The organism is Moorena sp. SIO3E8 (assembly GCF_010692445.1).
Classification (GTDB): Bacteria; Cyanobacteriota; Cyanobacteriia; order Cyanobacteriales; family Coleofasciculaceae; genus Moorena; species Moorena bouillonii.
On sequence record NZ_JAAHHM010000052.1, the window covers coordinates 1 to 46192 of the forward strand.

At 43.3% G+C, this 46192-nt stretch carries 41 protein-coding genes and 1 pseudogene; 19 read left to right on the forward strand and 23 right to left on the reverse strand.

Translation table 11 applies throughout. The features are described from left to right. Positions 1 to 127: 127 nt before the first annotated feature. Complete coding sequence (locus F6K46_RS21015; protein WP_293063554.1) at positions 128 to 976, reverse strand: M20/M25/M40 family metallo-hydrolase; 849 nt, start codon at positions 974 to 976, stop codon at positions 128 to 130. A 529-nt stretch (positions 977 to 1505) separates the two neighbouring features. On the opposite strand from F6K46_RS21015, the gene F6K46_RS21020 reads away from it, so the two are divergent. From F6K46_RS21020 to F6K46_RS21040, 5 genes and pseudogenes are all read left to right on the forward strand, one after another. Then, positions 1506 to 2555, forward strand: a complete 1050-nt coding sequence (locus F6K46_RS21020) for an AAA family ATPase (RefSeq protein WP_293063555.1) — start codon at positions 1506 to 1508, stop codon at positions 2553 to 2555. 166 nt (positions 2556 to 2721) lie between these two features. After that, positions 2722 to 2937 (forward strand): hypothetical protein, encoded by a 216-nt coding sequence (locus F6K46_RS21025; RefSeq protein ID WP_293063556.1) that lies wholly within the window; start codon positions 2722 to 2724, stop codon positions 2935 to 2937. A 48-nt stretch (positions 2938 to 2985) separates the two neighbouring features. Then, positions 2986 to 3153 (forward strand): HEPN domain-containing protein, encoded by a 168-nt coding sequence (locus tag F6K46_RS21030; RefSeq protein WP_293063557.1) that lies wholly within the window; start codon positions 2986 to 2988, stop codon positions 3151 to 3153. A 67-nt stretch (positions 3154 to 3220) separates the two neighbouring features. Beyond that, positions 3221 to 3364: pseudogene (locus F6K46_RS21035) on the forward strand (DNA-binding protein); the annotation flags it as partial. 2 nt (positions 3365 to 3366) lie between these two features. After that, on the forward strand, positions 3367 to 3564 hold the full coding sequence (locus F6K46_RS21040) for a hypothetical protein (protein ID WP_293063558.1): 198 nt from the start codon (positions 3367 to 3369) through the stop codon (positions 3562 to 3564). A gap of 339 nt (positions 3565 to 3903) precedes the next feature. On the opposite strand, the gene F6K46_RS21045 is transcribed toward F6K46_RS21040, so the two are convergent. Both F6K46_RS21045 and F6K46_RS21050 read right to left on the reverse strand, forming a co-directional pair. Next, a complete protein-coding gene (locus F6K46_RS21045; RefSeq protein ID WP_293063559.1) occupies positions 3904 to 4923 on the reverse strand; it encodes an adenosine kinase in 1020 nt (339 codons plus the stop codon). Positions 4924 to 4984: 61 nt separating this feature from the next. Further along, positions 4985 to 6229 (reverse strand): transposase, encoded by a 1245-nt coding sequence (locus F6K46_RS21050; protein WP_293063561.1) that lies wholly within the window; start codon positions 6227 to 6229, stop codon positions 4985 to 4987. 214 nt (positions 6230 to 6443) lie between these two features. Between F6K46_RS21050 and F6K46_RS21055 the strand changes: the two genes are divergently transcribed. After that, entirely contained in the window at positions 6444 to 6602 is a 159-nt protein-coding gene (locus F6K46_RS21055) for a hypothetical protein (protein ID WP_293063563.1), read from the forward strand. Positions 6603 to 6785: 183 nt separating this feature from the next. On the opposite strand, the gene F6K46_RS21060 is transcribed toward F6K46_RS21055, so the two are convergent. Next, on the reverse strand, positions 6786 to 7337 hold the full coding sequence (locus F6K46_RS21060; protein WP_293063565.1) for a 50S ribosomal protein L25/general stress protein Ctc: 552 nt from the start codon (positions 7335 to 7337) through the stop codon (positions 6786 to 6788). A gap of 195 nt (positions 7338 to 7532) precedes the next feature. Beyond that, positions 7533 to 8873 carry an adenylosuccinate synthase gene (locus F6K46_RS21065; protein ID WP_293063567.1) on the reverse strand — a complete coding sequence of 447 codons (1341 nt, stop codon included), beginning with the start codon at positions 8871 to 8873 and terminating at the stop codon, positions 7533 to 7535. 207 nt (positions 8874 to 9080) lie between these two features. Between F6K46_RS21065 and F6K46_RS21070 the strand changes: the two genes are divergently transcribed. Next, positions 9081 to 9869 carry a response regulator transcription factor gene (locus F6K46_RS21070; RefSeq protein ID WP_366510793.1) on the forward strand — a complete coding sequence of 263 codons (789 nt, stop codon included), beginning with the start codon at positions 9081 to 9083 and terminating at the stop codon, positions 9867 to 9869. On the opposite strand, the gene F6K46_RS21075 is transcribed toward F6K46_RS21070, so the two are convergent. Then, positions 9838 to 12369, reverse strand: a complete 2532-nt coding sequence (locus F6K46_RS21075; protein WP_293063569.1) for a DNA topoisomerase (ATP-hydrolyzing) — start codon at positions 12367 to 12369, stop codon at positions 9838 to 9840. The genes F6K46_RS21070 and F6K46_RS21075 overlap by 32 nt on opposite strands. Positions 12370 to 13144: 775 nt before the next feature. Here F6K46_RS21075 and F6K46_RS21080 point away from each other — a divergent pair. Beyond that, on the forward strand, positions 13145 to 13546 hold the full coding sequence (locus tag F6K46_RS21080; protein ID WP_070393926.1) for a response regulator: 402 nt from the start codon (positions 13145 to 13147) through the stop codon (positions 13544 to 13546). 144 nt (positions 13547 to 13690) lie between these two features. Here F6K46_RS21080 and F6K46_RS21085 read toward each other — a convergent pair whose 3' ends face one another. Next, positions 13691 to 14512, reverse strand: coding sequence for a tetratricopeptide repeat protein (locus tag F6K46_RS21085; RefSeq protein WP_198954321.1), 822 nt, complete (start codon positions 14510 to 14512; stop codon positions 13691 to 13693). A 90-nt stretch (positions 14513 to 14602) separates the two neighbouring features. After that, entirely contained in the window at positions 14603 to 14785 is a 183-nt protein-coding gene (locus tag F6K46_RS21090) for a hypothetical protein (RefSeq protein WP_293063572.1), read from the reverse strand. Between the two features lie 921 nt (positions 14786 to 15706). On the opposite strand from F6K46_RS21090, the gene F6K46_RS21095 reads away from it, so the two are divergent. Then, positions 15707 to 17764, forward strand: coding sequence for a COR domain-containing protein (locus F6K46_RS21095; RefSeq protein WP_293063574.1), 2058 nt, complete (start codon positions 15707 to 15709; stop codon positions 17762 to 17764). Positions 17765 to 18279: 515 nt separating this feature from the next. On the opposite strand, the gene F6K46_RS21100 is transcribed toward F6K46_RS21095, so the two are convergent. Together F6K46_RS21100 and F6K46_RS21105 are read right to left on the reverse strand one after the other, a co-directional pair. Next, positions 18280 to 19374 carry an IS630 family transposase gene (locus tag F6K46_RS21100; protein ID WP_293063576.1) on the reverse strand — a complete coding sequence of 365 codons (1095 nt, stop codon included), beginning with the start codon at positions 19372 to 19374 and terminating at the stop codon, positions 18280 to 18282. Between the two features lie 192 nt (positions 19375 to 19566). Beyond that, positions 19567 to 19752, reverse strand: a complete 186-nt coding sequence (locus F6K46_RS21105) for a hypothetical protein (RefSeq protein ID WP_293063578.1) — start codon at positions 19750 to 19752, stop codon at positions 19567 to 19569. A gap of 256 nt (positions 19753 to 20008) precedes the next feature. On the opposite strand from F6K46_RS21105, the gene F6K46_RS21110 reads away from it, so the two are divergent. Further along, positions 20009 to 20164 carry a hypothetical protein gene (locus tag F6K46_RS21110; protein WP_293063580.1) on the forward strand — a complete coding sequence of 52 codons (156 nt, stop codon included), beginning with the start codon at positions 20009 to 20011 and terminating at the stop codon, positions 20162 to 20164. Here F6K46_RS21110 and F6K46_RS21115 read toward each other — a convergent pair. Then, positions 20153 to 20962 carry a hypothetical protein gene (locus tag F6K46_RS21115; RefSeq protein ID WP_293063582.1) on the reverse strand — a complete coding sequence of 270 codons (810 nt, stop codon included), beginning with the start codon at positions 20960 to 20962 and terminating at the stop codon, positions 20153 to 20155. The genes F6K46_RS21110 and F6K46_RS21115 overlap by 12 nt on opposite strands. A gap of 339 nt (positions 20963 to 21301) precedes the next feature. On the opposite strand from F6K46_RS21115, the gene F6K46_RS21120 reads away from it, so the two are divergent. From F6K46_RS21120 to F6K46_RS21135, 4 genes are all read left to right on the forward strand, one after another. Next, positions 21302 to 21448 carry a hypothetical protein gene (locus F6K46_RS21120; protein ID WP_293063583.1) on the forward strand — a complete coding sequence of 49 codons (147 nt, stop codon included), beginning with the start codon at positions 21302 to 21304 and terminating at the stop codon, positions 21446 to 21448. Between the two features lie 688 nt (positions 21449 to 22136). Then, entirely contained in the window at positions 22137 to 24389 is a 2253-nt protein-coding gene (locus F6K46_RS21125; RefSeq protein ID WP_293063584.1) for a ribonuclease R family protein, read from the forward strand. A gap of 286 nt (positions 24390 to 24675) precedes the next feature. After that, a complete protein-coding gene (locus tag F6K46_RS21130) occupies positions 24676 to 25320 on the forward strand; it encodes a flavin prenyltransferase UbiX (protein WP_070393920.1) in 645 nt (214 codons plus the stop codon). A 201-nt stretch (positions 25321 to 25521) separates the two neighbouring features. Next, positions 25522 to 26172 carry a hypothetical protein gene (locus F6K46_RS21135; RefSeq protein WP_293063585.1) on the forward strand — a complete coding sequence of 217 codons (651 nt, stop codon included), beginning with the start codon at positions 25522 to 25524 and terminating at the stop codon, positions 26170 to 26172. A gap of 110 nt (positions 26173 to 26282) precedes the next feature. Here the strand turns inward: F6K46_RS21135 and F6K46_RS21140 are convergent, their stop codons facing one another. After that, complete coding sequence (locus F6K46_RS21140; RefSeq protein WP_071105228.1) at positions 26283 to 26483, reverse strand: hypothetical protein; 201 nt, start codon at positions 26481 to 26483, stop codon at positions 26283 to 26285. A gap of 720 nt (positions 26484 to 27203) precedes the next feature. Here F6K46_RS21140 and F6K46_RS21145 point away from each other — a divergent pair. Then, positions 27204 to 27752 (forward strand): shikimate kinase, encoded by a 549-nt coding sequence (locus tag F6K46_RS21145; RefSeq protein ID WP_293064799.1) that lies wholly within the window; start codon positions 27204 to 27206, stop codon positions 27750 to 27752. Here F6K46_RS21145 and F6K46_RS21150 read toward each other — a convergent pair whose 3' ends face one another. Both F6K46_RS21150 and F6K46_RS21155 read right to left on the reverse strand, forming a co-directional pair. Continuing rightward, positions 27753 to 28934 (reverse strand): aldo/keto reductase, encoded by a 1182-nt coding sequence (locus F6K46_RS21150; RefSeq protein ID WP_293064833.1) that lies wholly within the window; start codon positions 28932 to 28934, stop codon positions 27753 to 27755. A 301-nt stretch (positions 28935 to 29235) separates the two neighbouring features. Beyond that, positions 29236 to 29424, reverse strand: a complete 189-nt coding sequence (locus tag F6K46_RS21155) for a hypothetical protein (protein ID WP_143727703.1) — start codon at positions 29422 to 29424, stop codon at positions 29236 to 29238. 444 nt (positions 29425 to 29868) lie between these two features. Between F6K46_RS21155 and F6K46_RS21160 the strand changes: the two genes are divergently transcribed. Continuing rightward, the gene (locus F6K46_RS21160; protein WP_070393914.1) at positions 29869 to 30249 is read left to right on the forward strand and encodes a helix-turn-helix domain-containing protein; all 381 of its coding nucleotides are present in this window, start codon (positions 29869 to 29871) and stop codon (positions 30247 to 30249) included. 698 nt (positions 30250 to 30947) lie between these two features. On the opposite strand, the gene F6K46_RS21165 is transcribed toward F6K46_RS21160, so the two are convergent. The 4 genes from F6K46_RS21165 to F6K46_RS21180 all read right to left on the reverse strand — a co-directional run bounded on the left by F6K46_RS21165 (position 30948) and on the right by F6K46_RS21180 (position 35120). After that, on the reverse strand, positions 30948 to 31826 hold the full coding sequence (locus F6K46_RS21165) for a hypothetical protein (protein ID WP_293064804.1): 879 nt from the start codon (positions 31824 to 31826) through the stop codon (positions 30948 to 30950). 260 nt (positions 31827 to 32086) lie between these two features. Then, positions 32087 to 33187: a DUF1565 domain-containing protein gene (locus F6K46_RS21170; RefSeq protein ID WP_293064835.1), complete on the reverse strand. Its 1101-nt coding sequence runs from the start codon at positions 33185 to 33187 to the stop codon at positions 32087 to 32089. Positions 33188 to 33299: 112 nt separating this feature from the next. Further along, the gene (locus F6K46_RS21175; protein ID WP_293064806.1) at positions 33300 to 34181 is read right to left on the reverse strand and encodes a hypothetical protein; all 882 of its coding nucleotides are present in this window, start codon (positions 34179 to 34181) and stop codon (positions 33300 to 33302) included. Positions 34182 to 34490: 309 nt separating this feature from the next. Continuing rightward, entirely contained in the window at positions 34491 to 35120 is a 630-nt protein-coding gene (locus F6K46_RS21180) for a L,D-transpeptidase (RefSeq protein ID WP_293064809.1), read from the reverse strand. A gap of 225 nt (positions 35121 to 35345) precedes the next feature. Here F6K46_RS21180 and F6K46_RS21185 point away from each other — a divergent pair, with 225 nt between their 5' ends. After that, positions 35346 to 35849 (forward strand): hypothetical protein, encoded by a 504-nt coding sequence (locus F6K46_RS21185; protein WP_293064812.1) that lies wholly within the window; start codon positions 35346 to 35348, stop codon positions 35847 to 35849. A 317-nt stretch (positions 35850 to 36166) separates the two neighbouring features. Here F6K46_RS21185 and F6K46_RS21190 read toward each other — a convergent pair whose 3' ends face one another. From F6K46_RS21190 to F6K46_RS21210, 5 genes are all read right to left on the reverse strand, one after another. Then, the gene (locus tag F6K46_RS21190) at positions 36167 to 37369 is read right to left on the reverse strand and encodes an S-layer homology domain-containing protein (RefSeq protein WP_293064814.1); all 1203 of its coding nucleotides are present in this window, start codon (positions 37367 to 37369) and stop codon (positions 36167 to 36169) included. 104 nt (positions 37370 to 37473) lie between these two features. Further along, positions 37474 to 38373: an energy-coupling factor transporter transmembrane protein EcfT gene (locus F6K46_RS21195; protein WP_293064816.1), complete on the reverse strand. Its 900-nt coding sequence runs from the start codon at positions 38371 to 38373 to the stop codon at positions 37474 to 37476. Between the two features lie 48 nt (positions 38374 to 38421). Further along, complete coding sequence (der, locus tag F6K46_RS21200; protein WP_293064819.1) at positions 38422 to 39813, reverse strand: ribosome biogenesis GTPase Der; 1392 nt, start codon at positions 39811 to 39813, stop codon at positions 38422 to 38424. A gap of 125 nt (positions 39814 to 39938) precedes the next feature. Next, on the reverse strand, positions 39939 to 41027 hold the full coding sequence (locus F6K46_RS21205; protein ID WP_293064822.1) for a folate-binding protein: 1089 nt from the start codon (positions 41025 to 41027) through the stop codon (positions 39939 to 39941). Further along, on the reverse strand, positions 41017 to 41415 hold the full coding sequence (locus F6K46_RS21210; RefSeq protein WP_293064825.1) for a hypothetical protein: 399 nt from the start codon (positions 41413 to 41415) through the stop codon (positions 41017 to 41019). Before F6K46_RS21210 ends, F6K46_RS21205 begins: the two co-directional genes overlap by 11 nt. Positions 41416 to 41900: 485 nt before the next feature. Here F6K46_RS21210 and F6K46_RS21215 point away from each other — a divergent pair, with 485 nt between their 5' ends. Both F6K46_RS21215 and F6K46_RS21220 read left to right on the forward strand, forming a co-directional pair. Then, the gene (locus tag F6K46_RS21215; RefSeq protein ID WP_293064828.1) at positions 41901 to 44147 is read left to right on the forward strand and encodes a protein kinase; all 2247 of its coding nucleotides are present in this window, start codon (positions 41901 to 41903) and stop codon (positions 44145 to 44147) included. 273 nt (positions 44148 to 44420) lie between these two features. Continuing rightward, the gene (locus tag F6K46_RS21220) at positions 44421 to 44810 is read left to right on the forward strand and encodes a hypothetical protein (protein ID WP_293064831.1); all 390 of its coding nucleotides are present in this window, start codon (positions 44421 to 44423) and stop codon (positions 44808 to 44810) included. Positions 44811 to 46192: the final 1382 nt, after the last annotated feature.

Sequence of the window (46192 nt, forward strand, 5' to 3'; positions counted from 1 at the left end):
CGATTCCCGATTCCCGATTCCCGATTCCCGATTCCCGATTCCCGATTCCCGATTCCCGATTCCCGATTCCCGATTCCCGATTCCCGATTCCCGATTCCCGATTCCCGATTCCCGATTCCCGATTCCCCTAGACAAGATTTCCAAGACCAGCGATTAAGCCCTGACAGACACCAGTCAGAAAATCTAAATCTAGGGTATCAATGCGATCGCTTGGTTGATGGTAATGGGGATTGCGCAGAAATGCTGTATCGGTTACCATCAACGCTCGATAACCTTGGTCCCAAAATGGAGCGTGGTCACTGAGTCTGGTCTGAGGAACCATTTCCCCTCGTGATGGTACTGGTAAGCACTGACAAGGGATCCCAGCTTGGCGGATACGGCGAGCTAAATGCCTAAAATCAAGGATTGTTGGCAAGTTTCCTACTAAGGCAATGAAATCCCCCTGATTGGGGTAAAAGTATTTTAGTCCTGGTGGGTAGGTTTGGGAATTGGGAGTGCGATCGCAATACCCTAACATTTCCAAAGACAGCATTAACCGCAAGGGTTGTTGTTGTTCTTTTAAATAAGCAGCATAGGCAGCACTTCCGAGCAATCCATACTCTTCCATATCAAATGCTACCAGTCGGACTGGGTGTGTAGGCGCTTGAGTGGCAAAGGCTCTAGCTAACTCCAAGAGCACCACTACACCGGTAGCATTATCATCTGCTCCTGGGGTTCCAGGTACCGCATCATAGTGAGAGCCAATTAAAATCGGAGCAAACTGTTGCGGTCTCGCCTCTTTTCCTGGTAGATTCAGAATCAGATTATAATGAGTTTTGCCCGACACCTGAAACTCGTGAATTTCAACAGTTCCCCACTGTTCTAATTCTTGGCGGATGTACTCCTGGACATAGAAATGTCCCCCAGATGCGATATACGGATCGCGTCCGCGTACTATCTGACTTAGGTGGGTGATTAGACGTTCTTTTAGATCCAAACTACTTTAATCAGGAACAAGATAATAAACTAATCTTACCATCTGGGTATTTGGGCGCGGCTACCCGATTGTAGTCCAAATTCCTGATTATGAGATATAATTAGATTAAACTATTCCGATATTTTTTCTCGTGTCCAGGTAGATTCAGTATTACATAGTGTTGGCTAAAAGCCAACACTTGATTCTCCTGGATAACGAGACTTCCTAATTTTTTGAATTTTGAGTAGATGTAGTTGCTTAGGGTAAGTTAGGGACGGGGTCACCCTCGTTTTCCGCAGTTTAATGATTAACCCAGAGTTTATGGCGTTGCTGATTCTGGGTATGGTTTCGCCCCCCTAGCCCCCCAATTCTGGGGGGAACAAAACTCTTAAAGTCCCCCAAAGTTTGTGGATTTAGGGGGCTTTCATAAAACCAGATAATCGCGCATTCATTCCTTAATTCAGCAACGCCGAGTTTATAGGGGCTATAATGAGCATTACACAAAGCATTGTAACACCAAAAAAACTCTGTTAAATCGGGGATTAAGGAAATGGTTCACAAGATTGCTCTTTTCAATCACAAAGGTGGCGTTAGTAAAACGACAACAACCTTTAACTTAGGCTGGATGTTAGCCTCGAAGGGAAAAAGAGTAATTCTGGTGGATACTGACCCACAATGTAACCTTACCGGAATGGTGCTTGGATTCTCGACAAAGAAAGAGCTAGAAGAAGCTTACAAGACAAATCAACACATAAAAGCTGGTTTAGAACCAGCTTTTGAATCACAACCTCGATTGATAAAGGCAGTTGAGTGTATACCAATAGAACGGCAGGAGGGTTTGTTTTTATTGCCAGGGCACGTTGGGCTTGCTGAGTATGAAGTTACCTTAGGTATTGCTCAGCAGTTAAGTGGTTCTATTCAAACTCTTAAAAATCTTCCTGGCTCTATTTCCTATCTTCTTGATAAAACAGCAGATAAATTTTCTGCTGACTATATTCTGATTGATATGAGTCCAAGCTTAAGCTCAATTAATCAGAATTTACTGATGACAAGTAATTTATTTATAATTCCTACAAGTCCGGATTTATTTTCCGTTATGGCAATTGATTCATTGGCAACCATTCTACCTAAATGGAATCAGTGGGCAAAGAAAGCCAGTGAATTGCAAGTTCTCAAGGAAGCTGATTATCCATTTCCAAAAGTTAATCCTCTCTTTCTTGGAACAATTATTCAAAATTATCGAATTAGGAACAAAAAACCATCTGCTGCTTTCCAGAAATGGATGGATCAGATTAAAGATGCTATTGAAGATAGACTGTTTCCAGCATTAAGCCGTGAAGGCATGGTTTTTACTCAGCAAGTTTATTCTGAACAAGAAATGGGAGATGATTTCTGCCTCATAAAAATATCAGATTTCAATAGCCTCATTCCTATTTCTCAAGAATATCAAACACCTGTATTTGATGTAACAGCTGAACAAATTAGGCTAACTGGCAATTCTTTAACAAATACTCTAGAGGCTCAAAGCAAATTTAAGGAATCTTTTTCCACATTAGCAGATAAGGTAATTAATCTAACTTCTAATGCAGTCCGCGCTTGATCACTTCCATATCAGCATCAGTCGTGTTCGAGATTTGATAGCTGTTCATAATTATGTTAAAACAAAATCTACATCTGCTCTCGATCTTTCAGACATTTTGAGAGCAACACTGGTGCTATCTGTCAGTGCATTAGATTATTATATTCATGAAGTAGTGAGATTATAAATGCTAGAAAGTCACCGTGGAAATCGCTCAGATACTCCAGCATTTTATCGGTTTAAAATTTCCTTGGGAAGTGTGCGTGAAGGTTTAAATGTTGCTTCAAATATAGACTCTTGGTTAGAAAATGAAATTCGACAAAAACACAGCTATAAAAGCTTTCAGCAGCCAGAAAATATAGCAGATGCCATTAGATTAATTTCAGATAAAAAATTATGGTAAGAAGTTGGTAAGGTGATGGGTAAACCGGCAAAATAGATTAAACAAAAGTTGAGCATTATCGTCGATCGTAGAAATAAAATTGCTCATGAAGCTGACATAAATCCAACACTAGGACTAGGTGATAGATGGCCGATCAATGAGAAACTTGTTAATGATGCTGTTGATTTCATTGAAGAGGTTGTTGAAAGTATTCATGCTGTTATTTCAATCCACTAAAATAGCAACAGTAGCTAACACCCGGTTGATGCGTAATTTTGGAGCAAGGTATCGGATATCTTATCAAGTTTATGGCTTGGACTATCTGCTAACGTGGAATTGTAAACATATTGCCAATGCCCAAATTCATAAAAAGTTAGCCCAAATTAGCTTTGATGCTGGATACGAACTGCCGACCATTTGTACACCTTATGAACTAATGGGAGAATAAAGATGTGGAAGGATGAAATTCTCGAAGAAATCCACAAAATTCGAGAACAACATGCCAAGTCTTTCAACTACGACTTACAAGCAATTTGTGATGATGTGCGACGGAGGCAAACTGAAAGTGGCAGGCAAATCATTTCAAGCCCCTTGAGACAACCTCGTTGGCACGAGCAGCACAACAACGCCGTGCAGCCGACCATTTGAGTGCAATCGACCCTTAAGCAAATCAACCGTAGCATCAGACACATCCCCACTAAGAGATAATAAACAGATAACTGGCAACTGTTAATTAATTGCTATTTGTTAACAGTTGACGATTGACTGTCAACTATTAATCCTCAAGCGTCAATCGTCAACCGTGAACACAAAAGCAATCAACTAAACTACAGCGTTTTTCATAACTATGAGGTACACAAGATTTTTTCACTATTCCCCTCCTGGGAGGGGTTAGGGGTGGGTTACTATTCCCTGTTCCCTGTTCCCTGTTCCCTAAAACCCAGGAATATGTACCTCACCCAATTGAAAACTGCTCGACAAAATAGCTTAATCGGTACCAACAACTTCCTTGACAGACTCAGCCTGAGATCCCTCCAGACGTGGACCATAAGTTTGTACTACTTTTGAAGCAAAATAGTTTCCCCAACGTGCTGCTTGCTTAGTGGTCAAACCATTGGTGAGTCCAAACAACACACCACCCGCAAAGGCATCACCAGCTCCTACGCTATCCACGGCCTTAGCTGGGAATCCAGGCACCTCGAAAATTGTTTTATTTTCCGCCACTAAACAACCATTAGGACCATCAGTGATAAAAGCTGTATCCACTAACTCGCCTATTTTACCAGCACAATCAGACAAGGATTCCACTCCACAGAAGTGGCGTGCTTCTGCCGCGTTACAGAATACCACATCACAATAATCTGTAATCAAGTTACGGAAATCATCTGCAAAATTCTCTACTAGAAAGAAGTCGGAAAAGGTAAAAGCACTCTTTACTCCTTTAAGCTTGGACTGTTCCATCGCCTCAATACAAGCTTTGCGAGTGTGATCCCCCGTCCAGAGATAGCCCTCAACGTAGCTATATTTGCATTGGCTGAGTCGTTCTACATCAATATCAGTAGGAGCCAAAGTAGTAGACACTCCGAGATGAGTACACATAGTACGCTCAGCATCAGGCGTAGTTAGAATCACAGAGGTACCAGTCGGACCATTAGATAGCTCAGCTGGATGCACATCAAACTGAATCCCTGCCTTCAATAAGTCTTGTCGGTAGAATTCCCCATTGGTATCTCTAGAGACCTTACCGGAATAGAAGCCTTTACCACCACTTTGAGCGATCGCAATCATAGTATTAGCAGCGGAGCCTCCTGAGCTCAGTTCCAGAGAAACATGCTCAAGATTGTGTAGAATCATAGCCTGCTTTTGGGCATCCATCAAAGTCATTGCCCCTCGATTCAGGTCATTTTCCCGGATAAAATCATCATCCACCAGTGCCAGAATATCGACTAAAGCATTTCCGACACCAAAGACATCAATAGGTCTTGACTGTTGAGAGTTTTCTGTCATTTTCTTCCAATCCCACTAATCATTCATAAAAAATCCAGGGAAATTTTAACTCTCCCCTGGCTTAATCAGACAACTTTGACACTCCCCGCTCGCTTTGTGACGGGGATTCTTGGTTCAAAGAATCGACTTGCTGTGACAAGTTTGCACCAGCCACAGTAGAGGCCAAATCTCCCCAAGCGTTTGGGTCATTTAAGACCAAAGTTCCGACATGCCCTGCCGTACTTAATGCTCTTTCTAATATGTTAATTGCAGCATTATGGTCTCTATCTAGCGAACAACCGCATTGACAAACATGGGTTCTCGTTGATAGAGATTTTTTAACTACTTCACCACAATTAGAACAATTTTGACTAGTATAGGCAGGGTTGACCGCAACAGTTACCTTGCCAAACTTATTGCCAAAATATTCCATCCATTTCCGGAATTGATACCAACCTGCATCATTAATAGACTTCGCAAGACAATGGTTTTTTACCATGTTATTGATCCTTAAATTTTCATAGGCGACCAAGTCGTTAGACCGGACTACGCAACGTGCAAGTATCTTTGCATGTTCTTCACGCTGCCTACTTATTTTAAGGTGTGTCTTGCCTAGCTTATTAATCGCTTTCTTACGGTTAGCAGAGCCTTTATTTTTCCGATAAACTCGACGTTGATAGAATTTTAGACGCTTTTCTCCCTTCCGATAAAAACGAGGATTAGGGACAGTATTGCCATTAGAATCGGTATAAAAGTCCTTTAAGCCAACGTCCAAACCAATAGTAGTACCTGTTGCTGAGACAGACTCATTAATATCAGTATTAATGCAAAACTGAACATAGTACCCATCGGCTCGACGGACTATCCTGACTCGTTTAATTAGCTTTTTGTCAAAGTGCCACAAGTCCCATGTTCCTTTGAGTTTGAGTTTTCCTATCCCTTTTTTGTCACTAAAAACAATAGACTTCTTGTCTGGGCATAATTTCCAGCCTGTAGTTTTGTATTCTACTGAGTGACAATGCTTTTTGAATCTAGGAAAACCCTTCTTGCCGGGCACTTTTTTCTTACAGTTATCGTAGAAGCGGACGATTGATGACCAAGCTCGTTCAGCACAGGCTTGACGAGCCATAGAGTTCAATTCATTGGCAAACGGGAACTGCTTCGCCAAAACAGTACAATATTTATTAAGGTCTAATTTTCCAACACCTTTATTGTCCATCCAATAGCGAATACAGCTATTGCGAACAAACTTAGCTGTTCTGATCGCCTCATCTATTGCTGAATATTGCTTTGGTTTCCCGTATGCTTTGAACTCTAAAACAATCATTATTATCGACCTTTTACTACCTATTTTATTCGACAACGGTCAGAGTAAGATTCCCGAATCCAAAAAATCTTTTTCTCACGGCGCGTCAAGCCCCTATCTCGCTGTCATCCCCGGTCTAAAGACACGGGGTTTTCAGCTTCGTAGAGTCTTGATAAAGTAATGATATTTTTTTCGGTTGAATACTTATCATGGAAGGTTATTCGTCAATTTAAAATTGAACATTGAAAGTAAGCATTCAGCATTCAGCAGTCAGCGGTCAGCTTATTTTATTCAAAAGCAATTAGTAGCGTGGCACAGGCTTTGGCCTTGGCCTTTGGCCACGCGGGGCGCGTTTGGCCACGCTGTGCGAACGACGCTGGCACTTTCCCCATAAACACCTCAATTAGTGTGGGCCTAGCCCATTAGCTGATAGCTGATAGCTGATAGCTGAATGCTTACCATTGAAAATTATCAGTGAAAATTATCAGTGCTCTATCGCTAATTAACAAAACAGGATTTAAGGTAAGGATTAAGCTCACGGCTGATAGCTTAATCCTTACCTGTATTGTGCAACGCTTTATTTAGACGTGATAGCAAGAACACTTAATTTAGGATCATCCATAACCTGGATCCCTTCTGGCAAGACTAACTCGTAAATGTAGAACATCTTACCCTGTTCCAAATTTGATATATCAATATCAATGCTTTCGGGAATTTTATCTGGGGGACATTGCACTTTTACTGTTGTAAGCCTTTGCTGCAAAATTCCACCTTGCTTAACTCCTACCGCTTCTCCCACTAGCTTCAGAGGTACAACAACCTCTACTTTATTTTGAGAAGCCACCGAGAAAAAACTGAGGTGGTACAGGGAATTTTTCCAAGGATGAGATTGTATCTCCCGCAGCAGAACTGGACCATTCCAGGAAAGGTCAGGAATAGAGAGCTCTATCAGGGTATTATTCACCGAGGCTGTTTTAAGCAAGTCTTCTGCTGCTTTAGCCGTCATAGTTAGGGATACAGATTCTGCACCATTGTGACCGTAAAGTACGGTGGGAATCAAGCCAGAACGGCGTAAGGCTCTCGGCTTACTACCTTCTGGTCGCTTTTGACATTCTACAGTAACATTCATCGGTAGGACTTTAACTCTTCGAGATAACGTAGCCAATTTAATGGCGATTATTGGTCAGCTACCGGTCGATTCCGCCACCGAGGGAGGTGCTGACCTAAATGGTAAGTCAGGGTGTTTAATCGAATCGGAAACTGGTGACATTTAAACTCTCCAACTGATGCCCTGACGCCTTGACGCCCTGACACCCTGACGCACTTAAACTCCCGAAGTTATCGGTGTACCGCTAGCATCCAATAGTGCTCGCTTTGGACCGTGGATTGGGTCTTCCACAATAATTGTCTGGTCGCGGCTGGCTCCTAAGGAAACCACAGCAATGGGAACTTTCATCAGTTCTGCCAGGAATTTAAGATAATCCAAGGCTTCGGTGGGTAAATCCTCTAAAGACCGACATTCAGAAGTAGATGTTTGCCAACCGGATAGGGTTTTGTAAACAGGCTGGCATCGGGAAAACACGCTAGTGCTGCTAGGAAATTCCTGACTGATTTCACCGTCAATTTCATAGGCGACGCACACCTTAATTTCTTCAAAGGTATCGAGTACATCCAGTTTGGTGATCGCTAGACAGTCAAGACCATTAATCCGAACAGCATAGCGACCAATGACGGCATCAAACCAGCCACAACGGCGGCGGCGACCGGTGGTTGTCCCAAATTCTGATCCTAGCTCACAAAGTAACTCTCCTTCTCGAGTGTGGATCTCTGTGGGAAACGGTCCTTCTCCGACTCGGGTTGTGTAAGCTTTTGCCACACCAATCACCCGATCAATCATTGTCGGTCCTACACCAGATCCCACACAAGCTCCGCCAGCAACTGGATTGGAAGAGGTGACATAAGGATAGGTGCCATGATCCAAATCTAGCAGTGTTCCTTGAGCGCCTTCAAACAGAATATTGCGTTTTTGCTCAATCGCCTCATAAATCTTCAAGGAACTATCGACCACATAAGAGCCTAGCCGTTCAGCATACTCCTGGTATTGCTTGATCACAACAGCTGGGTCTAACGGCGGTATATTATAGAGCTTCTCTAAAATAGCGTTCTTATAATTAATCGTCCAGGTTAATTTTTCTACCAATACTTCCGGATCCATCAGGTCAATGATCCGAATACCAGCACGCTCTGATTTATCCGCATAGGTCGGACCAATGCCACGACCCGTGGTACCAATTTTCTGCCTACCCCGGTGCTCTTCCGATGCTTGGTCAATCAATCGATGATAAGGCATCGTGACATGGGCTATGTTTGAAATCAGCAGATTTTTAGTGGAAATGCCCAGTGCTTCAAGTTGGTCAAGTTCGGCAATTAAAACTTCTGGGTCAATAACTGTACCGGAACCAATAATACACTCTGTATCCGGATACAAAATTCCAGAAGGTATCAGGTGCAGTTTAAACGTTTGACCTTGAACAACAACTGTATGCCCAGCATTGACGCCCCCCTGGTAACGGACGACTACATCTGCTGAACGACTCAGCAGATCTGTTATTTTGCCTTTTCCTTCATCGCCCCACTGGGCACCAATTACAACAACGTTAGCCAAGGGTTTATTTTGAATGCTAAAGTTTATCCACCTGATAATTATGAACAGTGGTTGTGACTGCTGTCAACTTTACTGTTGGTGATCTACCCAGAAACTGGAGCAACGAGAGTAACATAAGTTAGTCTTGACGTAGAATCGCCACTCCAATGTCTTTTAGACTTTACCTATGTACTCTTATCAGTCATTTTTAACAAAAAAACTTCTTCAATGAAAATTTTGTTAGTGGAAGATGATATTCTCCTTGCTGAAAATTTATCCGAAGCCCTCACCAACCAACGTTATGTGGTTGATATGGTTACCAATGGCGAAATTGCTTGCCAGCAATCCCAAATGCTTGATTATGATTTGATGGTCCTAGATGTGACTCTGCCCAAGCTCGATGGCTTTGGTGTTTGTCGAAAATTGCGAGCCCAAGGCAATCAAATGCCGATTCTAATGTTGACGGGTCGTGATACCACTAATGATAAAGTCAAGGGTCTAGATGCAGGGGCTGATGATTATCTAGTTAAGCCCGTTGACTTACCAGAATTATTTGCGCGGATTCGGGCTCTGCTGCGTCGAGGTCAATCTATCGCACCACCAGTGCTTAAGTGGGGCGATTTGCGTCTTGACCCGAGTACCTATGAAGTAAGCTATGATCACCAACTTATCCACTTTACCCGTAAGGAGTATAGTTTACTCGAATTTTTCCTGCGCAACGGTCGGCGGGTACTGACTCGTAGTGTAATTATCGAGCACGTCTGGTCTTTTGAAAACCCTCCCGAAGAGGAGACGGTCAACGCTTACATCAAAAGTTTGAGGCGCAAACTGAGATTAGCTGGCGCACCCAGAGATTTGATTGAAACCGTTCACAGTGTGGGATATCGCCTTAAACAGTTAAGTGCTGAACCAGTTAAACAGTTAACTCCTGAACCAGTTAAACAGTTAAGTGCTGAACCAGTTAAACAGTTAACTCCTGAACCAGTTAAACAGTTAACTCCTGAACCAGAGGAGTAACACTAATGATTTTTTCCTCCGGATTGAGTTTGGCAATGGGATCGCCTGTGCCATCTTTTCCCCAAATCGGAACCGATTCCATTGCTAAACGCTTACCGCCAACGGAAGTGACTACCATGACCTCATTGGCGATGGAATCGGTGACCATGCTGACCAAAGCATCTTTAGCGGTCTTAAACTGTAGCGCTTGAGTTCCCAGGTCTCCCCGATTAGCCAACCTGATCGCCTGCGCGGGGAGGCGCTTTCCATACCCCTGCTCAGACACCAGTAAGAGGTTTTCCTCTTCCCCTAAAACAACACAGCCAACCAGCTTTTCTTTACCCTTTAGCCGCAAGGCTTGATTTCCTTGAGCACTGCGTCCCATAATCGGTAACTGTTTGTCATTAATCTCAAAGCGCAACAGCCGTCCATTGCTGGTTGCTACCACCACTTGTGTAGCTGTAGTAGTAGATAGGTTAGCATACTGTAGCTGATCCTCATTTCTGAACTTGGTAAGCAACATACCACGGTTCGTTAGTTTGGTCAACTCAGACACTGATATACGCTTAATTTTACCTTGGTGAGTCAGCAAAACTAGGGTGAAGTTTTCTAAGTCATCTGGCACCCTAAAGTGAGCCACAACTGTTTCTGATTGAACCGAAGTTGGCAGCAACTTTACCAAGGGAATGCCCTGCTTGCGTCCAGCTGCTGGTGGAATATCTCTAATTTTGACTGGGTAGGCTTTGCCAGAAGCAGTGATTACCATTAATTCTTGTGTAGTGAGCGACAGCTGAGCCTCAACTACAAAGTCCTCCCCTTGTTTAATTGACTTCGGTAATTTTGGCTGTGTTGTGGCACTTTGCCGTTGTATATACCCTTGGTAGGTAAATTCTAGAAGTGTTTGTTCTGGCTCAGTTGGAGCATTAGGTAGGGTATCAGGAGTTTTTTGGGGTTGAGCAGATTTCTTACTCTTGTGTTGAGGAGCTATCGGTTGTTCTTGCTGTTCTTCAGTGGAAGCAATAGAGTTGATTAGGGTACGGCGAGGATCACCGTACTTCCGTTTAAGCGATCGCAAATCTTTCTTCAGGGCTTTGAGCAATTCCCGCCGATCATTGAGTAATTGTTGCAGCTGTTCCAGGCGCTGGGAAAGTTCCTCACGCTCGGTCTCTAACTTTTCTCGTTCTAAGCCAGTTAGCCGTCGCATGGGCATGGCCAGAATTGCGTCAGCCTGGATTTCACTTAAGTTTAACTGATTTTGCAGGGAAAGCTTAGCGGTGGTACCATCAGGAGCATTTCTGAGAATGTCAATCATGGCATCCAGCTGATTGAGGCTAGCCAGTAACCCGTCTACCAGGTGAAGACGTCTTTCTTTCTGGGACTGCTCATAGGTATATTGGCGGGTTAGAGTCTGTTCTCGGAAGCTAATAAATGATTCTAACAACTGCCGCAGGGTAAGTTGTCGGGGTTGTCCATCTACCAAGGTCAGCAGGATAGCACCAAAGTTTGTTTGCAGGGGAGTTTGCTTATACAACTGCTGGAGAACCACTGATGGCTGAGCATCTCGTTTGAGTTCCACCACCACCCGCATCCCTTCGCGATCGCTTTCATCTCGGATATCGCTAATCCCTTCTATACGCCCTTGATTGACCAAAGCTGCCACTTTTTCAATCCAGGCGGCCTTATGCACCTGATAGGGCAACTCACTCACTACAATTGCCCTGCGTTGCCCCCGTTTCCCTCGACCGACTTGAATGGTTTCAAGCTTGGTGATGCCTCGAATGGGTATACTGCCACGACCCGTAGTATAGGCATCCCGAATCCCCTCAGCTGCCACAATTTCCCCCCCAGTGGGAAAATCGGGTCCGGGAATTAATTTCCAGAGTTTTTCATCTGCTAAATCGGGACGGTCAATCAGAGCAATCAAGCCATCTACTATCTCTACCAAATTGTGAGGAGGAATATTGGTTGCCATGCCCACAGCAATGCCAGAGCAACCATTGAGCAACAAGATTGGTAATTGTGCCGGGAGTACAACTGGCTCTTGCTGGGAGCTATCAAAGTTGTCGATAAAATCAACCGTTGCTTCCCCAATTTCTGACAATAGGGCTTGAGCGCCCACGGGAGAAAGTCGGGTTTCAGTGTAACGCATGGCTGCTGGTGGATCATTATCCACCGAACCAAAATTGCCATGACCGTCCAGGAGGGGATAGCGGGTGGAAAAGTCCTGGACTAACCGCACCATCGCTTCATACACCGCTTGGTCACCGTGGGGGTGATATTTACCCAACACATCCCCAACCACACGAGCACATTTCCGGTATGGTCGATCTGGGGTTAACCCTAATTCGTGCATCGCATATAGGATACGTCGATGTACGGGCTTAAGCCCATCACGGACATCAGGTAAAGCACGCCCCACAATCACACTCATGGCATATTCAAGATATGACCGTTGCATCTCCAAATGTAGGGCTGTGGGAATGACATTACTGTTTTCCAGTAGGTTCAGCTGTTTTGCCATCAAAAATCCTCCAATGCAGAATTGACAACAGGGTGTTGGGGTTTAGGGTATAGGGAAATTGCACGCTCGTTAAGGCTACGGTACTCGAAAAGATAGGGAAGATCTGGAGTTGAGAATTTTTTCTTCAGCTATCAGCTATCAGCTATCAGCTATCAGCTATCAGCTATCAGCTATCAGCTCTCAGCTATCAGCTCTCAGCTATCAGCTATCAGCTCTCAGCTCTCAGCTATTGAATAAAATAAGCTGACGGCTGACGGCTGACGGCTGACGGCTGACGGCTGACGGCTGACGGCTGACGGCTGACGGCTGACGGCTGAATGCTTACATAAAATTTGAGCATCTGGTTCCAAAGCCGATTTCCCGCCTTAAGATAGTGGTGGGTTTTGCCAAGCTAAAGTATGAGCATGACTCAAATAAACAGGCTCAAGGAAAACCCAGCCAGAAGCTTCGCTTCCCGCAGGTGCGACCCGTGGCGAATTAAATTCGCATTAGTTAGGCGCACCTAAAATTCCTTGTGCCCACTGTCCCCAAGACACTATAATCTAGGTTTGGATGCAGTTAAGGAAGGCTTTTTCCAGGAGCGTCAGCTTACCTGGTATTAAGCAGCCTATCACCTGTATTAGTCCAATGAACATTACTAGTTACCTAAGGATTTGGGAAAAGTAGACTTGAGAAGATGACATCTTGCATTTGAAATAGCAACATGACAGATTCCCTGTCAAACTTATGATCAAATGACACTTTTGCCAAAAATGACACTCTTGATCCAAGACCCATGAAAACCGTTCTGATTGTCGAAGATGATCCGATTAATGCTCGTGTTTTTTCCAAGATTCTCAGTAAGCGGGGCGGTTTGAATGTAAAGCATACTGAAGATGTAGAAGAAGTAATGCAGATAGCCCAAGCTGGGGAGGCAGACATTATCTTGATGGATGTTTCCCTAGCTCATAGTGTTTATCAGGGTAAATCAGTAGACGGCATTAAGATTACCCAAATGCTTAAGGCTGATGCTGAAACGTCCCAACTGCCAATTATTCTGGTCACTGCTCATGCGATGGAAGGGGATCGAGAAAACTTTCTTAAGCAAAGTGGTGCTGATGACTACATCTCCAAACCTGTTGTTGACCATCAAAAGTTTGTTGATCAGATCATGGCTCTATTGCCCCAGGACAATTAAATTCCTGTCTTGAAAATTGCCAATCTTAAACCACTGCCCTTGAGATGATTGCCCATGTTTGGCTGCCATCCCTCCCCTATTGGCAATTGATAGAGATCAAGCACTATTTTTAGGAGTCACCCATGACAGGTGGAGTTGAGCTACTTAGGGTAGACCTTGACTCTGGATAATGGTGGCTTGAATTCTGGGATTTTCCAGAAACTTTTTGGTTTCAGAAAGCAGGCGCTTACCCCACAGGTTTTCTTTAAGAAACTCTAAATTAGCATAGCGGCTATCTAGGCGGATTGCCGCTTCTCCCATTAATAGTGCCTTTTCAATATCCCCTTGGGCATACAGAGCCACAGCGATCGCAAGTTGAGGTTCTGCCGCCTCTTTATCAATCCCTATGGCTGCTTCCCATTGTTTAATGGCACTCTCCACATCTCCTTGTTCATAGTTGACCAACCCAATATTGTTAATGGCTGGCCAAAAGCTTTTGTCTTGGGCAACAGCTTTGTTGTAAGCATCGATTGCTTCAGGATACTGATTGAGCATATAGTAAGAGTTACCCAAGTCAAACAGGGCTTCTGGCACATCGGGTTTGAGTTTTAATCCCGCTTTCAACTGAGCGATCGCTTTTCTATAGTCGCTTTTTTGGAAATACGCTGACCCCAAGGTGAACAGCACCCCAGCTTCATCTGGTGCCAGAGAGTAAGACTTTTGCAAGGCTTCTATGCCTTGATCCAACTCTTGGGACTGTACATACAAGGTTCCCAAGATAAACCAGGTTTGATAGGTGTTGGGGGCAAGTTGAGTAGCTAACTTGGCTTTAGGCAGCGCCAGGTCGTATTGTTGAAAGCGGACTAACTGAATGGCTTCCTGAGCCAGAGTTAAGCCCTGCTGTTCGAGTTCCTCTGAATCCAATTTTAGGGTATAGGGAATGAGTGCTTGTCCAGCAACTGGTGCTGACCAACTCATCAAACCCATCAGAACAAGAATAGATAGTAATGGAATAGATTTAGGCACGGTACAGCCTCAAAGAACAATGAGCTTAATGTGAATCTACAGGTTACGCAACTACTGAGAGTAATCCGGAAGGAATATAGCTCTAGCTTTACCCTCACGATAGGACTTTCCTGCTTCATCTGTCATCCTAGAGGATCCGAGCAAGGTAAGTGTGGGGGGGTCGGGAATCGGGAGTCGGGAGTTGGGAGTCGGGAGTCGGGGGTGTTGGGAACGGGCAAGATGCCCATTCCACACAAGATGCTTATTTCACCATGATGCTCCTTCCACCAAGATGCCTATTCCACAAAACTATTAAAATCATCCTGCATTTATGCAATGCTCAATTTTGGTATTGCTGAATCAAAGAATAAAATTCTTCCACCAAGGTTTTTGAGTATAAATACTGATTTTTGGATTTAACCAGTGATGCCACATCACTTTTCTATAGGAAACATTAAAATATATTTGTTGGGTCAGGGATAATATAGCGTATATCGTACTGATGAGATACAGTATTTTTCCAGGCTGATTACCTTAAAAGCCTATTGAATTAAAATCATAAGCTTTGTATTTCAGAGCAATAACAATTTCTATATGAGCGAAGATAGTATTCCAACATACTTCCTAAAAAAAATTCAAGAAGTAAGAAAAAAACTTGAAATACTGGATTTGAGTAATGCATATCGAACCCAACTATTTTAAATTAAGCGGCAATAAAAAACAAATGTATTGATAATAGCTCCAATTTATTAAGATCAAATTAGCGTATAAATCCTAAATTTATGCCCCGAATATATAATTATTTTTTTTTAAAATTAAAGTTTATGCGGAAACCAACTAATGAATATGCCCAATTATAGTGATTATATATCCAATTTAGCCCAGCTATATTTATCAAATAATCCCCTCACGAGCCTTCAAAAAGATCTTGGTAATTTATCCAAACTATATTTATCAAATAATCCCCTCACGAGCCTTCAAAAAGATCTTGGTAATTTATCCAAACTATATGTATCAAATAATCCCCTCACGAGCCTTCAAAAAGATCTTGGTAATTTATCCAGTTTATCCAAACTATATTTATCAAATAATCAACTCAAGAGTCTTCAAGAATCTATTGGTAATTCATCCAGTTTATCCAAACTATGTTTATCAAATAATCTCCTGGTTGTTCCATTGCCAGAAGTTTTCAGTAAAGAGGTAGATTCTAATATACAATCTTCTCGGCAATTAAGGAAAGAAAGAGAACTTTATATATATGAAGCTAAGTTGTTGATTGTCGGTGATGCCAGAGCAGGCAAGACTAGTTTAGCTAAGAAAATTCAAGACCCCCAATACCAACTCCAAGACAATCAATCATCTACAGAAGGCATTGATGTTTTTCAATGGAGTTTTTCTCTAGATCACGAACGAGAATTTAAGGTTAATATTTGGGATTTTAGTGGGCAAAAAATTTATCCTGCCACCCATCCATTTTTCTTTACTAAACGTTCTCTATATATTTTTGTGGCGGATAGTAGCAAAGAAGATACGGATTTTTATTATTGGCTAAATAGTGTAGAAAAGTTAAGTAATAATAGCCCCCTGTTGATTATTAAAAACGAGAAACAAGACCGCCAAAGATATATTAACGAAAGCGCTTTGCGAGGACAGTTTACCAATCTCGAAAAAACTCTGACTACTAATCTCGAAACTAACCGAGGGTTAGCAGAGATTATCGCTGCTATTCAATATTACATTCAAAATTTACCTCACGTGGGACAACCATTACCGAAAACTTGGGTAAAGGTGCGTCAAGCTTTAGAAAACAATTCTCGTAATTATATCTCTCTTGAGGAATATCTAGAAATCTGTGAAACCAATGGATTTACTCTACTAGAAGATAAATTACAGTTAAGCGGATATCTCCACGATTTAGGGGTATGCCTTCATTTCCAGGATCAAGAAGATTCCTTGTTATATAAAATAGTCATTCTTAAACCAGAATGGGCAACCGATCCGGTTTACAAAGTGCTCGATAATCAGGAAGTAATTAATAACAAAGGAAAGTTTACCCGCAAGGATTTAAAACGTATTTGGCAAGACGACAAGTATGCCTCTACCAGAGGAGAATTACTAGAACTAATGAAGAAATTCCAACTTTGCTATGAAATTCCTGATTGCAAAGATACCTTTATCGCCCCTCAACTCCTCAGCGATAACCAACCAGACTATGATTGGAATCCATCCCACAATTTGATTTTACGCTACGCTTATCCGGATTTTATGCCCAAGGGTATTATCACTCGCTTGATTGTGGTGATGCACCAGTATATTGACCAACAACAATACGTTTGGAAAACTGGCGTCATCTTAACTAAGGACAACACCAAAGCTGAAGTGATTGAATATTACGGTAAACGGGAGATTAAGATTAGGGTTGCTGGTATAGATAAGCGTGGATTATTGAGCATAGTTGCTTACGAACTAGATAGAATACATGATTCTTATAAGCGCTTGAAGTACAGTAAGTTAATACCTTGTAATTGCCCTAAGTGTAAAGACAGTCAGTCGCCACACTCTTATCCCTTTGAAACATTGCGAAAATTTATAGCAGACCAGGAATACACCATTCAATGTCAAACAAGCTATGAGATGGTGAATGTTTTGAGTTTACTTGATGATATAATAGATTTGAACAAGTTAGTATCTAACGATCATCAAGATAGTAATAAATCAATTGACGTTAAAGGCGATATTCAACAATTATTCTGGCTATCATCACAACAAGGTAATATTTCTGGAGATTTTTCTGAAATCATGGCTAATATCAACGATCAAAGTCCCAAAATAAATATATCTGGATCTGGTAACATATCTGGCAACGCTAAAGTTACAAGTAGTAGTGCTGGTTGGTTTAACTTAGGTGATATTAGTGGTAAGGTTACCAATACTATCAACCAGTTACCTAGCTTTGATGCTGAGCCTGAGTCTGATAAAAAACAACTGAAGGAATTACTCAGTAAACTGCACAACGCAGTTGAAGAAGAGTTGGATGACGACTACAAAAAAGAAGCCCTAGAACAAATTGAAGACATCGCTTCTTCTTTAACTAATTCCGAAGATAGTGCTGTGAATAAAATAGCCAACAAGGCTATGAAAATGCTAATCAGAATTGCTGGTGCTTTGTCTCCTACTGCTAATATGGTTACTATATGTAAGGAATTACCAGGTTTGATTAGTAAGATATTTTGATATAGCAATTCTACGACTTGTGAGGTACAAATATCTGGGTTTTAGGGAGTAGGGAGCAGGGAGCAGGGAGCAGGGAGCAGGTAAGAGAAACCCACCCCTAACCCCTCCCAGGAGGGGAAGGCAAGAACCAATACTCAAACAATTCTATGTACCTCATGAGTCCTAGAAACGCTATAAAAAGGCAATAGGCAATAAGTCTAAAAAGTAAAAAAAAATAGCCGTAGATATTATGTCTACGGCTTTTTCAATGCCACAGTAAGTGGATTGAAATTCTCATGTCAATCAGATCCCAAACCAAACCTGATGTGATCTTATTTTACAAGACCCGAGCTTTTTCCATTGGGGGGAAACCCCCCCCAGAAATTTAAAGTGTTATGGCAACAGCCAATACTTCATCATTGTCGTCATGACTTCGCCTGGAACCTCCGTCGGCTCCATAGGGCTCCACTCGCAAATCTCTGCATAACCAAATACATAGAGGGTGTGCATGCTATAAATTAAGTAGGTGGTCTTAATTAAACGTTAAAAACTTGATCATTTTTACTATCTACATTTTCAGATATTCTCCACTGTTGAAGCTGATAACCTACTTGGCAACTTCGTTCTTTTATACCTTCTTTAACTGCTAAAGCTAGATCGTATTCATCCTCAAACATTCGACCAGAAATTTGATGAGTTTTAAGTTGATGCCACTCCCCCTCTATTAGATTAAGTTCTGGACTATAAGTTGGCAGAAAAAATAAATACAATCCCATTTCTAACCATTCTTTTTCTTGACTTTTTACCTGATGACTTTTATGACTTGAGGAATTATCCAAGACAATTACTGTATCTATTCCTGTTTTTAGTCGAGTTTTTTTTGCTTCTTGAGCTTCTATCTCCAAAATTTTGATCAAATTATCTTTTTTGATGCTACCAAGTTTTAAAGTATAGTTAAAGCTTTTTTGGGGCTCATATAATCCTAATATATTTAGACGTTTTTCTCGTTTTTTACTTTGGATAATTTGTTTCTGTTTTCCTACCTTTATATAACTAAAACTTACAGGACTCCAAAGACTAAAACCTGCTTCATCTAAGTATTTCAGTCTGATATCACCACAAGAGGCTTGCAGACGTAACCTATCTAAATCTGCTTTTTTATATTCTTTTTCTCTGGGGTTAGGATGTCGTCTTGGACTTGTTTTTGTTCGCTTCCACAAATCTCCTTTTTTTTTGAGTATCTTGCGAATTATTTCCGGACTTAATTCCACTTGACGCTCTTTTTTGATAAGAACAGATAGCTGCTTACTATTGTAAGTTCTTTCCCCATGATTACAAAGCTCTTCCAGATACTCTATATCCGATTCCTTCCAAGTTTTTTTTCTACCACTTCTTGGGTTATCCCAGAGTCCTTCTTTGCCTTGTATTATCCACCTATGAATTGTTTTCCTCACTGTATTCGGCGACCAATCTATCCATTCAGATATTTGATTCACTGTCCATCCTTTAGCATTTAAGCAGATAACTTCTACTCTTTTTCTAGTTCTTTTTGGACAATTACTATCATGTTTGAGCTCTAACAACTCTTGGATGTCTAACTCACTTAGACGGATTTTTAATCGAGCTGGCATTATGGGTTCGGGATTTTTTAACTACTTTTCTATTTTACACTTAATTACGCCCACCTACTTACTGCTTTACGAGAGCCTTTGAGAGTGTGCTCAACAGGGTATTTTTTGAGGTTTGGATTAAATTCTGTTGACATGTTTGAACTATTGAACTCGAGGTCATATTTATAATAATAATGATTACAAATAAAACTGTCAAGGGTTGTAAAAAACTTTTTTTTGGTTTTTTATGGAGAAGTTGCAATTAATTTGAAACTTATAATTAAAGGGATAAAATCGGGAATCGGGAATCGGGAATCGGGAGTAGGGAATCGGGAATCGGTAACAGATAAAATTAATATAGCGTTTATTGCATTTATGAGGTACGCTTATCAACCTCAAAGTCCCCCTTTTTAAGGGGGATTTAGGGGGATCAGTTTGTCCCTCATGGTAAATATCATGGCTATAGTATTTGATTAGTTAAGTAATTCAAATAATTGTTATAATTTTAGGTGCCATATTTATAGCAATTTGCATATAATTTAATTATAAAAATCTTAGCTGTTCGCGTAGCATGCGCGTAGCGCATATGCTGACGATTTCAGGTTAATAAAAAAAGGGATACTCTTTGCTGAGCATCCCTTTTGTTGTTAATCTAATGTTACTTACAGCGTTTTTCAGAACTATCAGGTACACAGGATTTTTACCTGTGCCCTGCTCCCTGCTCCCTGCTCCCTATTCCCTATTCCCTATTCCCTGTTCCCTGTTCCCTGTTCCCTGTTCCCTTTCTATAGCTAATAGCTTAAGAATCTGAAGGTATTGGCTGAGATTCTAGATATTTCAGAAAAGACATTAACTCTTGGTCACTAAGCAGCTGACGCGATCGCTTACCGTAAGTTTGTAGAAGATAGTCTTTCCCCTGTTGAGTTGTCCAACCCAGACGCTTCATTTCTACATTAGTTTTAGTAATGATGTCAGAATGGTCAACAATTCCAGAACTCAATGATCCCATGTCACTGGTGTTAGTCTCTATGGTATTTTGAGAATATGACTGGACTGGAGGATCAGGTTGTGGGGTCTGGTAGATAATCGGCTCCCTCTTTATAGGGATATCAACTGGCACAGAGGTTTCTAGGTCCGTTGAAAGGGAGTCATTGCTAAATTTCCTTGCTGGTTCTACTGATGGGATATTGGCAGCGGTTTCCCTAACCTCTCTAGCTCTTGACTCTGAGAAAGAGTAACTACTGGTGTCACTGGTTCGAGTAGCTTGAGTAAAATGATGATTGGGTTGAGTCTGTTCATGACTTGCTGAGGTCGAGCCAACATCATAGCGAGGCAATGGTTGCAGCGGCAGATTTACCTCACGCTTTGCTCTGGGATTATCCTTGTTTTGATCAATCCCTTTCGTGCTATCCATGCCTAAAGCAGCTAAGGCTCTTTGTCTGGCTTGATCTTCTGCTAATTCAACAGTTTGGGCAGCAGCTAGACCGGTGACCAAGATGGTACCCTCAACTTTAACTGAGCAACGTACTATGTACTGACCATGGTCAATCGCTAAAAGATCGCTGATCAAGCTGCCTTGAGGATAACGATCTCGGAACTGAGTAAACATAAAACCATTTCCTGCCCAAGTCTAAGCATTATATCATAGCATAGCTAGACCCGAAAACTGTAGCAAACGGAACAGCTGATCTGCCGAACACCGGAACATTTCTTCCCGATTCCGTACTCCCGTTGATGTACAATAAAACATAATATAATAGAACTATCTTTGGTAAGCTGGCGCTAAATCATTCTGTAGTTACAATCTGCAACAGACCTAGGAGAAAGGAATTTCAGTTGCGGTTCCTGATCCAGTTGAGCAGCACAGCCTACGCAAAACCAAAGTTTCTTTTTCCCAGGCGCTCTAGGAACAAGAAAACAGAGGGCGGGTACCTCCAAGTTCCCCTCGTTGCCTACACCTACGCTTCTTCCAGAAGAGCTGTCATATCCTGATGTAATTTATTGCTTTTTAGCCTACGCGAGTCAGTATGACGATTCAGAAAATCTGGATTTAGGGCGTAAGCGTGACCAATCGGTTGCCCTAATGGTAGACTAGTAGTAGATATAACTGGGGAATTTGGACAAAGTTCCGAGGCTGACCAGACTAAGCTAAGCTTCTCTTTTGCCCCAGGGGCTACAGCATTGCCAAAGCAAGGGGACTAAGTTACCAGGAAGCGTAATGGTTCTGAGTATTGCAGTGTCTGAACAAAAGAGTTAAGCGCCAAAGAAACTGGGTGGCATTGGAGATTCTCACTCTTTGAATCGGTTGCTTCTTATACATAACTGCCTGTAAGTTACCCGTTTGATGATAACTTCGCCAAAGAAACAATCGTCCTAGGGGCCTCAAACCGTAACTCAAAGAAGGTGCCATGGCGTTTGAATCACTGGCTATTGACCAACCTCTGACTCAAAAATCCCGCAGGCAAAGTTAGGTGAGTCATTAGCCTAAAAGTTACCCTGACCTTAGTCTTGCTTCGGAACAAAAACAACAGAGTTGGTTAAACAGTTTAGGCAAACCATCAGTGGATACCCTTTCCTGGGAAAGAAACACAAGGGGTGGAACAAGTTCAGGTACCCGGGAAAAGTAATGCACGTTTTCTTTGCTGCTCGGGAAGTGTACACCTGGCTTGCCTTTCAATGTTCAGCCGATGACCCGATCGCATCAGGGACTGTCCTACCCCGCGCGATCGCATGCTCTTAAGGGCAACAAGCAAAAACCACGATCAGACGAAAAGGATTGTTGGATGGAATTTTCAATCGCTACATTACTTTCTAATTTTACTGATGATAAACTAGTGGCACCCAAAGTCTTAGAAAAAAAACTTGGTTGCCAAGACAAAGAAAGTCTCAAAAAACTCCAGATTTCCCTGGATGCACTGGAAAAATTAGGAATTCTGGTTAAAGATCGCGGCAGGTATCGACGTGTTTATGAAGAAGACGTGGTGGAAGCCAAGCTGCGCTGTTCGAGTAAAGGCTTTTGTTTCGCCATCCAAGAAGTCGAGGGAGCCGATGATATTTACATTCGGGAAACCAATCTCAGTACTGCCTGGAATGGCGATCGCGTCCTAGTCAAAGTTACCAAAGAAGGTAGCCGACGCCGGTCTCCTGAAGGAGAAGTGCGGTTAATTCTGGAACGGGTAAATCCTTCAGTGCTAGCGCGAGTCAAGGACATTGGTAATGGTTACCGAGCCTTTCCCCTTGATGACCGACTCTTGTTTGAACTAGACCTTGAACCAGATGAGGAAATCTTACAAAAAGCAGTGGAGCATCTGGTTCATGTAGAAGTCCTACGCTACCCCCTCGGACAAAACCCTCCCCTTGGAAAAGTTGCCCGTATTTTAGGAAGTGATGCAGAAGATGCGGCTGACACCGACATTGTCTGTTGCAAGCACGATTTACGCTCTAACTTCCCTGATGGGGTACTTCTAGCCGCTGATAACTTACCGAAAAAGCTGAAAAAATCAGACTATAGCCAGCGCTTAGATTTGCGAAAGGTTCTGACCATTACCATTGAAGATAAGCTAGCTAACTCAGAGAAGGTAGTTGTAGAAAACGCCTTTACTCTAGAAAAAACTGAAGCAAATCAGTGGCAACTGGGGATACATATTGCTGATGTGGCTTACTTTGTCCCTCCAGACTCTGCCTTGGCTGATGAAGCCAGAAAAAGGGGTACAGCAGTTTATCTGTCCGATGTAATATTGCCTTTACTACCAGAAGCCGTTACCCAGCTTTGTTCCCTAGTACCAGGTCAAGACCGCTTAACCATGTCGGTACTACTCACTCTAGACGAAGCTGGTCAGGTAGTAGACTATGAGATTCAACCGTCCATAATCCAGGTACACTACCAGCTCACTTATGAGCAGGCTCAATCCCTTCTGGGGGGACATGAGCAAGCTGACTCAGAATTGGCACCTGTGGTGGACATACTCAAAGAACTGTTTTTTACCTTGAGTCCAGCAGTCAGGGCGCAACGAAAGCAGCGGGGTGCCTTTGACCTAAATTTGTCCCAGATTCCATACCCCTATAAAGATGAAGGGAGAGTGGGGGCTCTAGAGGTTTCTTCAACAGTACCAATGCAGTCGTTGTTGAAGGAATTAGTGATCTTAGCTAATGAAGCAATAGCTACCCACATCCAAGCCCTAGGTTTGCCAGGGATTTACTGTGTCCAGGGGCTACCAGATTGGGATGGGCTTCAGGATTTGATTAGGTTGGGCATGAATCTAGAGCTAGATATGCAGCTTGAGAAAGAAGAAACCATTACCTCTCAAGACTATCAGGGCTTTACCCAGCTATTTTCCAAATCCATAGCACCTAAAGTATTGATCTATTTGTTGTTATCAACCTTAAAACCAACAGGTTATAGTTCAAAACCAGGATCCCACTTTGGTCTAGCATTGGATACTGGCTATACTCACGGAGTATCACCACTGAGGCGCTATGGGGATTTATGGGTACAACAGTTACTGCATTTGGTATTTGAAAAAGGAAGAGACCGTCGTTCTACCCGTTCCAAAGACCGGGTAAATCTCAATCATAGCAGCTGTCAAGGTAATATAAACTGGAATGTTTTACCACCAGAAATTCACCAAGAGTTAGAAAATCAGTTAACTACATTAATTCCCCATCTCAATGACCGTGAAAAGATCACCATGGATGCAGAGATGGATTTACAGGGCTTAAAGAAAGCTGAACAGATGAAAGAGCGTACAGGAGATATCTTCAGCGGGCTGATTACTGGAGTTCAATCCTACGGCTTTTTTGTAGAAATAGAAGACTTGTTAGTAGAAGGATTAGTTCACGTTAGCTCTCTCAAGGATGACTGGTACGAGTATCGCTCCCGTCACGCCTGCCTAGTCGGTCGGAAAAATCGCACTGCCTATCGATTAGGCGATCGCGTCGAAGTCCAAGTCAAGAGTGTGGATTATTACCGTCAACAAATTGACCTGGTAACCGTAAGCGGCGGTAGTTTTGCTAGTAACGAAGATTTAGAGGAGTAAGTTATTCGTGAGTGGTTAGTAGGTTACTCGAAGGTTAACTAACCACTCACCACTCACTACCAATTAAATGATATTAAGTCCGGTTAATAACTTATAATACCCTTGATTCTAATAGGGTTAATTTCTTTTTGTTAATTAACAATGTCAGCTGATAGCTGATAGCTGATAGCTGATAGCTGATAGCTGATAGCTGATAGCTGATAGCTGATAGCTGATAGCTGATAGCTGATAGCTGATAGCTGACGGCTGAATACTTACCAACCGGACATAATTTGACTACTGACTAATGACAACTCCTTTAATTCTTGGTGTCACTGGTGCATCTGGCCTAATCTATGCTGTAAGGGCTTTAAAGTATTTACTAGAGGCTGACTATGCTATTGAGCTGGTGGCATCGAAATCTACCTATATGGTTTGGCAGGCAGAGCAAAATATTCGCATGCCTCTTGAACCCGATCTACAAGAACAATTCTGGCGTCAGCAAGCGGCAGTCGATCAGGGGGGCAAACTCATTTGTCATCGGTGGGGGGATGTGGGAGCCAGTATTGCTAGTGGTTCTTTCCGTACTTTAGGAATGGTGATCATGCCCTGTAGTATGAATACCGTAGCAAAAATGGCTGCGGGCTTCAGTACTGACCTGCTGGAGCGTTCAGCAGATGTTCAAATTAAAGAAGGGCGTAAGCTAGTAATCGTACCTCGTGAAACACCCTTTAGCTTAATCCATCTGCGTAACCTTACCAGGTTAGCAGAAACAGGAGTTAGAATTGTGCCAGCTATACCGGCTTGGTACCATAACCCTCAAACCATCGAAGATTTGGTGGATTTTGTGGTAGCTCGTGCTTTAGACCAGTTAGACATTGACTGCATTCCCCTAAAACGGTGGCAGGGCAGAAGTAATGATTCCCTTAAACATAGTTATCATGATAGGTAGGAAATCAAGATATCGGAAAGATGGGGAAAATAGGGCAGATTTAACATAGGAAGTAGTAGGAGGCTAAATCGTCAGACTTTTCTGCCTTGAGCCTGACATATGCTGATAAATCTTCATCACCCCTCAACTTTTAACCTATAACCTTCAATCCCTTGGTTTATGTTTAGGATTATTATATTCTTATGTTTGGTAATAGGTGGATTGGCACTGTTTGTTGTTGATAATTGGTTGCCAGTGCTACCTTTGGTCTTTCTAGGCATGAAGACACCACCTCTACCTCTAGCCTTGTGGATTGTTGGTGCCGTTGGAGCTGGAGTTCTAACCAGCATCAGCCTACGACTCCCCAATTACCTGGCTTGGCGTTATTCTAGTCGAAATTCTGAACCACCGGACGACGAGCCATTATTTTCTGAATATAGCCGTGGCGAAAGTTATCAAACCCAGACGAGGCAGGATAAAACTCGTGAGCGTCGAGCCTCGAAACAAACCTCAAAAGATGATACAAGCTCGGATTGGGAAGAAAGTAGTAGTCAAGAGTGGGACTTTGAGGAACATCAGGATTCAGATCGAGTTTCATCAGCTCGCCAAGGGGTTAAGCAAGATTCGAGATCACACACCACTAAAGGGGATCCCACTAGGGATGACCTGAGCGAAGAACCCGAAAGTAGTGATCAAAGCGATTCCGTTTATTCCTATGGTTATCGCAAACCTGGTAATTCAGGTGTTGGTAAATCTGAAACAGTTTACGATGCCAAGTATCGAGTCATTAATCCACCTTACAAGACGGTAGCTAAGCAGACTGAAGAGGATGAAGAGGACTGGGGGTTTGAGGATGATGAAGACTTTCAATAACCATGGTTGACGGTTGATTTTATTATAACTAGCAATACAATAGCAGCCAAGGTAGTAAAAGGTTACTCCTTGGCTGTTATTGTTAGATAGTTACTCAATTATCCATTGGGCTAATTGTTCATTTGTTCGCGAGATTGTTGCCTCACGCGGCCAGTCATGGCGGCTTCCTGTAAGGCCATAAAGGCATCCAGATCCGCCAAATCGTACTTTTTATGTTTTTGATGGAGCATCCTGCGTAATTTATCCTCGGCTTCTATGGTAAGATAACCGGTTGTGAGAGCTTGTTTGACAATGTCACGAATTAGCAACATTTACTTTGTTACCCCTAGTTTAGATGGAGTGACCACTAGTGAAAACCAGTAGATCTGTTCCACTGGATAGTTTTGTGAGACACCGAAATCAGCTGCTTGATCAGGTAGTTGAGTGCCAGGGATTAAAACCGATGTGTTATACATATTTGAGTCTCCCTGGTCTACAAAATTGGGGTTTGTTGTACCCTGATGCCAAGCTTGGACTTGCATTCAGTCCATAGCATGACCAGGCTTACGGTGCTCAAACACCGCTTACCCAGTCTGCTTAGGTCTAAGCCTAAGTTTCTGGCTACTTTGTCAGCCATGCAAAGTGCGAGTGGGGGAAACCCCGGTCACGACCCTGCATCGCTTCTAATGACGGCGCTTAAAACCGCCAAATCTCCCTTCCTCCGCCACATAGCCACATAAATGATGACGGTTTCCACGCTCCCGTTTTCTTGATGCAGTCGCAGATCAGGAAAACCAAGCCAGTCGCTCATAGGGAGGGGCTGTATGCATAGGCTTACGGTCGCCCGAAGTCAAGCCCAGTGGGCACCCCCTTTGGTCTCACTGGCTACCCAAAAGCACGGTACATCACTTTTGTTGGGATGAAGTTTAGATGAAGCTATTGTGAATAATAGCATAAATGTGAAAGGTTGTCTCGCAGTGAAAGTCTTAGGGTGGTACCTTTGATTAAGTGTGAACTAAGGGTAATCACTGATTAGACTGGGGAGGGCATGCGTGAATGACTTGTTGAAGGGCCTCAATGTTTTTCTGATTGGCATGATGGGCGCTGGCAAAACTACTGTTGGAGGTTTACTAGCTAGTGAGCTAGGCTATGGTTTTTTTGATACAGATGCCCTGATTGAGCAAATTGCAGGTAAAACGATTAACGAGATATTTGCTGAGGACGGAGAAGAAACCTTTCGACAGCTGGAGACTCAGGTACTATCGGAACTATCGGCTTATCAGCAATTGATCGTTGCTACAGGAGGCGGTATTGTGCTTAACCCCCAGAATTGGAGTTATCTGCATTATGGTCTGGTGGTCTGGTTGGATGTCCCTGTGCCAATGTTAATCGAACGGTTGCAAGAGGATACCACTCGCCCCTTACTACAGAAACCTGATCCTGCTTTAGAATTGCAGAAAATTCTTGACCAAAGACGGAGTCTTTATGAATTAGCTGACCTTCAGATCTGTGAAGATTTTGGGGAGACCCCACCACAGATTGCTTCACGAGTGATCACAGAGATTCCGAAAGTTCTTAAAAATTCTAAACAAAAAAATTAATTATTGTTGGGAGAGGCGTTTGACTGGTTTACCCCCTAATAAGTTATGGGCATCTTCCAGAAAAGCTGGTATTATATCAGCATGAGGACTTTTACGCAAACATTCCGTCAGGTCTAATTCTCTGACCTGATTGGCTTGGGCCCCAGGAAACCAGTGACCCGCATTAGTTAAAAGGTTGTAGCGCATTTTTGCATACTCAAGCAGATCGTACGCGATCGCTAAATTCCTCAACCACAAAATCACTGGAATATTGATACCGCCTGGGGTTTCTGAATGGGTGGGTAAGCCAATGTCCCAACTTCGGAACCAGTCTTCTCCCAATTTTGCGATCGCTTCTGATTCCAAACGCTCTAAAATCGGCGGTAATACTTCTTCTGAGCGCTCCAGAAGTTTTACAGTTTTGAGGTGTTCATCAAAATCTGAAGGTCGAGATGCCCCTAGACTCAAGGTATGGACCTCGGGATGGCTCAAACAAAACAAATCATTAAATACCATTGGGCTAAGGGGAGCACAAAGTTCCACTAACCGTTGTGGTGGTTTATAGAGCATACCCCCTTTATCGGAAGTGCTAATGATGAACACCCCCATATCGTGACGAGTAGCGGCTTCAATGGCAGGCCAATTTAACTGATTAATGTAATACCAGTGCAAGTTAACGTAGTCAAACTGGTCCGTTTCAATGGTTTTAACAATCACATCTGTAGGACCATGAGTCGAGAATCCAATAAACCGTACCTTACCCTCTGCTTTAAGCTGTCGCGCTACATCTAAATAACCACCAGGACGGATAGTCTGATCTAGCAACTCAGGGGTATTAATCCCATGGATTCCCAGTAGGTCAACATAGTCAAGTTTTAGGAAAGCGAGGGATTGATTAAACTTACGACGAAACTCTTTGGGGTCAGGCTTAGGAGTAACTTTAGTCTGAACAATCAGTTGTTCTCGGGGAAATTTTGGCAAAATCTCTCCTAATTGCATCTCAGAAGTACCGTAGCCACGAGCAGTTTCTATGTGATGAATGCCAAGCTCTAGAGAACGGCGGATTGTTGCTTCGAGATTCTGTTGATGATCTTGGGGAATTTGCTCCTTGGGAACATCCTGCCACTTGAACTGGTATCGCATACCACCACAGGAAAAGACTGGCATCTGTAATTCTGTACGCCCAAATCTTCGATATTGCATCATAAACGTGCTTTGAATCACCCAGCTGCTAGTGTCTGCTCTTTGATTATCTAACTATTTTTACCAAAAATTTTGGGTTTAAAGCCCCGTCCTTATAGGACGGCTTTCTTTATTAAGTTAAAACTTGACAGTTTTCGCACTGCGTGTTATGATAAAATTATAAACAAAAAACTAAGCACTAGATAAATACTATCTAATCATAAGTAGACAACGTAAAAAATATGTAAGAGATACATATTGCGTAATTTGGTCTAACGACTTAAAAGTCTATGAAAAAAAATTAGATAAAAAAAGTATCTATCTATATGTAAAAAAAAGGTAAGGTACGGTGGGGCACACCGAAACCTAGGTCGAAGACTAAACACGCTTGTGGAGAGGAGACCTCTATTTTTCCTGGCTCCGGCAAGGGATAACAAGTCACCCCGTTGTTCGCGTAGCGTGGCCAAAGGCCAAGCAAGAATCCCCGTCCTTCCAGGGCGGGGAGTGTCAATTTACAACCTCAGCATTCAGCCGTCAGCATTCAGCCTTTAGCTGTCCGTAACTCAGCATTATTCGGATGCTTACCTGTTGTCTTGATCCCAAGCGCGAGTGGGAGTTCCCCCCACAGGTCGGCACTGCCTCCCCTGTTCCCTTGCTGCATCGCTTATTAAAAAGCTGTTCAGTGTAGCTTACCCATAGCCACTAAGCCGAACAAGAAGTGTGCGCTACGCCCACGCTTCTTGATCTGCTATCAGGTATCAGCCAAAGGCTGTGACAACGCTATGGGAATAGTTTATCCCCATTGTGCTTGCTACACAGAACAGCTTTTGAATAAAATAAGCTACAGCTGACGGCTGTCAGCTTTCCAGGTTCCAAGGTTTTTCCATAGGCTCTAGCTAATACCCACGCTAGTCAGGTACAATGAGGATAGCTCAGATAATTCTCCTCAAGAACCATGAAAGCCTACTCTGTTGATCTTAGACAAAAAATTATTGATGCTTATAATCAAGGCAATATCTCTCAACGTAAGCTGGCTAAACAGTTTAATGTTGCCTTAAGCTTTGTTCAAAAATTACTCAAACAGTATCGAGAAACCGGAAATATTGCTCCCAAAGTTCGCACTAAACAAACTCCGATAAAACTTACCCCAGAGCAATTAAATATTCTCCGAGATCTGGTCATCAAAAACAATGATGCTACCTTAGATGAACTCCGGATTTGGTTAGCCGAAGAAACGGGTGTTTTAATTGGTCATTCCACAGTCGATAGGATGATTAAACGTTTGAATTTAACCCGTAAAAAAAACTTTAGACACCACAAAAAGAGGAAAAAATAAATTCAGGTGCGCTCTTACCATTAAGAATTAAATTCGCCAAGTAAGGGCGCACCTAAAAAATAATCTTTATATTTAATCGATAATGGCTCCTCGGTCAATGGGGAATCGTGGTCATATTAATGATTCCCCATTACTGATCCCAATTACCAAAATTGTAACCGGTCAGCAGTCAGCAGTCAGCTTAAAAAAAACCTAATTTGGGATAATTTAAAGGTGCCCTAAATGTAAGCATATGCGCTACGCGCACGCTGCTTGAGGTGCCGTCAGCTATCAGCCGTGAGCTAAAGGCTCACGCTGCGCGAACAGCTTTTTGGCACAGGCTTTGGCCTTGGCCAAAAGGCCACGCGGGGCGCGTTTGGCCACGCTGTGCGAACGACGCTGGGACTTATGTCTTGATTATTCCAATGCTTACTTGTTGTCTTGATGCAATAGCGAGTGGTTTGAATTTACCGTAAGACAGGCTCGCCTTAATCAATAAGTTTTACCCCTTTTCTGCATAGCCTACCAACCATAAAGGCTCAACGTAATCAGGTTTGGTCTCCGGGGGAAACCACGGCAGTCGCTCATGGGGGGAACCCCCAAGACCGCGCTGCCTCCCCTGTTCCCTTGCTGCATCGCTTATTCAAAAGCTGAGAGCTGAGAGCTGAGAGCTGATAGCTGATAGCTGATAGCTGATAGCTGATAGCTGATAGCTTACCTCAAATCTCTTTAGCTGCCCGCTCAATCAGATGACGAGCAACAGTTTGAATCCCAGTATGCTCATAACAATTGGTACTAGCGTCTAGAAATGCCGCTACATAGTCTAACTTGTCATCAGCAAGTTCTATGAAGCCACCCAGACGCTCAAACAGTGACTCAGGGCTTAACCCAGTAGAGGAAATTAAATTATCCATCCAGTCACCAACTGCATCAAACGTGTTACTGATAAATCCCTGTTTATCGGATTCAGGAATTGAGCCACTGAGAGCTGCAAAGGCAGGATTATCTTCTAGAGCGGACTCCCCTCCTTCTTCCAAGCTATTTCGGACTTTAGAGATGAAGTCAGCACCGAGAGGAATTACACCATCGATGCAAACTAAGGCTACCATCCGCATCAGAGCTTCGTTATGATAGTTTTCTGTCACAGAAGCAGCAAAATCTACCGGATTAAAGCCAAGGCCGTGAATCTTGCTATGAGCGATCAGTTCTCCGACCAGTTTTATACTCAAGTCAATAGATTGAACGGTGTCAGCTTTGGGAGTCAGTTTGTCTAAGAATGGGATCCAACTCAAGGTATCCCCGACTTTGTCAGCTAAAGCTGCTGCTGCGATCGCTGTGTCAGTATTGTCAAGAGTTTGGTAAATCCAGATAGCTGTTTGGTATCCCTGATCAGGGTCTTCGTACAGCTCAAGGGCGCGGGCACGAATTGACTCAATCACATCTGGATCTGTTTCCCCTGTAACTGCGCTAATTGTATTGTCAAAACCGACGAGATTTTCCCATTCCCCCGGAACAATAAAATCCAGGACATTCAGTACTGTTACGGTTATATTATCCTCTGGAAGCTGATCAACTAATTCAATAATTGATTGACCCATTTTCAGTTTTTTTAACTATAAACTTCTCTCACGAAAACATACACAATTCTAAATGTCAATTGTGAAGGAATCATGAAAAAAATTTGTAAGCTAAGTAGTCGGACAAAAGTCAAATTAACTGTTGAAATAGGGAGCAGGGAGCAGGGAGCAGAGGGGCTTTTGGTAACTTTACACAAGTTAATACAGCGCTGCATCAAGAAGTGAGGTTTATTTTTGTCCAGGTACTTATCAGCTTTGCTTAGGTAGGATACTGAGCCAAACTAATTAACGTCAAAGTCTACAGGAAATTCAGGAGAACTTGGTTGAGCTTCTAGCAGTGCAGCAACTCCATCCCCCTTGAGCTGATTACCAATTACTAATAGCTTTTTGCCAGTAACATTATAAATGTCATAACGTTCATTGCCTTCAAAAAGGTTATTTCCAGGAGTACTAGCAGTGCCTAAATCTGGCTGAGATTGGCTAATCGCTACCAAGCCATCCCGACTATTATTGATAATTTGGTTTTCGCGCAGCACAGGACGTGCAGACCCTTCAATCACTACCCCGTCAATGTTGTCACGAATCTGATTATTTACTATCAAGGGTGAACTGTTGCCCCCTATCGCCAAACCATGACCGGTTTGCTCAATAATATTACCCCGGATTTCTCCTGTTGCTTCCCGAGTTACAGAGATACCGTTTCCTTGGTTATTGGCAAAACGATTATTTTCAATCAGAGGGTTTCCTTTACCACTAACAAACACTCCTTCGCGATCGCTATTGATAAAGGTATTGTTGCGAATGATGGGATTGGTGGATTCTACCCACACACCACTCCCTCTGGTATTAGGATTAGTAATAGTTAGTCCCAGAATCTGAGCATCTTGAGCTGCCAATATCGTTACGTTCTGACCAGCCCAAGTCCGACTGAGGTAAAGACCGCCACCAATTATAACTACTCCTTCACCTCTAGCGGACTTGTTTCCCTGGAGAATCATGCCAGGTTTGAGTTTAAGGGGAAAGGTTTCTCCCTGTTCAACGGTGTACTGACCTGGGGCTAGGTGGATAGTAGCTAAGGGACGAGCTTGCTGTAAGGCATAGGTAATAGTTTTGAAGGGATTAGCAGTGGTTAGACCAGCGTTTTCGCTGTCTGTACCCTGTTGAGAATCCACGTACAAAACTTGCTTGATTGCTGGTGGCGACTGCCTAGGGTTCGATCTCGGTAAGTTACGAGTAGGAAAATTGTCTGGTGTTGGTCTACTTATCCTGCCAGATGAATCCCATTGCTCACAGCCTGTTACCGCTAAAGCCATAATTAATCCAGCAGCAACTAATACAAAGTTAGGGGATTCAGTTAGGTTATAAACTTTGTATTGCAGCATTGTCAAGGTTAGTACTTAACTTGATGAGAGCAAAATTTTATTCGCCTATTATAGCGTTTCTCATCACTATGAAAAACGCTATAGTTGTGTACTACTAGCCTAGTCAATTAGCCTAGTCAATTTCTTCAGCAGCACGAAGAATTAAATGACGCGCAACGGTTTGTATGCCAGTATGCTCATAGTAGTTAGTGCTAGCGTCTAGAAATGCCGCCACATAGTCTAACTTGTCATCGGCAATTTCTACAAAACCCCCGAGACTGTCGGACAGTGAATCACGGCTTAATCCAACAGAGGATACTAGATTATCCATCCAGCCACCAACTGCATCAAAGGTTTGAGTAATGAATCCCTGTTTATCGCCATCTGGGATTGAGTCCCTGATGGCTTCAAACTCATCATTGTTGGAAAAGGATGATTTATCTCCTTCTTCAAGGGTATTTCGTACTTTAGACACGAAGTCTGCACCAAGAGGGATTACCCCATCAATGCACACTAAAGCTACCATCCGCATCAGAGCAGCTTTATCATAGTTTTCCTGGATAGAAGTGGCAAACTCGAAGGGATTCAAGCCCACCTTGTGAATTTTGCTATGGGCTAGTAGTTCCCCCACTAATTTCAGACCCAAGTCAAGCCCTTGAAGCTTGTCCGCTTTAGGAGTCAGTTTCTCTAAAAACGGGATCCACCTAAAGGTATCCCCGACTTTGTCAGCTAAAGCGGCTGCTGCGATCGCTTTGTCAGTTCTGTCAAACTTTTGATAAATCCCAACGGCTTTTTGGTATCCCTCATTCGGGTCTTCGTAGATGGCGAGGGCGCGATCGCGAATTTTGGTAATCACGTCGTAATCCTCTTCCCCAGTTAGCTGGCGAATGGTATGGTTAAACCCCACTAAGTTTTCCCACTCCCCTGGGATCACAAAATCCAGTGCGTTCAGTATTTTTACGGTTAGGCTATCGGTTGACAGTTCGTCAACTAACTCAATTATTGATTTACTCATAAAAAAAAACGTTTAATGTTTGGAAATCCCGTTTCTGGTAGACCGGGTCGGAAAGTTGAACCTACACCCTCATCACTATAACAATCGGATTTAAGTTGTGAAACTCTCCAATACCGGAAGTGAAGCAACAGAGCACAATTCGAGCTATCGGGGCAATCTTTCACGCTTTGGTTAGTTGAGGGCAAATCAATTGGTAGTGCCCTAAGCGTGGGGTATATTTAACTCATCGCTATCTTAAAATTAATAATTATGAAGAGCTAAGGTATGGAATCTCTACTTCTGAGGTTTAACCTATTCCGGTAGAGGATGTCAAGGCTGTACGATTACCGGTGTTCCTATAGCCACCTTTTCAAATAAATCCCGGACATCTTTATTGAGCATTCGGATGCAACCGTGAGAAACAGCTTGTCCGACGAGTTCCTCAGCAGTTGTTCCATGAAATCCAATATAATTCTTCCCATTAGTCCAAAAACCAATCCAGCGATCGCCAAGGGGATTATTCGGCCCTGGAGGAATTATTTCACCTGTCCAAGGATGCTCCCAAGCTGGATCCTGAAGCTTTTGGATCACTTCAAAATTACCTGTTGGTGTTTCCCAACCCGCTTTACCAATGGCAATTGGGTAACTGTTTAGGACTTGAGCCGCTTGATAGACATAAACACGACGTTCACTCAATTTAATCACCAAACGAGTAATTTGAGTAGCCTCTGGTGGCAAGTCTTCTTCTAGAGGAAGATATAGATCCGGGTCTCCAAGGGGTGGCAATTTTGGGGCTTCAATTCCAGGCAATTGATTTTGAGGTAAAAGCTCTTTGGGAGTAGGAACAGGACTACTTATTTTTTCAGAGGCAGCTACCTGCTGTTGCCCATAAAGTATTGGAATTACTATACTCAAGCATAGTAGCCTTAAGCTCCGAGATAGTAATTTATCTCTCACCATTTCTAATTAGTTTTTATTTATAACAACTTTATAACATCACTTTAATCTACTTGAAAAGCAACATTATCAAAAACGTTCACACCGACGCCTTCAGGTATTTTGGCAGACCAAAAGTTAGTAATTTTACTGATAATATATTCCGGAAACAATCTATTATTTCCGTAGATTTTACAGTAGATTAGTGAATTTTAAATTCTTCGATTAACAGAAATATAAGTTAAGTTAATGATGAATATTAAAAAGTTTAATGTCTGGACAGGGACTACCTTGTCATTGCTGCTGTGTACCCTTACTATGGCTCCCGCTAAGGCTAACTCAATGGGTGAACAAGCCCAAAACCGGATCCTGAAACAAGATCGGGGGCAAGAGCTTGACAAAGGTACTATCAAGAGTATCGTTGGCAATATCGTAAAGGTTAAGCTTGACAACGGTGAGAGCAAAACGGTTTGGCTACCAACTTCCAAGCTCAGGCAATGGCATGTGGCAGAAGGTAAGCAAGTCTTGATGGCTGGGAATCGTATCGTTAATATTGTTAGTTCCAGTGCTTTGGCCAGTTCAGAGACTACGAGGGTTACCAGTCGTGTTAGCGAGGTCTTAGAGTCTGTCCAACAGAGGCGTATCGAACGGATGAACCGTATTCGGAGAACTGTCATTTCCACTCCTGTACAGCCAACAGTGACAACTCCTCCTCGAACCCCAATTGGGCTACCTGTCAGAGCACTGTGGTAGCAACGGGTGCGCCTACCTGTGGGGATTTCCAGGGGGCTGACAAGATGCGATCGCATACAGAACTCAAACCATGAACGACTGCATTAACACAATGGTTGATAGTTAACGGTTGCCTTGATGCTTAACAAGGGTTTGTCATAGTAATGAGGTAAACAGGATTTTTTTCCAGTGCTCTTTTCCCTGCTCCCTGCTCCCTGCTTCCTGCTCCCTTCTCCCTCTATTCTCACAAAAAATATTGCCCGGAGTGTTAACTCCGGGCTAATCAATAACGTCGATTAAAATGGGCTGATCATTACCTGATCTGTAATCCGATAATTCTATTTCGGAGCTACAATATATGGAGAGGAAACCCCTTGAGCCTTACCTGATGTGACCAAAGCCTGATAAAGCATAGAAACCATCTCAGCATGAGTAGCAGGCTGATTTGGTCTGAGCATAGTTTTTTCACTGTAGTTAACAACTATACCCGCTTCTGTTGCTGCTGCTACTTTCTCAATCGCCCACTCAGGAATGTCATCCTGATCTCGGTAAATCTTTAACGTTTCGGCTGGATTGGATGAAGGTTGAAGATCAAGACCGCTAATCAGGCTAACTAAAACCTGTACACGAGGAACCTTTTGCTCAGGACGGAACTCCTGTCCGGGATATCCTGACATGAAGCCGGTTTCGGTAGCTTCATCAATTGCTTTAGATGCTGATTGATCAGTAGGTTTATCCTTATAATTTACTCGTTGTCGCTTCTTCTGCTCTTGAAACGCTTTTTGAATTTGAGCAGCTAACTCTCCCCGTGTTACCTGTCTGTCCGGTAGAAATTCCTGATCAGGTAAGTTAATTAATACTTTGTCCTTGGCTAGAGGTCTCATGAAAGGACTTGCCCAATGATTTTTAGGAATCTCTGCTGGTTGAATGGAGCGGAAATCGCTAACATCTATAGGGATAGTTTGTGATGAGGATTGGGCTTGGTCAGGACCTGTGCTACCGTCAGTATTACCATCTGATCTGGCTTGGTCAGGACCTGTGCTACCGTCAGTATTACCATCTGATCCGGCTTTGCCCTTGGCCATGGTGCGGTCGCGATATCCTGTGGATGAGTACCCTGATGAGAATAGCCCCAGGAATCGATTAGTTTGTGACTCCTCTGGTGATTTATCTTGAGCTGACCCGAGCATTAAACCCGTGGCTGGATCAACTGAATATCCCCTGAACAAAGAACTCGTTCTTGATTTGGAGGATGAGGAGAGCGCAGATGATGACTTATCTCCACCCGTGATTGATTTAACACTTGGAAATAGTGATAGTTCTCCCGTTGACTCTGTTGACTCAGATGATGCAAAGGGAGACTCAAGGGATTTGAAGCTAAATTTTCCCCGGTTGCCCTTTGTGCCCCAAAACAGAATTAGACCAATAGTGGCGAAGGCTACGATAATCGCCAGTAATTCATCAAGCTCTAGAATTGGTTTGCGGCTTGGCTGAGGAGGTGTTGGGGATGGTGATTGCTCGGACGGTGATTGATTTGTCATAGGATGGCTGAGATACACATCTTGACTGCTTTCCCTGGTTTTCAAGCCTAGGGATCGCTTGAAGTTACCTAGATTAAACCATAGCTATGTTCTTGACAAAAGATTCAAATTTTCCAACCCCAGGTTAATCTTACTCCCCAAAATACTAGTAAACTTGCCAGTGCTAACCAATCACACCAGCGTATGCGCAGTTGATGCCACTCCACTTTATGCTCATTGGGACTAGTAAAGCCCCTGACAGTCATGGCACTAGCAATTTGCTCAGCCCGTAACAGCAGATTTTCCAGAAGCTTTTCCGCAACCATTAACCAAATTTGTAGGCTTCGGTTCAGACCGAGTTTTTTCCAGTTGATAGCACGAGTGCGTATGGAACGAGCTAAATTCTGTACTTCTTCTAGCACTAGGGGGATAAAGCGCAAGGAAAGGGTTAAGGTCAGCAGAATTTCCGTAACCGGAACATTCAAACGCCGTAAGGGTTTGATTAAGCTTTCTAAACCTGCAGTAATTTCTTCTGGTGCTGTGGTCAGCAGGAAAAGACTGGAACTATAAACTAGGGTAAATAGAGTTGTGCTGATCCGGACCGCTAAATCTATTGAGCGACGAGTAATAGTAAGACTAATCATAGTAAACGCTTTACCACTCCAGATGACATAACGGTAGTCACTAGGTTGAGGTAGGGTGAGCTCTTGAGGTTCTGGAGGTAGTCTGACTTGATGGTCAATGGCCATACCATCTGGAGCGATCGCAGTGATCAGAAAAACAAAACATGCTACCATCAACAACCAACTCATTTGCTGACGCCACACCCGCCAGGGAATCCTAGCTGTAAGGGTGATTAGAATCAGTAAGCAAGATAGCCCGAGCCGACAGTAGGGATTTGCCAACAGGGGTGCGATCAGAAAACTGGTCAACCAAAACATCTTTACCCTGGAGTCGAGGTGATGCATCCAGGTGACTGGTTGTTCCAAGTATAGTCCGATAGGAAGCGATCGCAATAAGTCCATGATGTTAGTGGTGAGTGCTGAGTGGGCAGTAGTCGAGGGGGTTAGTTATCACACACGGGTAGCTCGATTGAGGTTGATTTGAGCTTCTTCTCCATCACGGACTTTTTTGCCTCGCCACAGTAACCTTACTGGTGTACCGGTGAAATCTAATTGTTGGCGGAACTGACGCTCTATGTAGCGACGGTAGTTGTCTTTGAAGCGTTTGGGGTCGTTGACAAACAGGGCAATAGTGGGGGGTTTAGTTTTTACCTGGGTACCGTAGTAGATTTTGCCCTGACGTCCTTGGCGATTGGTGGGAGGAGTGTACCAGCTAACAGCTTCTTGTAATACTTCATTAATTACAGAAGTAGAGACACGACGTTGATGTTGATTGGCAGCGGTGTCAACTAAATTTAAAATTGTTTCGACTCGCTTGCCTGTCATGGCACTAACAAATATGATTTCAGCCCACTCGATAAAACTCAGTCGGTCTTTTACCTGTTTTTGGTAGTCATAGATAGTGTAGGAATCTTTTTCTATGGCATCCCACTTATTGACTACAATTACTGCAGCACGTCCTTCATCCGCAATACGTCCTGCCAGTTTTTGGTCTTGCTCTGTCACCCCATCTATAGCATCAATCACCAGTAGCACTACATCTGAGCGGCGAATGGCTTTGAAGGCACGATTAATACCAAAAAATTCAGGTCCGTAAGTAACGTTTTTCTTTTTGCGAATGCCAGCGGTGTCTATCAAGCGATAGGTTTGGGCTTCAGTACCCTTTTCTGGATCTGCTGACCGTTGTACTACCATATCAATGGCATCACGAGTGGTACCAGAAATTGGGCTGACGATGGAGCGATTTTCCCCAGTCAGGGTATTCAATAAGCTGGACTTTCCCACATTGGGGCGTCCGACAATAGCGACTTTAATCTCTGGGATTTCTTCGATAGTGTCTACATTGGGCAGGTAGGTAACCAGCTTTTCTAGTAATTCTCCTGTACCATTGCCATGAATTGCTGAGACCGGGAAGGGTTCTCCTAAATTGAGTTCCCAAAACTGGGAGGCTAGAATAATTCCTTGCTGGGGAGATTCACATTTATTGACAGCTAGCACAACTGGGGTATTTTGTATACGTAACCATTGCGCGATCGCTTCATCTCCAGCTGTGGGTCCCGCTTGACCATCCACCACTAATACTGCTGCACTCGCTTCAGCCAAAGCTGCCATTGCCTGTTCTCGAATCAAGGGCAAGAACTCGGTATCATCATCAAAGACTAAGCCGCCAGTATCGACAACCAGGTAGTCTCGGTCTTGCCAGAAAGCAGGGCGATAAGTGCGATCGCGGGTTACTCCTGGTTGGTTGTGAACAATAGCATCGGTCACTCCTGCCAAACGATTGACCAGGGTTGATTTCCCCACATTCGGGCGTCCGATAACTGCAACAATTGGCAGGGCCATAACTGGATGTCCTCAAATTGAGGAGTGTGAATGCTTTAGTCTTTAATTCTATCGCAGTTCTCAACTGGGTCAGGTCACTTGTCCTAGGGAGTAGGGAGTAGGGAGTAGGGAGTAGGGAGTAGGGATTACTCAGCACTGGGCTCATAATAATCATGGCTTAAGCCAGGTACAGCCATAATTTCCCCTTCGACGTCCCCTAAGAGAACTTTCAATCCTACACCACCAGCCTTAGTCCGGATATAAGCTAAACCAAACACTCCCTGGTCAGTTTCTGTCAAACTGGTGAGCTTGCCCACTTTTTCCCCATCCACGGTGATGACGCTTCCTAGGTCAGTAGGAGCACTTAAGCGGATACCCCATAGTCGTTGCTTCACTCCTTTGTAGGTATTCAAGCGCGCAATGGTTTCTTGACCAATGTAACAGCCTTTGCTAAAGGAAATGGTTTGCCACAAACCAGCTTCGAGAGGATTGTAATCTTCTGTGAGTTCATGACCTGGCGCAGGGCGTCCCTGTTGGATACGCAACTGTTCCCAAACGCGATCGCCTATGGGGATTGCTCCTGCTGTGGTTAAGGTTTGCCAAACCTGGGCAGCATTCTCGGCAGGGCAAATTAGAGTATATCCAGGCAAGGCCAAGCCACTCCCTACAGCAATGCGGACTTGATTATCCCCGAGCATCAGTTGCTGGTGACTAGCATCTTCTCCTGATATCTCGACACTCAAGCCTGTTAAGAGGGCATCACTAACCGGTCCAATCAACGAGAAAACAGCATGGTGATCAGATACATCCTGCAATTCCACTCGATCCATGGGAAAGATATAACGATCCAGCCACTCCATGATCTGCTGGCGGCAATTTGGAGAAACTAGCAATAGCACTGCATCTGCTAAGATATAGGCAGTAGCTAAGTCAATAGTCCGAGCTGTAGATGTAACAAAAACCGTCTGACAGCCTTGGCCTGGCTGTCGTGTTTGGAAGTCATTGGTGCTTTGATTGTGTAGATAGCGTAGTCGGTCATCACCAGATACTTTGATCAACCCCCAATGGCAAAAATCAACTAAGGCAACTCCCTGACGGGCTGCTTCAATCCCTGCTGCATCATTGCCAAAGCTTACTGGAATCATCCCTGAAGCTACCGACTCAAACTTTGCCCCAGCCAGGCGCTGGACATCTAGCAATTTTTGAGTCTTGATTGGTAATTGGTCATTTGTCATTGGAATCTACCTGTGGCAATCCTGCCACAACTTCTTCTACTAGCTGTTTGGCTTTAGCATCTAGACACTGCCAATCCACAACACCAGCCTGATCAATCAGCATCGGATCAATTTCTACTGGCTGAGTGTCTAATTCAGACTGGGTTGGTCTATAGTCACGAAAACAGACTTGAAAACACAAATCCCATAAATTAATGGCAACTGAAGTATCTTGATGTGCCAAAGACAACTCATAGCCCGGTATGGGTGTAGTAACGTTTTTATAGGTGATTTTCCAGTTTGTTGGCTCCAACTGCCGCCGAATTTGGTCTATTATACGAATAAACGCCGGTTGCATCAGCAGTTGAGCTTGTTCCCATGCCAGCGTATCCTTAAATAAGGGTTTCATTGATATACTCCCAAACAGCCCTTGAAGGGTGTTATCCTACCAGCCATTAAATAAAACAGCAATTATTCCTGACCAGCTTCATCGCTGTTAATACTATACCGATATATCCTCTATCCTATAAGCAGTGGACTATCATCTTTGACAAATTTCCCTGCCGGTAGAGTATGCTAAGTTGAGCCACATAATCGTAAGCGGTCAGCGGTCAGCGGTCAGCCTTCAGCCAATACCTGATAGCCAATAGCTGATAGCTGATAGCAACCATCTGGAGTAGCGTGCGCTAATCGCTGATAGCTGATAGCTGAATGCTAATAGCTGATAGCTGATAGCTGAATGCTGATAGCTTACTGATAATCAGAAGATAAATTGTCACAATCCTGGTCAATAATACCGATCAGCGTATGTTAAACATGAGACAGTTAGCACCCCGCCCCCTTGGTGCGGAGTTTTAAACTTCCTTTTTGTGAAATCTTAGGCACATCAATCCTATGTTAGGCAAGTTACTGGACGGGCGTTACCAAGTGACTCAAGTCCTCGGTTCCGGGGGATTTGGCAAAACCTATTTAGCCAAGGACACGAAGCGTCCAGGTAACCCAAGCTGTGTTGTTAAGCAACTTCAGCCTCCCAATGGCTCTCAGACATTTTTAGACACTGCTCGACGGCTATTTAGCAGGGAGGCTGAAACCCTAGAAAAGCTGGGCAATAATGACCAAATTCCTCGACTACTTGCCTACTTTGAAGAAGACCATGAGTTTTACTTGGTGCAACAGTTCATCGAAGGGCATCTATTGAGCCAAGAGTTGTCTCCTGGTCACCGCTGGCAGGAAAACCAGGTGATTGGGCTATTGCAAGAAGTTTTAAGTATTTTGGAATTTGTCCACCGTCACGGTGTGATTCATCGCGATATTAAGCCCGATAACCTGATCCGACGCACGGCAGATAGAAAGTTAGTGTTGGTGGACTTTGGTGCCGTTAAGCAAGTTCAAACTGATTTGGCTAGTGCCTATAGACAAACTCACCATACTGTGGTAGTTGGCACTCCAGGCTATATGTCCAGTGAGCAGGCTTTGGGTCAGCCCTGTCCTAGCAGTGATATTTATGCCCTAGGGATTATTGGGATTCAGGCTCTAACTGGAATGGTGCCAGATCAGTTTCAGGAAGACCTCAATACTGGTGAAGTAAACTGGCAATCCCTGGTGTCAGTGAGTGTAGGATTGGCGAATGTCCTTACTAAAATGGTTCGCTATCAAGTCAAAGACCGTTACCAGTCGGGATCGCAGGTTTTACGAGACTTACAGAAATTGAGTACTAATTCAAAACCGTACTCCATCAATTCCCCAACCTACTACTCAATTCACAATATCCCTACAGTTGAAGAAAACTTCCCACCGGAGCAAGTACCAACCCCGTTCTCAGAGCAAAAAACTTGGGACGCAAATGTTGATAGGGGTTCTACTCCAAATAAACCAGCACCTTCTCCGTTGCCTCCAACTAAGGCGGATAGATCGGATAATTTGTCTCTGATCATTGGCACTGGCATTGCCCTAGTTACTTCCTCGATAGCTGGTATGGTCTACTCGATGCGTTCTAGCTCTTGGTCACCACCTAGAATAGCGCAACCAATTCCTCCTAGGAGTACACCCAATCGCCGTTCAGATCCAGTGGTATACGAGCCACCAGCCCCAGCTGCCCCAGGTAATTGCCAGGTGACAGGTTTGAGTGTGAATGTGCGCTCCGAGCCTAACGGATCAAAAGTAGATAAGCTCAATCAGGGAAGCAGTCTAGTTCTAACTGGTAGTGGACAACGTGGCTGGGTAGAAATTAGTTCACCGGTTACCGGGTGGGTGTATACAAATTTGACTGACTGCGCACCAACGGTTGAGCCAGTGGTGGCATCGGCTCCCAAGAGAAATGTTCCAAAGAGAAAGGTTTACCCAAAACCAAAACCCGTGGTCAGGAGGGCTCCATCCCCACCACAGACCAGTCAGCCAACACCAGCACAACCGGCAGATAATGGCTCACTAATTTTGGCAAGGGCAGTGGAAAACTATCAGGCAGGAGATATCAAGAGGGCAATTGCGATCGCACAAGATGTTCTCCCTAGTAGTACCGCTTTCAATGGTGCCCAAACCAAAATTGACCAATGGCACAATGAATGGGTATCCTTTGAACGTAAGTTTGATAAGATTCAACAAGCCTATGAACAAGGTCGGTGGGTTGATGTGTTGAACTATGCTCAGAACAGCAATTTGCCAACAAGAGGCTATTGGCGTCAGAAGTTAAATCGAATCATTAATGAAGCTCGGCAGCAACAAGCTAAAATAGAAGCAAAAAGAAAGCAACTCGCTGTACAGAATCAAATTGGCTCTAGAGCAAACCAAGCGATTTCTGGGTCACAACCAGACTTAAATAAAGGTATTCAAAACAATTCACAGCCTGCTCCAAGACCGGTTTCTATTGCCACACCATTGCCTAAACAGCCAGTGGTTACCCGAAATCAAACTACTACACCACCACCGTCTCAATCAACATTAATCAAATATTACGTGATACTCAACGATGGAAGTCTCAGTGGTTTAGCAAATGCCAGGAAAATTGTTCCTGGTGCTTTTTTGGGTCGATTCCCACAAGGGTCTCGAATTCAGATGGGAGCATTCAAAAATGAAGCCAAGGCCAATGCTTTTGCTAACCAATTACGTCAACAAGGAATGAATGTTTCAATCTATATCCCTTGATCCAGACCCAGTTATGGAATCGAGCTGACGAAGGAAAATAGGAGGAAAACCAAGTTTTCGTAATAAATCGTAATATAGTTGAGATACAAGGGGATGTTGTTCAGTAATACTATTGTATCAGGAAAATAAACCCCGCAATGGTGAGAAAAACCGTGTGAGATTTTATGTTCACCATGGTGCAGGGGTAAAAAGAAACCGACGGTAAAAATTTAGGATAAAAAAATACATATGGGTCATTTACGATCTTTAGTGGTTCTACTGGTAATAGTGCTAATGCTCACGATGGGAATCGAAAGCAAAGCATGGGCTAACAAAAAAGTTTTTAACTGCGATTTTGGCTCAACCTATTATGCTTGTGGTCCGATGGTTCTTAGTGATAATACAGTGGTAATTAAAAATCGGGTCCATGGCAGAGTCAAGGTGATCATAATAGCCAAAGAAAGTAGCCAAGTAGAGGTGTGGAAGGAAGATGAAAGTTACACCCGTGTAGATGATGGACATATTCTACACCGTGGAGAAGAAAAGGAATATTCGATCACCCCGGAGTGGCATTATGCTACGATCAGCGCAATTGAAGGAAGTGTGGTGTTTGCTGGAATTTGCTCAGAATATGAAGAGCAGATAGGTATAGAAGCCTACAAGGATATAATGAGACAATACTAAGGAAGATGATGTACGCACTACGCCCCTACAAGCCTAAGAAAAGAACGTTGATCCCAGCACTCAGTTAAGGATAAAAAGACGGGTTAAACGGGACAAACAAACAATTAAAATTACCGAGGGTTAAAGATATCGGTTGAGCAAAAAAAGAGTGAAAATTGCGCATAAGAGAAAGGTTTACGCTACACCTAATCCTGTCGTCAGGAGGGCTCCATCGTCACTACAGACCCCTCAGCCAACACCAGCACAACCGGCAGAGAATGGCTAACTAATGTTGGCACATCGCAGTGCCAAAGTATCACCCAGGAAATATCAAGGGAGCAAATGCGTAAGCGTAGCGAGACCGAAGGTCAATCGCCGTTGGCGTGGCATACCCCCAAAAGCACATATGGTTATCCCAAGTAATGCAGCTTTCAACGGAAGGTCAATACACGATAAAACCCAAAAGCCAGCAATCAATAAATTAAGGAAAGCTGAAGTGGGTTACCTAAAACCCAGCGCGGGTTCACCCAAAGTCAAGTAAATGTCCCAACAAGCCAAACCGGCAACAGTGTTAATCAGGTCGGGTGTACCCAATACCCGATGGAAGTTTTGCGGCAACTAAAAAATCCTTGGTAAGATAAAAACATGAAACCCCAGCTTATCCTTCACCAAGCCCAACCGCATGCTCCAAGAAAAAACACAGTGGTGAAGTGGATGGGATGATACATTGGCCAAATTCAAGAAGGGGCGGGTTCGTTTGGAAAGCCTAAAAACCATGTCACAGGGCCATTAGTAAGAAATAAAGGATATTACATACCCGTACAAATCAAAAGGCGAAAGGTATCCCCAACCCAACTATGTGCGCGTAGTCGATGTGTAGAAAGCAAAGCCGGGCGGATTCAAGAAGAATGATGGAGGAAAATAGGTCTTATAGGGCAATCTAAAAAAAAATTGGCGAAACGCCGAAACAGAGTATGAACGTTTGCTTGACTAATATCACATGGAGGATCTGGTGATCTATACTGAATCGTTTAAATAGGAAACCCCCAAACCAATATATCTTTAAGTACAGGAGTGGGTCAGTGTAACCGACCCCTAGGAAAAAACCAATAAACGATGATACTTCGTCGCGTTACGAAACATGGATGTAACCGAAAACAGTTACAAAACTTAATATCTTTTCGACCATCAAGGTGAGATTCTAGTACGGCCGTAGTAAGGTGTTGATTACGACCAAGCGGTGCGTCGCCTGTGTGACGTGAGTTATAACCCAAGAGGAGTTAAGTCCTGATAAATAGTTTTCCCGACATATTTGACATTTTCCAACATCTTGTTTGATAATGTCAGTGTACTGACCCAAATTTGTCAATGAATGAACAAATTAACTATGTTCCTCCCCGAGT

Coding starts and splice junctions, on each gene's coding strand:
- F6K46_RS21125 (WP_293063584.1), top strand. CDS start 22,137: ATGGAATTTTCAATCGCTACATTACTTTCTAATTTTACTGATGATAAA.
- F6K46_RS21075 (WP_293063569.1), bottom strand. CDS start 12,369: ATGGCAAAACAGCTGAACCTACTGGAAAACAGTAATGTCATTCCCACA.
- F6K46_RS21180 (WP_293064809.1), bottom strand. CDS start 35,120: ATGGTGAGAGATAAATTACTATCTCGGAGCTTAAGGCTACTATGCTTG.
- F6K46_RS21115 (WP_293063582.1), bottom strand. CDS start 20,962: ATGTTTACTCAGTTCCGAGATCGTTATCCTCAAGGCAGCTTGATCAGC.
- F6K46_RS21175 (WP_293064806.1), bottom strand. CDS start 34,181: ATGAGTAAATCAATAATTGAGTTAGTTGACGAACTGTCAACCGATAGC.
- F6K46_RS21040 (WP_293063558.1), top strand. CDS start 3,367: ATGTGGAAGGATGAAATTCTCGAAGAAATCCACAAAATTCGAGAACAA.
- F6K46_RS21165 (WP_293064804.1), bottom strand. CDS start 31,826: ATGGGTCAATCAATTATTGAATTAGTTGATCAGCTTCCAGAGGATAAT.
- F6K46_RS21140 (WP_071105228.1), bottom strand. CDS start 26,483: ATGTTGCTAATTCGTGACATTGTCAAACAAGCTCTCACAACCGGTTAT.
- F6K46_RS21150 (WP_293064833.1), bottom strand. CDS start 28,934: ATGCAATATCGAAGATTTGGGCGTACAGAATTACAGATGCCAGTCTTT.
- F6K46_RS21205 (WP_293064822.1), bottom strand. CDS start 41,027: ATGACAAATGACCAATTACCAATCAAGACTCAAAAATTGCTAGATGTC.
- der (WP_293064819.1), bottom strand. CDS start 39,813: ATGGCCCTGCCAATTGTTGCAGTTATCGGACGCCCGAATGTGGGGAAA.
- F6K46_RS21060 (WP_293063565.1), bottom strand. CDS start 7,337: ATGAATGTTACTGTAGAATGTCAAAAGCGACCAGAAGGTAGTAAGCCG.
- F6K46_RS21100 (WP_293063576.1), bottom strand. CDS start 19,374: ATGCCAGCTCGATTAAAAATCCGTCTAAGTGAGTTAGACATCCAAGAG.
- F6K46_RS21110 (WP_293063580.1), top strand. CDS start 20,009: ATGTTACTTACAGCGTTTTTCAGAACTATCAGGTACACAGGATTTTTA.
- F6K46_RS21130 (WP_070393920.1), top strand. CDS start 24,676: ATGACAACTCCTTTAATTCTTGGTGTCACTGGTGCATCTGGCCTAATC.
- F6K46_RS21210 (WP_293064825.1), bottom strand. CDS start 41,415: ATGAAACCCTTATTTAAGGATACGCTGGCATGGGAACAAGCTCAACTG.
- F6K46_RS21215 (WP_293064828.1), top strand. CDS start 41,901: ATGTTAGGCAAGTTACTGGACGGGCGTTACCAAGTGACTCAAGTCCTC.
- F6K46_RS21045 (WP_293063559.1), bottom strand. CDS start 4,923: ATGACAGAAAACTCTCAACAGTCAAGACCTATTGATGTCTTTGGTGTC.
- F6K46_RS21190 (WP_293064814.1), bottom strand. CDS start 37,369: ATGACAAATCAATCACCGTCCGAGCAATCACCATCCCCAACACCTCCT.
- F6K46_RS21195 (WP_293064816.1), bottom strand. CDS start 38,373: ATGGACTTATTGCGATCGCTTCCTATCGGACTATACTTGGAACAACCA.
- F6K46_RS21050 (WP_293063561.1), bottom strand. CDS start 6,229: ATGATTGTTTTAGAGTTCAAAGCATACGGGAAACCAAAGCAATATTCA.
- F6K46_RS21160 (WP_070393914.1), top strand. CDS start 29,869: ATGAAAGCCTACTCTGTTGATCTTAGACAAAAAATTATTGATGCTTAT.
- F6K46_RS21085 (WP_198954321.1), bottom strand. CDS start 14,512: ATGGGTTTGATGAGTTGGTCAGCACCAGTTGCTGGACAAGCACTCATT.
- F6K46_RS21185 (WP_293064812.1), top strand. CDS start 35,346: ATGATGAATATTAAAAAGTTTAATGTCTGGACAGGGACTACCTTGTCA.
- F6K46_RS21070 (WP_366510793.1), top strand. CDS start 9,081: ATGAAAATTTTGTTAGTGGAAGATGATATTCTCCTTGCTGAAAATTTA.
- F6K46_RS21020 (WP_293063555.1), top strand. CDS start 1,506: ATGGTTCACAAGATTGCTCTTTTCAATCACAAAGGTGGCGTTAGTAAA.
- F6K46_RS21170 (WP_293064835.1), bottom strand. CDS start 33,187: ATGCTGCAATACAAAGTTTATAACCTAACTGAATCCCCTAACTTTGTA.
- F6K46_RS21025 (WP_293063556.1), top strand. CDS start 2,722: ATGCTAGAAAGTCACCGTGGAAATCGCTCAGATACTCCAGCATTTTAT.
- F6K46_RS21220 (WP_293064831.1), top strand. CDS start 44,421: ATGCTCACGATGGGAATCGAAAGCAAAGCATGGGCTAACAAAAAAGTT.
- F6K46_RS21080 (WP_070393926.1), top strand. CDS start 13,145: ATGAAAACCGTTCTGATTGTCGAAGATGATCCGATTAATGCTCGTGTT.